Raw genomic sequence first — 50,400 nt, 5'->3', positions numbered from 1 at the left:
TTTCGGCACCGGCCTGTCGTCGCTGGCCTATCTGAAGCGGATCCGCGGTCAGGAGCTGAAGATCGACAAGTCCCTCGTGGAAGGCGTCACCGAGAGCCAGCGTGACGCCCTGATCGTCCGCTCCACCATAGACCTGGCCCACAGCCTGGGCCTGAAGGTCACCGCCGAGGGCGTCGAGACCAACGACTGCTATTCGCTGCTGGCGGCCATGGGCTGCGACCTGGCCCAGGGCTATCTGATCGCCAAGCCCATGCCGCTGAAGGACCTGCTGGCCTTCCTCGCCGACGAGGAGCGCAACCAGGGCTTTGGCTGATTGCGCCCGCTATCAGCTCCCTCGAGGAGCAGCTTGGATCACACGTCGAACTTGACCCCCTGCGCCAGGGGCAGCGTCGCGCCGTAGTTCACGGTGTTGGTGGCTCGGCGCATGTAGGCCTTCCAGGAATCGGAGCCGGCCTCGCGACCGCCGCCGGTCTCCTTCTCGCCGCCGAACGCGCCGCCGATCTCGGCGCCCGAGGGGCCGATGTTGACGTTGGCGATGCCGCAGTCGGAGCCGTTCACCGAGGTGAAGAGCTCGGCTTCGCGCACGTCGTTGGTGAAGATCGAGGACGACAGGCCCTGGGGCACGTCGTTCTGGAGGCGAATGGCGTCGGCGATGTCCGTATACCGCATCACATAGAGGATCGGGGCGAAGGTCTCCCGGCGGACGACCTGCGCCTGGCCCCCTTCAGCAAGCAGGGGCATCTCCACCAGGGCCGGGCGGACGTAGACGGCGTCCGGCCCGCCGGCCTCGACCCGCTCGCCGCCGGCGACCTGGCCGCCGGCGGCCCGCGCGTCGGCTAGCGCCCGCTCGAGGCCCTCGAAGGCGGCGGCGTCGATCAGCGGGCCGACCAGCACGCCCGCCTTGCGCGGATCGCCCACCGGCACGGAGCCGTAGGCGGCCTTCAGGCGCGGGACGAAGGCGTCGTAGAGGCTATCGTGCACGAACAACCGCCGCAGCGTCGTGCAGCGCTGGCCGGCGGTGCCCATGGCCGCGAAGGCCACGCCGCGCAGGGTGAGGTCGAGGTCTGCGGTGGGCGCGACGATGGCGGCGTTGTTGCCGCCGAGCTCCAACAGGGCCCGGGCGAAGCGGCCGGCCAGCCGGGGCGCCACGGCGCGGCCCATGGCCGTCGAGCCGGTGGCGGAAACCAGCGGGACCTTCGGGTGGTCGACCAGGGCCTCGCCGACCTCGCGGCCGCCGACGATCACCGCGGAGAGGCCCGCCGGCGCGTCGCCGAATTTCGCCGCCGCGCGCTCGAACAGCGCCTGGACCGCGAGCGCGGTCAGGGGCGTCTTCTCCGAAGGCTTCCAGACCACGGGATCGCCGCAGACCAGCGCAAGGGCCGCGTTCCACGACCACACCGCGACGGGGAAGTTGAAGGCGCTGATCACGCCGACGACGCCCAGCGGATGCCAAGTCTCCATCATCCGGTGCTGCGGCCGCTCGGTGGCGAGCGTCAGGCCGAAGAGCTGGCGCGACAGGCCCACGGCGTAGTCGCAGATGTCGATCATCTCCTGCACCTCGCCGGCGGCCTCGGAGACGATCTTGCCGGCCTCCAGGGTGACCAGGCGGGCGAGGTCGGGCTTGGCGGCGCGCAACTCCTCGCCCAACAGGCGCACCAGCTCGCCCCGGCGCGGGGCCGGTGTGGCGCGCCAGGCCAGGAAGGCGGCGTGGGCGGCTTCGACCGTCCCGGCGACGGCGTCCGGCGTGGTGTCGTGGACCTCGGCGACGATCTCGCCGGTGACCGGCGAGCGGACGGGGCGGTCGCCGCCGGTCCACAAGGCCTCGGCCACGCCCAGGCGGGCCAAGACGTCGGCGGCCTCGGCGCGGGCCGAGCCGATGGGGGTCTGCAGGGTCATGTCGTCTACTCGGCGGCGCGGAGGGCGGGCTGGAGGTCGGCCTCGTCGCCAGCGTAGAACCGCCCGAAGCGGTTGCCCAGGACATGGGCCAGCGCGATGTCCTCCTGACGGATGAAGCCCGCCTGCGGCAGCTTGCCGGAGGCCAGCAGGTCGAGCACCGCGCAGATCGCGCCGGCGGTGGTGATCTGGATGGCGCTGGTCATCTTGCCGCCGACGGCCTGGGCGTAGACCTTGTTGACGTAGGTCTCCTGCATCAGGCGGCCGTCCTTCAGCCCACTGACGGTGACGAAGACGATGACCACGTCCTGCAGGGTTGCCGGCACGGCGTTTTCCAGGATGTCCTTCAGCAGCGGGCGGCGGTTGCGCAGGCCGAGGTCGTTCAGCAGCGCCTTCATGATCGCCGCATGCCCCGGATAGCGGATGGTGCGGTAGTTGAGGTTGCGCACCCTTCCGTCGAGGGTCTGGCACAGGGTGCCGAGGCCTCCGGAGGTGTTGAAGGCCTCGTAGGTCACGCCGTCGAGGGAGAACTCCTCGCATTCCTCCAGCGCCGGGACCTCGCGCAGCCGGCCGCCGACGATGGCCTCGCAGGGCTCGCAATATTCGTTGATCACCCCGTCGGTCGACCAGGTGAGGTTGTAGTTGAGCGCATTGGACGGATAGCGCGGCAGGGCGCCGACCCGCAGGCGCACGTCGTGCAGCTCGTCGAAGTGCTGCGCCAGGTCCCAGGCCGCGATGGTGATGAACCCCGGCGCGAGGCCGCATTGCGGGATGAACGCGGTCCTGGCCCCCTTGGCCAGGTCGCGGACCACGCGGCTCGCGGCCACGTCCTCGGTGAGGTCGAGGTAGTGCGCGCCCGCCGCCTTGGCGGCTTCGGCGACCACGGTGGTGAGGTGGTAGGGCGCGGCGTTGAGCACGGCGAAGGCGCCGGCGAGCGCCGGCCGCAGGGCCTGGGGATCCTCGATCGCCAAGGTGCGGGTGCGGACGGCGGCCGGATGACCTTCCAGGGCCGCAGGGTTGGCGTCGATCAGGAGGACGTCATAGTCGCCGCAACCGGCCAGCAGGGCGGCGATGGTCGAACCGATCTTGCCGGCTCCGATAACGGCGATCTGGCGCATGTGGGCTCCCTCGGGTGTGTCGCCCATCAGGATGATTCCCACCGGCGCCGGATTCAATTCGCATCTCGGCGATATTTTGAGTAATTCTGGGCAGATAGATCACAGCATTCGGCGAATCGACGATGGACGACCTGGACGAGCACCTTCTGGCCCGCCTGCGCGAAAACGCCCGCGCGCCGGTCGCCGAACTGGCCCGGGCGCTCGGCCTGTCGCGCACAACGGTGCAGAGCCGCCTGGCGCGGCTGGAGCGGAGCGGGGTGATCGCCGGCTATGCGGTGAAGCTGTCGGAGGCGCGAGAGGCGGCGATGATCCACGCCTTCGTGATGCTGACGGTCGAGCCCAAACAGGCCTCCGCCGTAACCGCGGAGCTGAAGCGCATGCCGGGCGTGCGCCGCCTGCAGTCGGTGAGCGGCCCGTCCGACATGATCGCCACCGTCGCGGCCCCCAATGTCGGCGAGATGGATGCCCTGATCGACGAGATCGGCGCCCTGCGCGGCGTGGAGCGGACCAACTCCTCGATCGTGCTCGCGACCAAGTTCGACAGGTAGGGCCCCAGGCGGACGCGCCGCCTCCCCTGGCGACGGACCCTGCCGCGTAAACCTGCCCCTAACATTCGATAGCTACGTTCCGCGACTTGAGCGGAGTCGACATAAGTCAATGAAATCGCTTTCGCGTCGGTTCCTGATCAGCGTCGGCCTGATGTCGCTGATCATGACGGTGCTCGGCACCTTCGGCGCCTTTGTCGTGTTCGAGCGCGAACTCTCGAACCGCCAGATCGGCTACCTCACGGACTATGTCCGGGAGCGCAGCTCCAATGTGGACCGGCAGTTCTCCAACCTGTCGACCCTGCACCAGGCCGCCGGCGAAGAGCTGCAACGGCGGATGGACAAGCTCAGCGACGCCGAGGTGGCCAAGCTGGCCGACGCCTATTTCCCGCTGCAAGCCGACGGCACGCGCCGCAGCCGCGACAAGTATTTCGATGGGGTGCTCGACAACGGCGACTACACCTATGGCCTGGGCGCGCTGCTGACGTCGCCGAAGACCGCCTCGCCGCAAGAGATGCGCGCCCTGGTGGCGGCGTTCCGGCTGGTGTCCGACTTCGGCCAGGCCGCGCGGCGCGACTACGACACCCTCTATTTCTTCACGCCCGATCCAGCGCGGCTGGTGATGTACGCCCCCGACCGGGCCGACCGCCTGATGTACTACCGCCACGAGGCGCCCGCCGACTTCTCCGTCGCCAAGGAGGAGATGGCCCGGCTCACCCTGCCGCAATTCGATCCGAGCCGCGCGACCCGCTGCACCAATCTGCAGCGGCTGGTGCAGGACACGGTCGGCAAGCGCCTTTCCACCGCCTGCCTGACGCCCGCCTATGTGAACGGCCGCTACGTCGGCGCCTTCGGCTCCTCCATGGAGTTGACCCACTTCTTCCTGAGCGCGCTGAAGAACACGCCCTCGGGCGCCTCGCCGATGATCGTGACCTCCAAGGGCGAGTTGATCGCCTACCCCGGGTTCACCGACCAGACGCGCTCGCCGGAGAAGACGCTGGCGGCCTATGAGAAGAAGTTCGCCCTCACCGACATCGTCGCCCGCGCCGCCACGACCGGCCAGGACAACGGCGTGATCGAAAGCCGCGACGGCCGCCAGATCGTGGCCTTCGGCCGGCTGAGCGGGCCCAACTGGTACCTCCTGCTGACCTATCCCAAGGCCAATGTCATGGCCTCGGCCCTGAGTTCGGCCTCCTGGGTGCTGCTGATCGGCGGCATCGCCTCGGCGATCCAGGCCTTGGCGGTGGTGCTGTTGGCCCGCTCGAGCATCGTGCGCCCGGTGGAGCGGCTGGCCGCCTCTTGCGAACCCGGCGCGGACGAGCGCGTAGACGTCAGCGACGTGGAGCGCCGCAAGGACGAGATCGGCGTGCTGGCCATCTCGCTGCGCACCGAACGCGAGAAGACCGAGGCCGTGCTGGCCTCGCTGGAGGACCGCGTCAGCGAGCGCACGGCGCAGCTTGAGCGCGCCAACACCGAGAAGTCCCGCTTCCTGGCCAATATGAGCCATGAGCTGCGCACCCCCCTGAACGGGGTGATCGCCATTTCCGAGACCCTGGCCGGCCAGCAGTCGACGCCCAAGGGCCGCGAACTGGCCGAGCTGATCGTGGCGTCGGGCCGCCTGCTGGAGCGGGTGCTGACCGACATCCTGGACTTCTCCAAGATCGAGGCCGGCGAGATCACCCTGGCGCGCGACGACTTCAGCATGGAGCGGCTGGTCGGGCACATCGCCGAGCTGCACCGCGCCTCGGCCCTGGGCAAGGGCCTGGACTTCCGCTGGGCCGTGACGGCGGACGCCGTCGGCCACTACGCCGGGGACACCGTGCGCCTGACGCAGGTGCTTTCGAACCTGCTGTCCAATGCGGTGAAGTTCACCGAGGCCGGCGAGGTCGTGCTGGAGGTGATCGCCTTCGGCGACGAGGTGCGCTTCCAGGTGAGCGACAGCGGCATCGGCTTCGACGAGGAGACCGGCGCGCGCCTGTTCCGCCGCTTCGAGCAGGCCGACGCCTCGATCCGCCGCCGCTTCGGCGGCACTGGGCTCGGCCTGGCGATCAGCCGCTCGCTGGTCGAGTTGATGGGCGGCCGCATCGTGGTGCAGTCGACCCCGGGGCAGGGGTCGGTCTTCTCGGTCTACGTCCCGCTGGAACGCCTCGCCGACGGCGAGAGCGTCGAGGGCGCGGAGGCGGGGCCGGAGCTGGACATCGTCGGCTGCCGGGTCCTGGTGGCCGAGGACCATCCCACCAACCAGAAGGTCGTGGAGCTGATCCTGGAGTCGGTGGGTGTCATCCCGACGATCGTCGAGAACGGGCGCCTGGCGCTCGAACTGCTGAAGACCGAACGCTTCGACGTGGTGCTGATGGACATGCAGATGCCGGAGCTCGACGGCCTGTCGGCCACCGCCCTGCTGCGCGAATGGGAGCGCGAGACCGGCGCGGCGCGCACGCCGGTGATCATGCTGACCGCCAATGCGCTGGACGACCACATCCGCGCCAGCCACGACGCCGGCGCCGACCTGCACCTGTCCAAGCCGATCCACGCCCAGGCGCTGATCGAGAGCATCCTGAACGCCATCGCCGCCCAGCCGTCAGCCGGGGCGCAAGCCGCCGAGGTCGCCTAGGACGCCCCCTCCTCTCCCCCGGCGAAGCCGAGAGGGAGAGGGCAGGGAGAGGGCGGCTCCTGAGGACGTGATCCGCCTGGGATGGGGCGAGGGCCCGCCTTCCATGGGTCATGACTGGACCTGGAGTGGCTGCTGCGAATTCTGCGCCGCCCTCTCCACCCTTCGGGTCCCCCTCCCCCGCGAGCGGGCGCGGTTTTTGGCGCCCGGAAGCTCCCCCGTGAAAAACGGGGGAGGGGACCACGAAGTGGTGGAGGGGGCGCTGGGACCGCGCCGCGCTCAGGGCGCCTCGTTGGAGAACACGATGGTGCCCGACGCGGCGAACATGCCGCCGACGCCGTGGGCGATGCTGATCCTGGCGCCGGGGACCTGGGCCGGGGCGATCCCGCGCATCTGCCGCACGCTCTCCTGCAGGGCGTACATGCCGTACATGCCCGAGTGCATGTAGGAGAGGCCGCCGCCGTTGGTGTTGAGCGGCAACTTTCCCCCGGGCGCGGTGTTGCGGCCGTTGATGAAGCCCGCCGCCTCGCCCGGCCTGCAGAAGCCCAGGTCCTCCAGGCCGTAGAGCGGCAGGTGGGCGAAGGCGTCGTAGATCATCAGGTGGTCAACGTCGGCGTGGGTGATCCCCGATTCTTCGAACGCCTTCTTGCCCGAGACGCGGAAGGCCTTCGACGAGGTGAAGTCCTCCATCTGGCTGACCATCGGGGTCTCGACGCTCTCGCCGGTTCCCAGGATGTAAACCGGCTTTTGCGGGAAGTCCTTGGCCCGCTCGGCGCTGGTCAGGATCAGCGCGCCGCCGCCATCGGTGACCAGACAGCACATCAGCTTGGTGAAGGGCCAGGCGATCATGTCCGAGCCCAGCACGTCGGCGACGGTGATCGGGTCCTTGAAGCTGGCGCGCGGGTTCTTCGCCGCCCACTCCCGCTGGATCACCGCCACCATGGCCAGGTCTTCGACCGTGTAGCCGCGGGCCTTCAGGTAGCGGAGCACGGGAACGGTGAACATGGTCGGCGGGCCCATGGGGCCGAAGGGCATCTCGAACTGGCCGGCGAGGCTGGAGGCCGCGCGGGCGAAGCCGCCGGCGCCGACCCGCGAACGGCCACTCTCGCCGTGGGTGATCAGGACGGTGTTGCAGAGCCCCTCGTTGATCGCCGCGGCGGCATGGCGCACGTGCAGCATGAAGGAGCAGCCGCCGACGGACGTGCCGTCCGCGTAGGTGGGGGTGATGCCCATGTAGTGGGCGAGGTCCACGGGGCTGATGCCGGCGGTGGCGACGCCGTCGATGTCGCTGGGCTTCAGGCCGCAGTCGGCCAGGGCGTTCAGCGCCGCGTCGGCATGCAGGCCGATCACCGAGACGTCCGGGATCTTGCCCATCTGGGTTGTTTCGGCGGCGCCGACGACTGCAATGGATTTGCGCTTCATGATCTTACGCTCCCGCCGGTTCGAAGAAGGGGAGCGAGATGTCGTCGTTCTGGGCGGCGAAGGTGACCTTCAGCGGCATGTCGAGTTGCAGCGCCTCGGGCGTCTGCGGACAGCCCACGATGTTGGTCATCATCTGCGGGCCCTCGGCCAGCTTCACCACCGCGATGGCGTAGGGCTCGGTCCCCATGTCGGGGCGCGGGCGCATGTTGATGACGTAGGACCAGAGCACGCCCTCGCCGCTGGCCCTGTAGGTCTCGACCCTGCGGCTGCCGCACTTCGGGCAGAAGGGCCGCGGCGGGAAATAGCTTCCGCCGTCGCAGTCGGTGCAGCGTTGCAGGCGAAGCTCGCCGGCCTTGCAGCCCTCCCAGAAATGCCGGGTCTCCGGCGTGGGCTCAGGCAACATCCGTGGTGGCATGTGAAATCCGTCCCTATCGAAAATGGCTTGGCGCTTCGGCCGCCAAAAACGGCGGCGGCGCCAGCAAAGCCGAGCGGACGGCGAATGTCACGCCATGGCTTGGGCTTCGGGCTCCTCCGGCGTCACGCCGAAGATCTCGCGGAAGGCTTCCAGGCCGCGCGGCGTGAAGCGGACCAGACGCGTGCCCGGCTCGCGGACCGCCCAGCCCAGGCCGTAGAAGCGGTCGAGCAAGGCCGCGCCCAGCGCGCCGGCCAGGTGGGTGCGCCGCACGCTCCAGTCGAGGCAGCCCTTGCAAAGCGGTCGGCGCGAGACGGTCAGCGCCGGCAGGTCGAGGCCGAGGGCGGCCATGAAGGTCTCGCCGGCGGCGGTGAGCGTCAGGGCTTCGTCGGCCTCGCCGATCAGGCCGCGGGCCTTCAGGCTCTCCAGCATGCCCACGGCCAGCTCGCCCGCCAAGTGGTCGTAGCAGACCCGCGCGCGGCGCAGCGCCGGCTCCTTGGGCCCGGTGCGCACGCGGGTGTGGCCGGTGCGCGCGGCCAGGCCCATCAACGCCTCCAGCACGCCCGCCACGTCCTCGCCGGAGAGCGCGTAGTAGCGGTGGCGGCCCTGCTTCCTCTGGGTGAGCAGGCCGCCGGCCTCCAGCCGCGACAGGTGCGAACTCGCCGTCTGGGCGGTGACGCCCGCCTCGCGGGCCAGCTCGCCGGCGGTCAGCGCCTGGCCGGCCAAGAGCGCCGTCAGCATATTGGCCCGGGCGGGATCGCCCAGCAGGGCCCCGATGGAGGCGATGTCGGGTCCGACTTTCATGCTTCGAGCTTAGGCGAAGCGTCTACGCCTGGCCAGCCCGGAAGCTTCGTCACAGATCGAAGCATGAGCCGGGCGCGGGGCGCTAGGAGAGGGACCTCAACCGAGGAGGCCCCCCATGAGCATCACCTGCTGCATCCGCTATGTGATCGATCCCTACAAGAAGGACGACTTCGAGGAATACGCCCGAAAGTGGCTGACCATCATCCCGGCCCTGGGCGGCGACCTGCTGGGCTATTTCCTGCCGCACGAGGGGACCAACAATGTTGGGCTGGCGATGATCGGCTTCGACTGCCTGGCCTCCTATGAGACCTACCGCGGGCGGCTGAGATCCGACGCCGCCTCGCTCGCCAATCTGAAGTTCGCCCAGGAGCGGAAATTCATCCTGGAGGAGACGCGGACCTTCCTGCAGCCGGTGCGCCCGCGGTGATCGCGGTCGCCCCGAAAGCTACTCGACCGCTGCGTCGTGCGCCGACATCGGCGGGGCGGCGGGGGGCGGCTTGAGGAACAGCAGCACCGGCGCGAGGAAAAGGGTTCCCACGGCCATGGCGCCGAACAGGGCGTCATAGCTGATCATCGTCCCCTGGCGCGTCACCTCGCCATTGAGCGCCACGAGCCCCGGCGTCGACTGCAGGTCGAAGATCCGCGGCAGCGTCCAGCGCAGCACCGGATCGGTCACCGTCACATGCTCGGCCAGCCGCGAATGGGCCACGGCGGCGTCGCGGATCAGCATGGCCTGCAGCAGCGAGATGCCGGCGCTGGAGCCCAGGCTGCGGGCCATGGTGGCGACGATGGTGCCCTCGGTGCGGTGGATCGGCGCAAGCTTGGCATAGGCCAGGGTGTTGAGCGGGGCGAACAGCAGGCCGGTGCCCAGGCCCTGGATGAAGCCCGCGACCTCGATCGGCCCAGCGGTCATGGAGAGGTCGAACTGGCCCATCTGCCACAGGGCGACGCTGGAGAGCACGATGCCCACCAGCAGCACCTGCCGCGGCCCGAACCGGGCGACCAGGGTCGGCACGGCCAGGAAGGCGATCAGCGAGCCGACGCCGCGGGTCATGGACGCCACCCCGCTCTGCAGGGCCGAATAGCCGAGCAGGTTCTGCATCATCAGGGGCAGGAGCGCGCTGGTGGAGAACAGCAGCACCCCCACGACCATGCCGAACAGGGTGGTGCCGACGAAGTTGCCGTCCTTGGCGAGGTCCCGGTGGAAGAAGGGGTTCTTGGCGGTGATCGTCTGGACCACGAAGACATAGAGGCCCACCGCGCAGATCGCCGATTCGATCCAGATTTCCTTGGCGTCGAACCAGTCCTGGCTGGGCCCGCGGTCGACCACCATCTGGAAGCCCCCGATGAACAGCACCAGGGCGCCGAAGCCCAGGAAGTCGAACGGCCGCTGCCGCCCGCCGTCGTCGCGGTCCATGAAGGTCCAGATACCCAGGAAGGCCAGGATGCCGATGGGCACGTTGATGTAGAACACCCAGCGCCAGGACAGCTCCTCGGTCAGCCAGCCGCCCAGGGTGGGGCCGATGATGGGGCCCAGGATCACCGCGGCGCTCCAGATGCTCATCACCCGCGGGATCAGCCGCTGCGGATAGATGTCCAGCATCACCGTCTGCGAGAGCGGGATCAGCGAGGCGCCGGCGATGCCCTGGATCAGCCGGAAGGCGACGATCTCGGGCAGGGAGGTGGCGACGCCGCACAGCACCGAGGCGGCGGTGAAGCCGGCGATGGAGGCCAGGAACATGGTCTTGCGGCCGATCTTCTGGGACAGCCAACCGGAGAGCGGGGTCATGATCGCGGTGGCGATGATGTAGCTGGTCAGCACCCAGACGATCTGGTCAGCCGAGGCCGAGACGCTGCCCTGGATGTGCGGCAGGGCGACGTTGGCGATGGTCTGGTCCAGCGTGTTCATCAGCGTCGCCAGCATCAGGGCGCCGGTGATCGGGATGCGGTTGGCGATGTCCTTCTGCGAGGCCATGGTCAGGACGGCGAGATCGACAGCTTGCGCCGCTCGGTCGAGGCGATCAGCTCCGCCCAGATGGCCTCCTCGCGGGCCGTGTCGCCGGCCTCCTCAGCGGCGGCGTGCGCCGCGATCAGCAGGCTGCGCAGGCGCGCGTTCTCGGCGCGCAGGGCCGAGAGCCTGAGGCTGGCCTCGCCGGCGGCGTCATCCAGCAGGGCCGCGAGCGCGCGGTTTTCCTGGACGAGGTTCTCGGCCGCCGCGTCCCAGACCTCGGCGGCGACGCCCAGGACGGCGGCCGCCAGCGTCAGGGCGTTGGCCCGCTCGCCCGGCGCGACGTCCGGGGCGGAATTGCGCACCAGGAGCTGGGCCATCTCGGCCAGGACGGAGGGGACCTGCGGCGTCATAGCCGGCCCATCACCTTGGCGATGGCCCGGTCCTGGGCGTTCAGCAGCCACCAGGCGGCGTAGACCATGATCGGATCGGTGTTGCCCCCGTCGATGAACGCCCGCGCCGAGCCTACCCAGATTCCCTGGCCCTTCACGCAGTTGAACAGGATCCACCAGTGCAGCGCCACCGGATCGGCGACCAGGCCGCTCGCCCGCTCCCAGATGGCGATCGCCTCGTCCTGGGACGCGAGGCCGCCGGCCAGGCCGCGGCCGAACTGCCAGACCGGGTTGAACCCCCAGGCCAGGTCCTCGAGGGGGTCCCCCAGGTGGGCCATCTCCCAGTCCAGCACCCCGTGGATCTCGCCGGCCTCGTCGTAAAGGAAGTTGCCGGTGCGATAGTCGCCGTGCACGACGCTGAGCTTCTGGGCCGGCGGCGGCGGGTTGCGCCCGAGCCAGCGGATCGCGGCCCGGGCGATCGGCTGCGGCTCGGCCTCGTCCGAGTCCAGGATCGCCTCCCAGTGGTCGAGCTCCTTCCGCCAGCAGGCGTCGGGAGCGACTGGCGTCATCACCTGCGTCAGGCCCAGCGCCTCCGGGTCGGCGCGGGCGATCTCGCCCAGGATCGTCCATTTCCGCTCCGCCAGACGCGGCAGGACCGCGTCGTAGCCGCCGGCGAACATCAGCTGCGGCGAGGCCTGGAAGCCGGAAATCTCCTCGGCGATGAAGAACGGATGGTCGAGGGGACCGTCGGCCTCCTCCAGCCAGAGCATGGCCGGCACCGGCACCGCCGAGCCGTGGAACGCCTGGTAGGCCGCGAACTCCACCCGCCGCTCGGTGTCGATCAGGCTGGCCGGGGGATCGCGCCGCAGGATCAGCCGGCGCGCCACCACCTCGTCACCCTGCCGCCAGCGCGCGCGGAACCGGTAGGTCTCTCGCGAGGCGCCGCCAGAAATGCGTTCCAGTCCGCTCACCGTCACGTCGGCGGCGTCCGGAAGCCGGCCCGCGATATAGGCCGCCAGCCGCGGCTCTAGGGGATGGCCCGCCAAGCTGTCAGGCCATCCGGAAGCGGACCGGCAGGCGCTTGGGGCCGTTGACGAAGACCGCCTCGCTCATGGCCGGGACGCCGTCCAGCTCCAGCTCGGAGAGCCGCGGCAGGAGTTCCTCCCAGAGGATTCGCATCTCCATCTTGGCCAGGTGCTGGCCCAGGCACAGGTGCGCGCCATAGCCGAACGCCAGGTGCTTGTTGGGCTTGCGGTCGGCGTGGAACTGGCCGGGGTCCTCGAACACCGCCTCGTCGCGGTTGCCGGAGGCGTAGCAGAGCATCAGCCAGTCGCCCTTCTTGATGTCGCGATCGGCGAAGCGGACGTCCTCGGTGGCCGTGCGCATGAAGGTCTTCACCGGAGTGGTCCAGCGGATGCTCTCGTCCACCAGGGCGGGGATCAGAGAGAGATCCTTCTTCACCTTGGCCAGTTCGGCCGGGTTCTCGGCCAGCGCCCACATGGCCCCGGCGGTGGAGGAGGAGGTGGTGTCGTGCCCGGCGGTGGCGACGATGATGTAGTAGCTCATCGCCTCCAGGTCCGAGATCGGCTGGCCGTCGATCCGGGAATTGGCGATCAGGCTGGCGAGGTCGTCGGTGGGCGCCGCCCGCTTGGCCTCCGACAGGGTCCGGAAGTAGTTCGAGAAGTCGATGACCACGCTGAAATCGAAGTCGCGCTCGGCGACCGGCGTGTCGGCGTCGCGGGCCAGTTCGGGATCGGCGGCGCCGAACAGCTCCTGCGTGAGCTTCAGCATCCGGGGTTCGTCCTCCGGCGGCACGCCCATGATGCTCATGATCACGTGCAGCGGAAAATGCAGGGCGACCTCCTGGACGAAGTCGCAGCGGCCGACGCCGTCGGGGCCGACCTTGGCCGCCATCTTCTCGACTGCGGCCCTGGCGATCACCCGGATCTGATCCTCGAGCCGGCGCAGGTTCTGCGGCATGAACCAGCCCTGGGTCAGGGCGCGGTACTTGGGATGGTCCGGCGCGTCCATGTGGATCAGGGTGCGCAACAGGTGCGGGCTGCCGCCCATCATTTCGCGGACCTTCTTGTCGGCGGCCTGACTGACGAGGGTCGGCGCGCGGTCGCCGTTGTGGAACAGGTCGTTCTGGCGGCTGATCTCCAGGATGTCCGCGTGGCGGGTGACCACCCAGAAGGGGTCGACGCCCTCGACCGTGGCCATCCCCAGCGGCTCGTTCTTGCGCAGCCAGCGGTAGGTTTCGTGGATGCGGCCGTCGGCATAGGCGCCGGGCGTGACCAGGAGCGCGGCCTGGTCGTTCGGGATGCGATGGTCGGCGGCGGTCATCACGCTCATCGGACTCTCCCTTATGAGCTAGGATGTATCATAGCTGTCGTGCACGATTGATACGCCTGCCGCGGGGCGCGGCAAGCGTGACCGAACGTCAACGGGTGTAGGGATCGGGCAGGAGGCGCATCATGCTGACCAAGGGCGACGATTTCCCGATCCACCAGACGCCGGAGCCGATCGCCTATGCGGGCTCGGACCGCAATTTCTACGACCGCTACTTCTTCAACGGCTATTCGCCGGACGGCGCGGACTTCGTGGCGGTGGCCTTCGGGGTCTATCCGGCCCTGAACGTCGCCGACGCCCACGTCTCGATCATCCGCGACGGGGTGCAGCGCTGCCTGCACGCCTCGCGGATCCTGGGGATGGAGCGGATGGCGCTCGAGGTCGGGCCGATCCGGATCGAGGTGATCGAGCCGCTGCAGACCCTGAAGGTGACGCTGGAGAGGGCCGAGGGCCTGGCCTGCGAGCTCACCTTCGAAGGCCGCGCCTTCCCGATCGAGGAGCCGCGCTTCACCCGCCGCAGCGGCCCCAGGATGTTCATGGACTACACCCGGCTGACCCAGAACGTGCGGATGAGCGGCTGGACCGAGGTCGACGGCGAGCGGCGGGTCTGCGCCGCCGGCTGGACCGGCACCCGCGACCGCTCCTGGGGGATCCGCCCGGTCGGCGCGGCCGACCCGCAGCCGACGCCGGGCGGCGGCGTCGCCGGCTTCTTCTGGCAGTGGACGCCGCTCAATTTCGCCGACCGCAGCGTCTTCTTCCACGTCAACGCCGACACGGAGGGAAAGCCCTGGAACACCCGCGCGGTGATCCTGCCGGACGGCGCGGGGCCCGAGGGCGGCTGGCATAGCGACAGCCCGCGGATGGAGGACGTGACCCTGAAGGCCGGCACGCGCCATGCCCTTGGCGGAACGCTGAAGATCCCGCTGGCGCAGGGCGAGGCCTCGGTTCGGCTGGAGCCCAAGGGCGTCTTCCTGATGCGCGGCATCGGCTACGGCGGGGAGTGGCGCCACGGCGGGCTGAAGGGCGAGCTGGCGGTGGGCCGCGAGGATATCGACCTTGGCGCCGTCGACATGGGCGCGCCGGAGAACTGGCACATCCAGGCCATCGCCACGGCCACCTTCGAGGCGCCCGGCGAGACCGCCCAGCAGGGACTGGGCGTCTTCGAACAACTGATCGCGGGACCCTACCGGCCGTACGGGGTGTGACCTTCCTTTCCCGCGAAGCGGGACGGGAAGATTTTAGTGGTGGCTGAAGACGTGCACCAGGCGCGCGGCGGCCGGCAGCATCAGGGCGCCCAGCAGGCATGGGAAGATGAAGAGGATCAAGGGCACGGTCAGCTTGGCCGACAGCGCGAGCGCCTTTTCCTCGGCCCGCAGCATGCGCTTGGAGCGCATGTCCTGCGAGAAGACGGTCAGGGTCTCGCCGAGGCTGGTGCCCATCTCCTCGGCCTGACGCAGCATGGTGGCGAGCTGGCGCGCGTCGTCGATGCCCAGTCGGTCGGCGAAGGCCGCCCAGGCGTCCTTGCGTGACTTGCCGGCGCGCAGCTCCAGCACCAGGAAACGCAGGTGGACCGTCAGGTTCGGATAGCGCCGCGCCAGTTCCTCGGTCACCCGCGTGACGGCCGCGTCCAGGCTGAGGCCCGCCTCGACGGAGGCGACCAGCAGGTCGAGCAGGTCGGGGAAGCCGTCCGAATATTCCCGCTCGCGCTTGCTGCGGCGCATGTTGAGAACCCGGTCGGGCCCCATCATCGCGGCGCCGGCGAGCACGCCGGCGACAACAACGCCGAGCAGGGCGGCCTTGCCGCCGGCGATCAGCGGCAGGATCAGGATCACGCCCAGGGTGGCGACGGCCAGCGACGCCGCCCGGACGCCCAGGTAGATCACCGGCGCCTCGCGATTGTAGAAACCCGCCTGCATCAGCCGCGAGCGCAGCACCGACAGCTTGGCCGGGTCGCGCACCGCGCTCTGCTGGCCGAGCCGGCGGATCTGGCCCATGAACTGCCCGCCGATGCCGCCGTTCGGATCGCGGGCGCGGCGCGAGTCGGCCTGCGGTCCGCCGGCGGGAGCCAGGCGGCCGCGGCGGATGGCGCGCAGGCGCAGCTCGCCCGCCGCCAGCCAGGCGACCCCGCCCAGGCCCCCCATGACGAAGATCGCGCCCACGATGGTGATGAGGTTCTGAAGCTGCATGGCGTCGGTCCGGATCTAGAGCCGAAGGTCGATCATGCGGCGCATGACCATGTTGCCGATGAACATCCAGACGCCCAGCCCCGACAGGCCCCACTTGACCATCGGCTCGTTGATCACGTCGCCGTAGAAGTGCGGCGAGGAGATCATGATGAAGCCCATGGCGACGAACGGCGCGGAGGTCAGGATCATCGCCGAGGCGCGGCCCTCGGACGAGGCGGCGTGGATCTTCAGGCGCATCTTGTGGCGCTCACGCACGGTCGAGGCGTTGAGCTTCAGGAGGCCGGTCAGGTTGCCGCCGGTGCGCTCCTGCAGGCGCACGGTGGCGGCGAAGAGGTCGACGTCCGGGTGCTGGCAGCGCTCGGCCATCCGCGCGACCGCCTGCTCCATGGTGGCGCCATAGGCGATCTCGTCGGAGGCCATGCCGAACTCCGAGCCGATCGGGTCGGACATCTCGCGGCCCACCAGGTTGATGGCGGTCGGCACCGGGTGGCCGGCCTCGAGCGAGCGGACGATGATCTCCAGCGCTTGCGGAAGCTGGAAGCCCAACGCCTTGGCCCGCTTGGCCACCACCTGCTTCAGATAGAAGAGCGGCCCGCCGACCCCCAGGACCAGGAAGCCGACGGGGAACAGCATCGGGTTCTTCAGGCCGATGGCCGCGGCCATGCCGCCCACCAGGCCGGCCAGGATCGCGTAGATGCCCCACTTCTTGGGGGTGTAGGGCAGGCCGGAGGCGACGATCAGGTTGGAGAGCCAGCGCAGGCGCTTGCCGCGCTCGCCGTCGGCGTTCAGGCCGCGCTGCTTGCGCAGCTCCATGACCAGGGCCGAGACCCCTTCGATCTTCTCGGCGACCTTCAGGCGCTTGTTGACCTTGCGCTTCTGGGTGGCGACCGAGACCAGGCCGATCACCGCCTGGCCGGCGGTGAACACCGCGGCGAAGACCAGGATCAGGAAAACGAGGTGGCTGTCGAATTTCATGGGCGTCGCCTCAGCACACCCCGAGCGCGCGGGTGGGGTCGAAGTTGGAGAGGTCGTAGGGGATGCCCCGGCGGTTCATCTCGTCGATGCAGCGGGGCCGCAGCCCGGTGGCGCGGAACTCGCCGTGCACCGTGCCGTCCGGGTCGGTGTGGGTGCGATTGAAGGTGAAGATGTCCTGCATCTGCACCACTTGCCCCTCCATGCCGGTGATCTCTGTGACGTGGGTGATCTTCCGCTTGCCGTCCGACAGCCGCATCACCTGGATGATCAGGCCGATGGCCGAGGCGATCTGCTGGCGCATGGCGTCGGGGCTGATGGCGAGACCGCCCATGGCGATCATCTGCTCAAGGCGGCCGATCGCCTCGCGCGGGTTGTTGGCGTGGATGGTGGCCATGGAGCCTTCGTGGCCGGTGTTCATGGCCTGCAGCATGTCGAAGGCCTCGTCGGCCCGGACCTCGCCCAGGATCACCCGGTCGGGACGCATCCGCAGGGCGTTCTTGACCAGCTCCCGCTGACGGATCTCGCCCTTGCCCTCGATGTTCGGCGGGCGGGTTTCCAGGCGCACGACGTGCGGCTGCTGCAGTTGCAGTTCGGCGGCGTCCTCGATGGTGATCAGGCGCTCGCCGTGGCTGATCGCCGCCGACAGGGCGTTGAGCAGCGTCGTCTTGCCCGAGCCCGTGCCGCCGGAGATCACGGTCGAGACACGGCTCTTCACCGCCCCGTGGATGAAGTCGGCGACCGCCATGGGCATGGCGTTGAACTCCACCAGCCGCTCAAGCGTCAGCGGCTTCTTGGAGAACTTCCGGATCGAGACCGCCGCGCCGTCGATGGCGATGGGCGCGATGGCGGCATTGACGCGGCTGCCGTCCTGCAGGCGCGCGTCGACCATCGGCTGGCTCTCGTCGATCCGGCGGCCGACGCCGGCGACGATGCGGTTGACGATGCGCAGCAGGTGGTCGTTGTCGCGGAAGCGGACCGCCGTCAGCTCCAGCTCGCCGCGCCGCTCGACATAGACCTGGAACGGGCCGTTGATCAGGATGTCGTTGATGCTCTCGTCCTTGAGCAGGGGCTCAAGGGGGCCGAGGCCCACCATCTCGTCGTAGATCGAGGCGCCGAGCTCCTGCAGATCGGCGGTGTTCAGCGCCATGCGCTCGTCGCGGGCGAAGTCGGCGACCAGGCTCAAGACCTCGCGCCGCATGTCCTTCTCGTCGAGCTTGTCGAGCTTGGCGAGGTCGAGCTCCTCGATCAGGCGCGCGTGCAGGCGCAGGCGGATGTCGAGCTGCGACGGCGGCGAGCCCTTGGCCGCCGGCACGTGCTTGGGCGGCATCGGCGGCGGAGGCGGCGAGGCGAGCGTCGGCAAGGCGCTGACCGGCGGGGCCGGGGCCGGGGCGGGCGCGGCGGCGGCTGGGGCGGGCGGCGGCGTCGCCGGGCGCGCGCCGGGCAGGCTGAAGCGGCCCATCAGGCGGCCTTCACGCCGCCGCGCGCGGCGTGGGCGGCGAGGCGTTCGACCATGGTCTGGATATCCTTGACGATCTTCGACTTGGGCCGGTGGGTGGCGATGGGGCCGCCCAGATTGACGGAGGCCGCGGCGGCCTCCCAGTCGGAGCTGATCCCGGCCTCGGCCTTGCGCTGCAGAGCCTTCTCGGCCTCGGTCATGGAGGGCGCGGGGCCGAACATGCGGCTGGCCAGGCGGTTCAGGACGATCTTCGGCTTCTGGCCCGAGCCCAGGTCGCGCTCGATCTCGTCGGAGAGGGAGCGGGCGGCCAGCAGGGCGGGCACGGTGAGCTCGGACACCACCAGCATCTCGTCGCAGCCGCCCAGGGCCTCGAGCGTCCAGGACCGGCGATGGCGCGGCATGTCGAGGATCACCCAGTCGTAGCTCTCGCAGGCGATCTCCAGCATCCGCAGGATCGCCTCGCGCGGGGCGGCGTCGAAGGCGTCGGGGTCGCGCGGGGCGGCCAGCAGGTCGAGCTGGCTGGTCACCGGGGTGACGAACGCCTGCAGCATGGCCGCGTCGAGCTTCTCGGCCGCCATGCCCAGGTCGGCGAGGCGCAGCGTCGGGTGGGCGCCCAGATAGGCCGCGGCCGAGCCGTCGGCCAGGTTCAGGTCGATCAGGCAGACGCTCTTGTCCTTGACCTGGCGCGCGCAGAGCTGGGTGGCGATCTCGATGGCGATGGTGGTGGCGCCGGAGCCGCCGACCGCGCCGACCACCGCCCAGCAGCGGGCGACCTCGACGGCGTGCGGCGGCGCGGCGGGTTGGGCGGCCGGGGCCGGCGCCTCCAGCAGGGTGGCGATCACCGCGCCCAGCACCTCGGGCGCATAGGGCGCGTCGAGCACGTCGGAGCGGTCCAGCCGCAGCAGCCCGCGCACCACGGCGGTCGGCAGGTGGGAGCCCACCAGCAGGACCGGCGGCGGGGCGGCGCAAAGCGACAGGGCCTGCACGGCGGCCGCAAGCGCCGGCGGGCTCCAGGCGTCGGCGTCGATCAGGACCAGGTCCGCGTCGACGGCGCTGACCCCGATCAGCCGCTCAAGGCCCGCGGCCTCGATCCGCGCGCCCGCCAACGGCCCCGCGGCCAGTCCGGCGAGGTCCGGGCCGAGGGTGAGGACGCGCTTGCCGCTGAGGGACTGTGAACTCATCTTGGATACGCTTACTTTCCGGAGGCGGGAACCGTGGCGGCGGCGGCCGGCGCGGCCGTCGGGATGGCGGGGGCGATCGGGCCGCGAAGGGCCTGGTCGGCCGCGGGTGCGGCGGCGGCGGCAGGAGGGGCCGGAGCCGGAGCCTCGATCGGGCCACGCAGGTCGTGAGCCATCGGCTTGTCGAGCGCGGCGCCGTTCAGCAGGAAGGCCGGCATCTTCGGCTCGGCGCCCGGCAGGTTGCGGTCCTTGGCGCTGTTGACGTCGTCCTGGGTGACGACCCGCGGCGTGACGATGATCAGCAGCTCGGTCTCGTTGCGCTGGTAGCGCGTCGAGCGGAACAGGGCCGACAGGATCGGGATCTCCCCCAGGCCCGGGATCTGCTTGATGTCGGTCTGGGCGGTGTGCTGGAAGAGGCCGCCGATCGCCAGGGACTCGCCGTCGCGAAGCTCGACGGTGGTGTTGGCCCGCCGAACGGTCAGCGCCGGCACGGTGACGTTGTCGACCCTCACGGTGTTGGTGGGATCGAGGGCGCTCACCTCCGGCGCGACCAGCAGCCTGATCTTGCCGTCGTCCTGGATGGTGGGGGTGAATTCGAGCCTCACGCCGTATTGGCGGAATTCGATGCTGATCTGGCCGACGCCGGCCGGCACCGGGAACGGGAATTCGCCGCCTGCCAGGAAGCTCGCCTTTTCGCCGGACAGCGCCACCAGGTTCGGGCGGGCCAGGGTGCGGATCATGCCCTTGGACTCGAGCGCCTGCAGGGTGGCGTCGATGGTGGTGTGGCCCGAGTGGCCCGAGAAGCTCAGCACGCCGGCGGGCGGTGAGTTGGAGATCAGGCCGGTGCCGAAGCTGAAGTTGACGGAGTTGTTGCTGATCGTGGCGCCCAGGCCGATGTCCTGCGACGCCAGGCGGGTAGCCTCCAGGATGCGGACCTCAAGCACCACCTGGGAGCCGGCCGAGCGCAGCATGGACGTCACGCCGTCGGGCGCGAGCTTGTCGGCGATGGCCTTGGCGCGGAGCGCGACGCCGGGGCTGGAGACGTCGCCGGTGAGCAGCACGCCCTCGCCCAGGGTCTGGACCTTGATGTGCTCGTTCGGCAGGGCCTGAGCCAGGTCGCGTTCCAGCGACAGGGCGTCGACACCGACGCGCACGTCGATGACCTGCATCAGCCGCCCGCCCGGGCCGTAGACCAGCAGGTTCGTGGAGCCCACGTCGAGGCCGCGGACGTAGAAGCTGCGGTCGGTGGTGGCGACCACCTCGGCGATGTCCGGCTGGGCCACGACGATCTTGGTCGCCGGCTCGTCCAGGCGGAAGGACAGCGACTTGTCCTTCGGCACGGTGATGACGCGGCTCGGCGCCTGCTCGCTCATCATGGCGTCGGCGTGGGCCGGCTGGGCGACGGCCCCGACGCTCAACAGGGTGAGGGCGGCGGCCGCTGCGGCGGCCAGTTGGCGCGGCATGGTCTGGAACTCCGGAAAGCGCGAAGCGGGAAGGGTCACGAGATGTGCCCGGCCGAGGCGACGGAAACCGCCGCCTTGGAGTTGTCGGGTCCCAGCGAAGTGGGCGCGGGCGGGGCGGCGGGCGGCGCCTTGGGCGCGCGGTCCTTGTGCGACGACTTGTGCTCGCTCTGGCCGTCGCCCTCGACGATCATGATCAGCGGAGAGCCCATCGGGGCCGGCCCCGAGGAGGGGCGCCGGCGAACCGAGGCGCGGATCGGGCGCGCCTCGCCGCCGCCCACGAAGCTCGCGCCGCGCATCGGCGAAGTCTGGGCGACCTCGGTCGAGCCGGTGCGGCGCAGCGCCAGCGACAGCTTGCCCAGGTCGCCGGCCACCGCCAGCTTCTGGGCGTCGGGCACGCTGACCTCGAGGGTCGCGGTGTTGGGGGTGGCCGGCTTGTTGGAGGCCAGGTCGGCGTTCAGGTCGACGCCCAGGACGCGCACATCCTGGATCACCACCTCGGAGACGTATGCGTGCTTGGAGGAATCGGCGGAGGTATCGCGCATCAGCACCACGTCCACCCGGTCGCCGGGCAGGGCATGGCCGCCCACGCCGGTCACGTCGGTGACCTTGATGGTGTAGGCGCGGAAGCCGTCGCGGATCTCCGCGGCGATCGAGGCCCGCGCGCCGGGGCCGGAGAGCTTGGCCGGCAGCAGGGGCTCGCGCGCCGCGATCGGCGTCAACGCCACCGGCGGCCCGCCGCCGTCCTGGGCCAGCACCTGGGCGGTGGTGGTGAACGCGCCCTCGGGCACGGCGTTGGAGGGAATGTTGAGGACCTCGATCTTGGTGGCGTCCAGCTTGTCGCCGAACTTCAGGGGGCCCTTGGCCACCACCACCGGCACGCCCGCGACCGGGGCTGCGATGATCTTCGCGGTCGCAGGATTGGGGATCATGGTCTTCGCCACGACGAGGGCGGCGAGGCCGAAAAGGGCGCAGCCTCCGAGGCTGACGATGGTGACGACGCGCATGGGGAAATCCGTCCGCCAAAAAACCGTTTGAGTTCGTGACCTTAGTGAGCCGAGGCTTGCGATATCCCGAACAAACCTAGTGAATAGGGCGTCAAGCATGATGAAGCGTGAAGAAGCTTGACCATGGCGGGGAGCCTTCCGATCGCCCTTGCCTAGGGGAACGATGCCGCTAGGGTCCCTGCGCGCCGCGCGGAAGAGCCGCAGGCGGACGCCTCAAACCTTGCGGAATCCTGCGGAGAACAACGATGAAGCTGCGCCGATTGGGAACCTCGGGCCTGAAGGTCAGCGAGGTCGGATTGGGCTGCAACAATTTCGGGATGCGCATCGACGAGAAGGCCACCCAGGGCGTGGTCGACGCGGCCCTGGACGCCGGGATCACCTTCTTCGACACCGCCGACATCTACGGAGGGACCAAGTCCGAGGAATTCCTGGGCAAGGCGCTCGGCAAGCGGCGCGGCGACATCGTGCTGGCGACCAAGTTCGGCATGCGGATCGGCGACGACGAGTCCCGGAAGGGCGGCTCGCGGCGCTGGATCATGCGCGCGGTGGAAGACAGCCTGACGCGCCTGCGCACCGACTGGATCGACCTCTACCAGTTCCACCAGCCCGACCCCGACACCCCGATCGAGGAGACCCTGCGCGCGCTGGACGACCTCGTGACGCAGGGCAAGGTCCGCTACATCGGCAATTCCAACTTCACCGGCTGGCAGATCGCCGACGCCGACTGGACCGCCGCCGGGGCCACCCGCTTCGTCTCGGCCCAGAACCTCTATTCTCTGCTGGAGCGGAAGGTGGAGTTCGAGGTCTTGCCGGCCTGCGAGCATTTCGGCCTGGGCTTCCTGCCGTTCTTCCCGCTGGCGTCCGGCCTGCTCAGCGGCAAGTACCGGCGCGGCGAGGCGGCGCCGGAAGGCTCGCGCCTAGCCGCCTGGGGCGCCCGCGGCCAGGCTGCCATGAGCGACAGGAACTTCGACAAGGTCGAGAAGCTGGAGGCCTGGGCGGCCGAGCGCGGCCACACCCTGCTGGAACTGGCCTTCGCCTGGCTGCTCGGCCACGAGGTGGTGTCCTCGGTGATCGCCGGGGCGACGACGCCGGAGCAGGTGAAGACCAATGCGGCGACCGCGGCCTGGGCGCTGACGCCGGAAGAGGTGAAGGAGGTCGGGGAGCTGATTTCCTGACCTTCCCTCCCTTAATCGGGAGGGATAGACCGCGAAGCGGTCAGGGTGGGGAAGTCAGGATCATGCCCCGACGATTCAGTGTGGCCCACACTTCCCCACCTTGCTCGCCTAGGGGCGAGCTGTCCCTCCCCATTAAGGGAGGGAAGGAGAACGGATGTACGACCTCCTGAAAGGCCTGCGCGTGGTGGAGGGGTCGGCCTTCGTGGCCGCGCCGACCTGCGGGCTCTACCTGGCGCAGATGGGGGCCGAGGTGATCCGCTTCGACGCCATCGGCGGCGGGCCGGATTTCCGGCGCTGGCCGCTCGCGCAGAACGGGTCGAGCCTCTACTGGGAGGGGCTGAACAAGGGCAAGAAGTCGGTGGCCCTGGACCTGACCCGGCCCGCCGGCCGCGAGATCGCCCAGCGGCTGGCGACTGCGCCGGGCCAGGACGCCGGCCTCTTCGTCACCAATTTCCCGGCGGACGGGTTCCTGTCCTACGAAACCCTGAAGGCGATGCGCGAGGATCTGGTCTGCGTGCGCGTCATGGGCTGGGCCGACGGCTCCCAGGGGATGGACTATACGATCAACGCCGCGCTCGGCCTGCCGCAGATGACCGGGCCGGCGGACGATCCGCGGCCGGTGAACCACGTGCTGGCCGCCTGGGACCTTTTGACCGGGGCCTACTGCGCCTTTTCCCTGGTCTCGGCCCTGCTGGCGCGGATGCGCAGCGGCGTGGGCCGCGAGATCCGCTGCCCGCTCTCCGACATCGGCGCGGCGACCATGGCCAACCTGGGCTTCACCGCCGAGACGGCGCTCGCCGGCCATCAGCGGCCGCGGATGGGCAACGACATCTTCGGCGCCTTCGGCCGCGACTTCCGAACCCGCGACGGCCAGACCCTGATGCTGCTGGCGATCACGCCCAAGCAGTGGTCGAAGGCCCTGGAAGCCCTGGGCCTGAGCGCCGCGGTCGCGGTCCTGGAATTTGAGCTGGGCGTCTCGTTCGCGGCCGACGAGGGCCTGCGCTTCACGCACCGGGCGCGGCTCTATCCCCTGTTCGAGCAGGCGTTCGCCCAGCGCACGGCGGCGGACCTGGCGCCGGCCTTCGACGCCGGCGGCGTCACCTGGGGAGCCTACCAGCCGCTGGAGGCGGCGCTGGACGACCCGCGGCTCTACAAGGACAATCCGGTGTTCCAGGCGATCCGCCACCCCAGCGGCCTGACCTATCCCGCGCCCGGCGCCATGGCGACGATCCCGCAGGACCCGCGCGGCCCGGTCGCCCCGGCGCCCCGCCTGGGGCAGCATACGGACGAGGTGCTGGCTGAGGTGCTGAGGATGTCGTCGGGCGAGATCGCCAGGCTTCATGACGAAGGCGTGGTGGCTTCCTAAGCGGCGCCGTCGCGCCCATCTTTAGGGCGAAATCGGGAGCGCAACATGGCCAGAGCGGCGACGAAACCCCAAAGCGGCGGCAAACCCGGCGTCTGGCTGGCGGCGGGCGTGCGGACGCCTTTCGCCAAGGCCGGCGGCCCGCTGGCGAAGAAGGACGCGCTCGATCTTTCGGTCCCGGTGGTCAAGGCCATGCTGGCGAAAGGCGGCCGGCCCGACCTGATGAACTGGGGGGCGGTGATCCCGAACCTCACCATGAGCAACCTGGGCCGCGAGGCGCTGATCTCGGCGGGCGGCGATCCGTCGATCCCGGCCTCGTCGACGGTGATGGCCTGCTCCACCAGCATGATGGGCGCCTTCCAGGCCGCCGGCATGCTGGACGACGGCGCGGGCCGCAGCCTGGCCCTGGTGGGCGGGGCGGAGGCCATGAGCCGCATCCAGATCGGCCTGTCGCCGCCGCTCTCCGACGACCTGCGCCGGTTCATGGAGGCGCGCGACCTGGCCGGGCGCTGGGCCGCGCTGCGCGGGACCCGGCTCAGCGACGTCCGCCTGTTCATCCCGCAGATCAAGAACCGGGCGACCGGCAAGTCGATGGGCGAGCATACCGAGGAGATGGCCAAGGGCTGGAACATCAGCCGCGCCGAGCAGGACGAGCTGGCGCTGGCCAGCCACAAGCGCGCCGCCGCCGGCTGGGCCAGCGGCTTCTTCGACGACCTGGTGCTGCGCCTGGAGGAGGTCGGCCGCGACACCCTGATCCGGCCGGACACCAGCCTGGAGGCGCTCGGCAAGCTCAAGCCCGCCTTCGACCGCACCAGCGGGACGGGCACGCTCACCGCCGGCAATTCCAGCCCGCTCACCGACGGGGCGGCGGCCATGTGGGTCGCCACGGCCAAGGGGCTGGAACGCCTGCCGCCGGACGTTCCGCGGGTGCGGCTGGTGGACTATGAGGTCAACGCCATCAACCTGTTCGACGAGTACCTCTTGATGGCGCCGGCCTATTCGATCCCGCGGCTTCTGGCCCGCAACGGCCTGACCCTGGGCGACGTGGCGCTCTGGGAACTGCACGAGGCCTTCACCGCCCAGGTGGCGACCCATATCAAGGCGATCCAGGATCCGGCGTTCCTGAAGGACAAGGCCAAGGTCACCGCCAAGCTCGGCAAGTTCCCCATGGATCGCCTGAACCCGCACGGCGGTTCGACCGCGATCGGCCACCCGTTCGGCGCCACCGGCGCGAGGATCCTGAGCCAGGGGATCAAGGAGCTCTACGCCATGCCGACGGGGTCGTGGGGCGTCGTCAGCATCTGCGCCGACGGCGGCCAGGGTACGGTGGCGCTGCTGCGGCGGGAATAAGAGGCCCACGCAACGGGCGGTCCATTTTCAAACCCTGGGCAACGTCGGACTCCTTGGCGATCTTGGTGTTCTTGGTGGTTGAATCGACTAGACCCTGTCCCGGCTGACTTGGATCAAGTCAGCCGGGAAAGAACAGGGTCGTCGCCTATATCTGGAGCCCTTCTGGTCCACTCAGGTTGATTCAACCTGAGTGGGAAGGGCTCTGAGCCTCCGCTGCCGCGGAGCCTCGGGGAAGCGCGCGTTCGTGTGGTTCGTGGACAACTAAGCGGGCGACAGCTTCGCCAGCACCGCGCCCTCGCTGACCTGCGCGCCGAGTTGGACCGAGACCTCCTCCACCGTCCCGTCGAAGGGGGCGGTCAGGGCGTGTTCCATCTTCATGGCTTCGAGGGTGAGCAGGCCCTGGCCCTTGGTCACCGTGTCGCCGGCCTTGACGGAGAGGCCGGTGACCTTGCCGGGCATGGGCGAGCGGATCTGGCCGTCGGCGGCCGCGCCGGCCTCGTCGGCCGTGGGTGGGTGGCCGGCGAAGACGAAGGCCTCGCCCGCCTCGAAGACCACGATCTCGTCCTCGTCGGTGAGCAGCACCGAGCGGCCGGCGCCGATCTCCGAAGCCTCGGCCATCACCGGCTTGCCGTGCAGGAAGAGGCGCACGCGGGTCTGCGGCGGCGCGTTCAGCCGGAAGCCCACGAGGTCGCGCCAGGGCGAGGCATCGGGCGCCTGGGTCTCGTCGACCACCATGGCGGCCTCGGCGGCGGCGGCCAGGGCGGCGGGCGAGGGCTCGGGCGCGGCCGTCAGCTCGGCGAGGTTGCGCTCGATGAAGCCGGTGTCGACGTCGCCGGCGATGAAGTCCGGCTGTTCAAGGCAGCGCGCGAGGAAGCCGGCGTTGGTCTTCACCGGCCAGACCTCGACGGCGTCGCAGGCCCCGGCCAGTTCGCTGAGCGCCTGCTCGCGGGTCCCGGCGTGGGCGATCAGCTTGGCGATCATCGGGTCGTAGAAGGGGGTGACCTCGCCGCCCTCCTCGACGCCGGCGTCGGCGCGCACGTCGGGCGGAAGCTGGAAGTGCTCCAGCACTCCCGTCGAGGGCAGGAAGCCGGTGGCCGGGCTTTCGGCGTAGAGGCGGGCTTCAACCGCATGGCCGGCCAGGCCGATCTCCGCCTGCTTCAGCGGCAGGGGCTCGCCGGCCGCGACGCGGAACTGCCACTCGACCAGGTCGAGGCCGGTGACCATCTCGGTGACCGGGTGCTCCACCTGCAGGCGGGTGTTCATCTCCATGAACCAGATGCGGTCGGGGCGCAGGCCGGCCGAAGCGTCGGCGATGAACTCCACGGTGCCCGCGCCCACATAGCTGACGGCCTTGGCGGCCTTCACCGCGGCCGAGGTGACCGCCTCGCGGGTCGCGGCGTCCATGCCCGGAGCGGGCGCTTCCTCGATCACCTTCTGGTGGCGGCGCTGCAGGGAGCAGTCGCGCTCGTAGAGGTGGACGACGTCGCCCTGGGCGTCGCCGAACACCTGAACCTCGATGTGGCGCGGGCGGGTGACGTAGGTCTCCAGGAGGACGCGGTCGTCGCCGAAGGCGGCCTTGGCCTCGCGGCGGGCGGCGCCCAGCGCGGCCTCGAACTCCGTCGCCGCGTCCACCCGGCGCATGCCCTTGCCGCCGCCGCCGGCCACCGCCTTGATCAGCACGGGGTAGCCGATGCGCGCGGCCTCCTTGGCCAGCGCGGCCTCGGCCTGGTCCTCGCCCAGGTAGCCCGGGGTCACCGGCACCCCGGCCTTGGCCATCAGCGCCTTGGCGGCGTCCTTCAGGCCCATGGCGCGGATCGCCGAGCTCGGCGGGCCGATCCAGATCAGGCCGGCGGCCGTCACCGCGTCGGCGAAGTCGGCGTTTTCCGAGAGGAAGCCGTAGCCGGGATGGATGGCCTCGGCGCCCGTGGCCCTGGCCGCGGCGATGATCTTCTCCGGAACCAGGTAGCTTTCGCGCGCCGCCGCCGGGCCGATCGGCACGGCGCGGTCGGCGTCGGCCACATGGGCGGCGCCCGCATCGGCTTCGGAATAGACGGCGATGGTCTCCAGGCCCATGCGTCGGGCGGTGGCGAAGACGCGGCGGGCGATCTCGCCGCGGTTGGCGACCAGGACGGATTTGAACATGGCTTTTCCGCCCTCAGTGCGCGGTGGCGAGGCCGACAACCACCAGCCCGCCGATCAGCAGGCCAAAGGCGATGGAGGAGCCGAAGAACAACAGGCCCATGCGAATCAGGGTCCCGAACGTGCTGATCCCGTAGGTTCCGCGCATATGCACGAACAGGTGGACCGGCGAGGCCATCAGCACCCAGCCGCCCCAGTCCTGGCCGAACGCGCCCAGCAGGAACACCGCGCTCAGCAGAAGGCCCTGGAAAGACAGGGAATGCATGGTGAAAATCAGGTGGTCGAAGACGTAGACCCCCTTCTTGAAGACGAACAGCACCGTGAGGATCAGGGCCGCGATCGGCAGCATCAGGAAGGCGAACCGCTGCGACCACTCCGCCATCGAGCGGAAGAAGGCGTCCTGGTGGTTCAGCGAGAACAGCAGCCGTTCCTTCAGCCAGGCCGAGGCCTTGGCGTCGCCGACCTGCACGTTCATTCGCTTCTGGATCTCCGGCGACATGATGTTCGCCGCCTCCGGGCTGTTCGGTGGCACGAGCCGGAAGTTCCGATGGCCGCGCGAAACATCGATGGAGGCGGCGAAGAAGACCAGCAGCAGGACGATCAGGAAGATGCGGAACGGCGGCACCTGCACGGCGCGGTGGCCGTCCAGATAGTCCCGGGTCAAGCGTCCGGGCCGGATGATCAGGCGCGGGAAGGTCTGCCAGATGCGGCCGTCCAGTTCGACCAGGGCCTCGAAGGCCTCGCCGGCCAGGCGCCAGATGGAGCGGTTGAACTTCTCCGCCCGCTGGCCGCAGGCGTAGCACCAGGGTCCGGCGATGGCGGTGCGGCAGTTGGGGCAGGGCGTGCCGATCGCCAGGCTGTGCTTTGCGGCGCGCGCGCCCTCGTGGGCGATGGTGTCGGCGGTGACCGCTTCGAGGAGATTGTCGCCGGTGGCCATGGCTACATCCTGAACACGCCGAAGCGCGTCTCCGGAATGGGGGCGTTGAGCGAGGCGGAGATGGAGAGGCCCAGCACGTCGCGGGTCTGGGCCGGGTCGATGATCCCGTCGTCCCACAGGCGCGCGGTGGCGAAGTAGGGGTTGCCCTCGTCCTCGTAGGTCTGGCGGATCGGGGCCTTGAAGGCTTCCTCCTCTTCCGGCGTCCACTTGGCCGCGTCGCGGTGGACGGTGGCCAAGACGCTTGCGGCCTGCTCGCCGCCCATGACGCTGATGCGGCTGTTGGGCCAGGTCCACAGGAAGCGGGGCGAGAAGGCGCGGCCGCACATGCCGTAGTTGCCCGCCCCGAACGAGCCGCCGATCAGGACGGTGAACTTCGGGACTTCTGCGCTGGCGACGGCGGTCACCAGCTTGGCGCCGTCCTTGGCGATGCCGCCGGCCTCGTACTTGCCGCCGACCATGAAGCCCGAGATGTTCTGCAGGAAGACGAGCGGGATCTTGCGCTTGCAGGCGAGCTCGATGAAGTGGGCGCCCTTCAGCGCGCTCTCGGAGAACAGCACCCCGTTGTTGGCCAGGATCGCCACCGGGTAGCCCCAGATGCGCGCGAAGCCGCAGACCAGGGTCGTGCCGTAGAGCGCCTTGAACTCGTCGAAGGCCGAGTCGTCGACGATGCGGGCGATGACTTCGTGGACGTCATAGGGCGCGCGCACGTCCGAGGGCACGATGCCGTAGAGCTCCTCCGGGTCGAAGGCCGGGGGCCGCGGCTCGGCCACGTCCATGTCCACGCGCTTGGTGATGTTCAGATGGGCCACGATGGTGCGCACCATGGCGATGGCGTCCTCGTCGTCGGCGGCCACATAGTCGACCACGCCGGAGCGGCGGCCGTGGGTGTCGGCGCCGCCCAGTTCTTCCGCCGAGATCACCTCGCCGGTGGCGGCCTTCACCAACGGCGGGCCGCCCAGGAAGATCGTCCCCTGGCCGCGCACGATGATGGTCTCGTCGCTCATGGCGGGAACGTAGGCCCCGCCCGCGGTGCAGGAGCCCATCACGCAGGCGATCTGCGGGATGTTCTCGGCGCTCATCCGCGCCTGGTTGAAGAAGATGCGCCCGAAGTGCTCGCGGTCGGGGAAGACCTCAGCCTGGTGCGGCAGGTTCGCCCCGCCCGAGTCGACCAGGTAGACGCAAGGCAGGCGGTTCTGCAGGGCGATCTCCTGGGCGCGGAGATGCTTCTTCACGGTGATCGGATAGTAGGCGCCGCCCTTCACCGTGGCGTCGTTGGCGACGATCATGCACTCGCGCCCGGAGACCCGGCCGATGCCGGTGATCAGGCCCGCGCCCGGGGCCTCGTCGCCGTAGAGGCCGTTGGCGGCGAGCTGGCCCACCTCCAGGAAGGGCGCGCCGGCGTCGAGCAGGCGCATCACCCGGTCGCGGGGCAGGAGCTTGCCGCGGCCCTCATGGCGCTTGCGGCTCTCGGCGGGCCCGCCCAGGGCGGCATGGGCGGCGCGCTTGTGCAGCTCGGCGGCGAGCGCCCGGTTGAGCTTGGCGTTGGCGGCGAAGGCCTTGGAGCCGGTGTCGACGGCGCTCGTCAATTTTCTCATGCGGTCTTTTCCAGCACGAGGCCCAGTTCCGCAATCATCGCCTCGCGCATGGCGAACTTTTGCACCTTGCCGGTGACCGTCGTGGGAAAGCCTTCCACGAATTTGACGTGCCGTGGAATCTTGTAGTGGGCGATCTGGCCCTGGCAGAAGTCGCGGACAGCCTCGGAGGTCAGGGTCTCGCCCGGCTTCAGCACGATCCAGGCGCAGAGTTCCTCGCCGTACTTTTTGTCGGGCACGCCGATCACCTGCACATCGGCGATCGCCGGGTGGCGGTAGAGATATTCCTCGATCTCGCGCGGATAGACGTTCTCCCCGCCGCGGATGACCATGTCCTTGATCCGCCCGACGATGTTGCCGCAGCCCTCGGCGTCGAGGGTCGCCAGGTCGCCGGTGTGCATCCAGCCGGCCGCGTCGAGGGCCTCGGCCGTGCGCTCCGGATCGTCCCAGTAGCCCAGCATCACCGAATAGCCGCGGGTGCAGAGTTCGCCGGTCTCGCCGCGCGGGACGATGCGGCCCTGGGCGTCGACGATCTTGACCTCCACGTGCGGGTGGATGCGCCCGACGGTGGAGACGCGGACTTCCAGGCTGTCCTCGGCGCCCGACTGGAAGCTGACCGGCGAGGTCTCGGTCATGCCGTAGGCGATGGTCACCTGCGGCATGTGCATCCGCTCGATCACCTGCTTCATCACCTCGATGGGGCAGGGCGAGCCGGCCATGATCCCGGTGCGCAGGGACGAGAGGTCGAAGCGGCCGAAGGCCTCGTGGCCTAGCATGGCGATGAACATGGTCGGCACGCCGTAGAGCCCGGCGCAGGCCTCCGCCTCCACCGCCTCCAGCGTCGCCAGCGGATCGAACCCCTCGGCGGGATAGACCATGGTCGCGGCGTGGGTGACGCAGCCCAGGTTGCCCATCACCATGCCGAAGCAGTGGTAAAGCGGCACGGGGATGCACAGCCGCTCGCCCACCTGAAGACGGATCGCCTCGCCGACGAAGTAGCCGTTGTTGAGGATGTTGTGGTGGCTGAGCGTCGCGCCTTTCGGAAAGCCCGTGGTGCCCGAGGTGAACTGGATGTTGATCGGCTGGTCGAACTGCAGCCCCGCTCCGATCTCCTTCAGCCGCGCCGCGTCGGCGGGCGTGCCGGCGTCGCAGGCCTGGTGGAAGGCGAGGCAGCCCGCGTGCTCCTGTTCGCCGAGCGTGATGACCCAGCGCAGGGTCGGCAGGCGGGCGGCCTGCAGGGCGCCGGGCCGGCTGGAGGAGAGCTCCGGCGCCAGCTCGCGGAGCATGTGCAGGTATTCGCTGGTCTTGTGGGCGACGGCGGTGACCAGCGCCTTGCAGCCCACCTTGTTCAGCGCGTACTCGGCCTCGCTCAGGCGGTAGGCCGGGTTGATGGTGACCAGGATCAGGCCGGCCTTGGCGGTGGCGAACTGGGTCAGGGCCCATTCCGCGCAATTGGGCGCCCAGACGCCGACCCGGTCGCCGGGCTCGAGGCCGAGCGCCAGCAGGCCCGCGGCCAGCGCGTCGACCCGCTCGCCCATTTCGGCGTAGGTCCAGCGGATCTTCTGATGCCGCGAGATCAGGGCGGGGACATCGGGGTGCGCCGTGCAGGTCGCGTCGAAGGCCTGGCTGATCGTCAGGCCGAGCAGGGGCCGCGCGTCCGCGCCATGCACATAGCTGAGGTCTGTCACCGCGCGTCCTCCCTTCCCGTGGGGCGGACCCTACCGCCTTCCCTTCCGCTGTCATCCCGGTTTCGCGGAACGCGAAGACCGGGACCCATAGACTCCGCGTCGGCCGGTTGCGCGCGGCGTCGACGCTGCGCTCTTTCCGGTATCTCGGAGCCTATGGGTCCCGGACAGCGCTGCGCGCTTTCCGGGATGACACTTTGGGGGGCAGGCGCCAGAGATGCCCTGTGCTCAACGACACCACCCAGATCTTCCCCGAAATCCGCGAGGCGGTGCGCAGGCTTTGCGCGCGGTTTCCGGGCGCCTACTGGCGGGCGCTGGACCGGGAGCGGCAGTACCCGACGGAGTTCGTCACCGCCCTGACCGAGGCGGGTTTCCTGTCGGTGCTGATCCCGGAAGAATACGGCGGCTCGGGCCTGGGCCTCGCGGCCGGGGCGGCTGTGCTGGAAGAGATCCACCGGGCCGGCTGCAACGGCGGCGCCTGCCACGCCCAGATGTACACCATGGGCACCCTGCTGGCGCACGGCAGCCCGGCCCAGAAACAGATGTACCTGCCCAAGGTCGCCTCGGGGGAACTGCGACTGCAGGCCTTCGGCGTCACCGAGCCGGACGCCGGCACCGACACCACCCGCATCGCCACCTTCGCCCGGCGCGAGGGCGACCACTACGTCGTCAGCGGCAAGAAGCTGTGGATCTCCAGGGCCGAGCACTCCGACCTGATGGTGCTGCTCTGCCGCACCACCGCGCGCGCCGACGCCGCCAAGCCCTCGGACGGGATGAGCGTGCTGCTGGTCGACATGCGCGAGGCGGTGGGGAACGGCCTGACCATCCGCCCGGTGCGGACGATGATCAACCACGCCACGACGGAGCTGTTCTTCGAGGACCTGCGCGTGCCGGTGGCCAATCTGATCGGCGAGGAGGGCCAGGGCTTCCGCTACATCCTCTCCGGCATGAACGCCGAGCGGATCCTGATCGCGTCCGAGTGCATCGGCGACGCCAAGTTCTTTATCGATCGGGCCAGCGCCTACGCCAAGGAACGCCAAGTGTTCGGCCGGCCGATCGGCGAGAACCAGGGCGTGCAGTTCCCGATCGCGCGGGCCTACGTGCAGATGACCGCCGCGTCGCACATGGTCGACCGCGCCGCGGCCCTGTTCGAGGCCGGCCAGCCCTGCGGGACCGAGGCCAACATGGCCAAGCTGGCCGCGTCGGAGGCCTCCTGGTACGCCGCCGACATGTGCGTCCAGACCCACGGCGGCTTCGGCTTCGCCGAGGAGTACGACATCGAACGCAAGTTCCGCGAAACCCGCCTCTACCAGGTGGCGCCGATCTCCACGAACCTCATCCTCTCCCACGTGGCCACCCACGTGCTCGACCTGCCTAAGTCCTTCTGATGGAAGGCGCCCGCCACTCCTCGCCCCCCGCGAAGCGGAGAGGGAGAGGCCGGGAGAGGGCGGCTCGGCCGTTCCCGCACCCCGACGGCCGGTCGAGGGCCCTGGGTTTGCCCCCTGTGGCCAGGCGTTCGGCCGCGCCGCCCCCTCCCGGCCTCTCCCTCTGTCGCTCCGCTTCGGGGAGAAGAGAAGGAATTTCATATGCCTGAAACGATCCTCGTCACCGAACCTGCGCCCGGCGTGGCCGTCGTCGCCTTCAACCGGCCCGAGGTCGCCAATGCGCTCTCGACCCTGATGGGCGAGGAACTGACCGAGGCCTGGACGGTGCTGGCAGGGCGCACGGACCTGCGCTGCGTAATCCTCACCGGCCAGGGCCGCCACTTCCAGGCCGGCGCCGACCTGAAGGAACGCAACGGCATGACCGACGAGGCCTGGGCCGCCCAGCACCGGGTGTTCGAGGCCATGGTCCGCGCCCAGCTTTCCGTGCCGGTCCCGGTGATCGCCGCGGTCAATGGCGCGGCCATGGGCGGCGGCTGCGAGATGACGCTGGCCTGCGACTTCGCCTACGCCTCGGAGACGGCGCGTTTCGGCCTGCCGGAGGTGGGCCTGGGCATCATGCCGGGCCTCGGCGGCACCCAACTCCTGCGCCGCTGCGCAGGCGAGCGGCGGGCGATCGAGCTCCTGACCTCCGGGCGGCCGTTCACCGCGGCCCAGGCGCTGGACTACGGCGTCGTCAACGGCGTCACCGCGCCCGAGGCCCTGATGGAAACGGTGCTCGGCGTCGCCGCCGAGATCGCCGCCAAGGCCCCGCTGTCGGTCCGCGCCCTGAAGCATGTGGTCCGCGAGGGCGCCTCGCTGGACCTGGCGGCGGCCATGGAGATGGAGCTTTCGGCCTACAACCGCCTGTTCAAGACCGCCGACCGGCGCGAAGGCGTGGCCAGCTTCAACGAGAAGCGCACGCCGGCCTTCAAGGGCGAGTAGGGCTCAGGCCCGGCCCTGTCCCGGCCCAGGTGTTTCCGCCAGGAGCGGGAAGGGTCTAGGCTCGGCGGCGGAAGGAGCCTCGGCATGATCCGACGCGGTCGGCCCTACCTCGAGCCTCGCACCGAGCCGGCGAGCGAGGAAACCCTCCAGCTCGAACGCGAGGGTTATACGATCCTCCGCAACCTGCTGGACGACGACCAGGTCGCCGCGCTGCGCCGGGAGATCGGCGAGGTCTTCGAGCGCGACCCGCCGGACGAGCGCGGCCAGCGCCCGCCGGAAGACGCGGCCATGTTCCGCTACGCCATGCTGAACCGCAGCGCCGCCGCCCAGGCCGCCGTCGCCCATCCCCGGCTGCTGTCGACGATCGAGCCTCTGCTGGGCGAGGACTGCCACGTCATCGCCAACACCGCCTGGCGCAATCCCGCCGGCCAGCCCGGGTCGCACGGCGGCCAGAACTGGCACATCGACGCCGGGCCGCACGTGCCCCTGCCCGAGGGCGTGCGCTGGCCCGCCGAGATCCCGCACCCGGTGTTTGCGCTCGGCGTGCACATCTATCTGCGGGACTGCGCCCTCGAGGACGGCCCCACCGCCGTGATCCCGGGCAGCCACCTCTCCGGCCGCCCACCGCCGCCCGGCCGTCACCTGGACGACGACCTGGAGTTCGAGGGCCGGGGCGTGAGGCCCTTCATCGTCCGCGCCGGCGACGCCGGGCTGTTCGTCTCCGACATCTGGCATCGCCGCATGCCCACGCAGCCCGGCGACCACGGCCGCTTCTTCCTGCAGGTCCACTATGGGCGCCGGGATATCGCCCAGCGGATTCTGACCACGGCCCAGAGCAACCAGCTCTCGCCGGAGGCCATCGCCCGCGCCGGGACGGAGCGCGAGCGGCGGGTGATCGGGCTGCACCCGCCGTTCTTCTACGACGGGTGAGGCGAGGGCGGCTGGGCCGGCCTTGGGCGCGGAATGGGCTCTAGGAGGGATGGGCTGTCCGGCCGCCCTGGGTCCCGGCTCGGCCTTTGCAGGCCGTCCGGGATGACGGGAATTTTCAAGATGCTGATATTTATCAATAAAAATTGAGCCACCAACTTCCGGCGGCGTCCCCGACGAAGAGGCGGGCGGCGTTCGATTAACGAAAATACACGTGTATTTCCATCGGAAGTACATTTGTATCATGGGGTAAGGCCTCAAACCCCGTGAGCTGAACATGATCCGCATCCGCCCCCTCGCCTTCGCCGCCGGCGCCCTTTGCCTCGCCGAGCTCGTCGCGCCCGCCGCGGCGCAGTCCTTTGTGCTGCACGAGGGCTTTTCCTCCGATCCCAGCCAGCGCGTGACCTTCACCCGCGTGCCCTATTCCGACCTGGACCTCGCCTCGCCGGCCGGGGCGCGCAGGCTTCTCCAGCGCATCGAGGCCGCGGCCGACGCGGTCTGCGGCGGGGCGGCCCGGGCGGTCTCGGCCCATGACCGGGACGCCTACGAGACCTGCCGCGAGGGCGCGATATCGGGCGCCGTAGCCCGGGCGAACAGCCCGGCGCTGGCCGCCCTCACCTCGCGCCGGGCGACGGCGTCGACCGCGAAGCGGTGATCCCGCGGCCGCCGTTCCGGATGGCGGAATGCCTTGACTCGACGGTTGATCGTGCGCTCTCGCCGCCATGGACTTGAGGCTTGGCCTGTCCAGGGCGGAGGTCGCGTGGCGTTTCAGATCGACAGACGGAGGACGATCCTTGCCGGCCTGGGCGCGGCGGCGCTCCCGGCCACGACCGCCCAGGCCGCCGCGCCCGATCCCCTGGCCGGCGCCGCCCTCTACGCCGACGTGAAGGCCTATTCGGATCTCGGCGAGCACCGCACCGGCACGGCCGGCGACGCGGCGACGACCGTCTGGCTGGAGCGCGCCCTGAAGGCCGCGGGCTATGCGGTCGAGCGCCAGGCCTTCGACTATCCGGTGTTCGAGCTGGCCCGGGCGGACCTGACCCTGGGCGGCCGCGGCCTCGAGAGCTTCCCCTACTGGACCCCCGTCGCCACGCCGGCCGGCGGGATCACCGCGCCCCTGTCCCTGACCGGCGGCCCGGGCAAGATCGCGCTGGTCGACCTGGCGCCGGGCGCCGGCGGGGGCCTGGAGTCGCCGCCGCCGGCCCAGATCGTGGCGGCGGTCGATAGCGGCGCCGCGGCCGTGGTGGCGATCACAGAGACCGCGCTCGGCGAGATGGCCGCGCTCAACCGCAACCCCAAGGCGCCGCCCTGGCGGATCCCAGTGCTGCTGGCCGCGGGCCGCGACGCCCCGACGCTGAAGGCCGCCGCCGCGGCGGGCCGCAACGCCACCGTCCGGCTCGAGGGCCGCACGGCCATGGGTGTGGCCCACAACGTGATCGGCCGCCGCGTCCGGCCGGGAAAGCCGATCGTCGTCTCGACGCCCAAGAGCGGCTGGTTCCACTGCGCGGGGGAACGCGGCTCGGGGATCGCCATCTGGCTCGGCCTGGCGCGCTGGCTGGCGGCGTCCACCGACCACAACCTCGTCATGGTCTCCGCCTCGGGCCACGAGTTCGACGGCTATGGCGCGCACCACTTCACCCAGACGCTGGCGCCCAAGCCCGCCGACACCCGGCTGTGGGTGGCGATCGGCGCCAATGTCGCGGCCTACGATTATGCCCTGGAGGACGGCCAGATCGCCCGCCAGCCCGGGCCGCAGGCCACCCGCACCCTGGGCTGCAGCGGGCCGCTCACGCTGCTCGCCGCCAAGGCCTTCGCGGGCCAGGTCGGCTACCAGAAGCCGCTCGACCTCGACACCCACACCGCGCCCGGCGAGCTGGCGGCCTTCCGCCGGCAGGGCTACCGCCCGCTGGTCGGCCTGGTCGCCGGCCACCCGCTGCACCACACCCGCCGCGACCTGCCCGAAGTGACCGACGGCGCGGTGCTGGAGCCGGTGGCGCGCGGCCTGCAGGCGATCCTGCGCGAGGCCTGACACGAAGCCTAGACGCTGGACCCGGCGCGCGAAGTTTGGTTCGTGGCGGCCCATGAAGATGCCCGCGCCCGACGCCGCGCTGATCGCCCGCAAGGACGAGATCGTGCGCGCGCTGAAACGCCTGGTCCCCGGCGAGGGCGTGATCGGCGACCCGGCGGGCCTGGTCCCGTTCCAGTCGGACGGCCTGTCGGCCTATCGCCAGACGCCCCTGGCCGTGGTGCTGCCGGAGACCGTGGCGCAGGTCTCCGCGGTCCTGGCCTGGTGCCAGGCCAATGGGGTCAAGGTGGTGCCGCGCGGCGCGGGCACCTCGCTGTCCGGCGGCGCCCTGCCGCTCACCGACGGCGTGGTCCTGGGCATGTCCAAGTTCAACCGGGTGATCGAGGTCGACCTCGCCAACCGCTGCGCGGTGGTGCAGCCGGGGGTGACCAACCTGGCCATCAGCGCCGCGGTGGAGGCGGACGGCTTCTACTATGCGCCCGACCCGTCCAGCCAGATCGCCTGCACCATCGGCGGCAACGTCGCGGAGAACTCCGGCGGGGTGCACTGCCTGAAGTACGGGCTGACCACCCACAACGTCCTGGGCTGCGAGATCGTGCTGATGAGCGGCGAGGTGGTGCGCTTGGGGAGCAAGGGCTTCGACGCGGCGGGCTACGACCTGCTGGGCGTGGTCACGGGCTCGGAGGGTCTGCTGGGCGTGGTCACCGAGGTGACGGTGCGGCTGCTGCGGACGCCGCAGACGGCGCGGGCGATGCTGCTGGGGTTCGCCTCGGTGGAGGCGGCCGGCGCCTGTGTCGGCGACGTGATCGCCGCGGGCGTGATCCCGGCCGGCATGGAGATGATGGACCGCCCGGCCATCGCCGCCGCCGAGGCCTTCGTCCACGCGGGCTATCCGCTGGACGCCGAGGCCCTGCTGATCGTCGAGCTGGACGGGCCGGAGGCGGAGTGCGCGGAGCTGTCGGCCCATGTGGTGGAGCTGGCCAGGGCCAGGGGCGCCACGACCGTGCGCGTCTCGGCCAGCGAGGCCGAGCGGCTGGCCTTCTGGGCCGGGCGCAAGGCGGCCTTCCCGGCGGTGGGGCGGATCTCGCCGGACTACTACTGCATGGACGGCACCATCCCGCGCGGCCAGCTTCCCTATGTGCTGGGCGCCATCAGCGAGATGGCGCTGGAATACGGCCTGCGAGTCGCCAACGTCTTCCACGCCGGCGACGGCAACCTGCACCCGCTGATCCTCTACGACGCCGACCAGCCGGGCCAGCTCGAGGCCGCCGAGGCGCTCGGCGCCGACATCCTGAAGCTCTGCGTGAAGGTGGGCGGCGTGCTGACCGGCGAGCACGGCGTCGGCGTCGAGAAGCGCGACCTGATGGGCGAGATGTTCAACGAGACCGACCTGGCCTGCCAACAGCGGGTGAAGTGCGCCTTCGACCCGGACCTGCTGCTCAACCCCGGCAAGGTGTTCCCCCGGCTGCATCGCTGCGCCGAGCTCGGCCGGGTGCACGTGCATCGCGGGGCCGTGGCCTTCCCCGAGCTGCCGCGGTTCTAGATGCCCGACCTGGCCGCCCCCACCGAGACGCCCAAGACCGCCGAGGCGGTCTGCGAGCTGGTCGCCGAGGCCGGCGCGACCGGACGCACGCTGGAGATCGTGGGCGGCGGGACCAAGCGCTCGATCGGTGCGGCGCCCGCCGCGGACCTGGTGCTGAGCCTCGCGGGCCTCAACAAGGTCGTCGACTATGCGCCGGAGGAACTGGTGCTGACCGCCCAGCCGGGCGTGACCCTGGCGGCGCTGGAGAAGCTGGTCGCAGACCACGGCCAGATGCTGCCGTTCGAGCCGCCGCACCTGGGCCGGCTGCTGGGCGCTAAAGGCCGCGCGACGCTGGGCGGGACGCTGGCGGCGAACCTCTCCGGGCCCCGCCGGATCCGGGCGGGCGCGGCGCGCGACCATTTCCTGGGCCTGCAGGCGGTGACCGGCCGCGGCGAGCTGGTCAAGGCCGGCGGCCGGGTGGTGAAGAACGTCACCGGCTACGACCTGCCCAAGCTGATCGCCGGATCGTGGGGTACGCTGGCGGTGATGACCGAGGTGACCATCAAGGTGCTGCCGGCGGCGCGGACGGAGCTGACCCTCATGCTGTTCGGCCTGGACGACCGGCGGGCGGGCGAGGCCATGACCCTGGCGCTGAACGCGCCGGTGGAGCTTTCCGGCGCGGCGCACCTGCCGCAGGCCGCCGCCGGGCGGGCGCCGCTGAAGGGCGAGATGGCGGTGACGGCGCTGCGCCTGGAGGGCTTCGCGGCCTCGGTGGCGGCCCGGGCCGAGCACCTGGTCGGGGCGCTGAAGGGGTTCGGCCGCCTGGAGCAGTTGGACGGCGGGCACAGCGGCGACTTCTGGCGCCAGGTCCGCGAGGTCGAGGCCTTCCAGAAGGACCCGCGCCCGCTCTGGCGCATCTCCGTGCCGCCGGCGTCCGGCTGGCGGGTCGCCGAAGCGGCGCCCGGCGAGGCGCTCTACGACTGGGGCGGCGGCCTGGTCTGGCTGTTGTCGCAGGCCGATCCGCGCCCCGCCGTCCGCGCCCTGGGCGGCCACGCCACCCTCTGCCGCGGCGAAGGGCCGGCGTTCGAGCCGCTGGACGGCGCGCTCGCGGCGCTCACCGCGCGGGTGAAGGCGGCCTTCGATCCGAAAAACGTCCTGAACCCCGGCCGGATGGGTGGCTGATGCAGACGGTCTTCACCCCGGCCCAGCTCGCCGATCCGGACACCGCCGCCAGCCATGCGGAGATCCGCAAGTGCGTGCACTGCGGCTTCTGCACGGCGACCTGCCCGACCTACGTCCTGCTGGGCGACGAGCGCGACGGGCCGCGGGGCCGTATCGAGCTGATCAAGGCCATGCTGGAGGCCGGCGGCGCGCCGTCGCCGGAAACGGTGAGGCATGTCGACCGCTGCCTCTCGTGCCTGGCCTGCAAGACCACCTGCCCCTCAGGCGTCGACTACGCCCAGCTCATCGACCACGGCCGCGCCCACATCGAGGCCCACTACCGCCGGCCGTTGCTGGAGCGGCTGCTGCGCGCGGCGATTCCGGCGGTGCTGACTCGGCCGGGACGCCTGCGCGCGGCCCTGGCGCTCGGTCGGCTGGCGCGGCCGCTGGGGCCGGTGCTCCAGGCGCTCAGGCTCGCCCCGCTCGCCGCCCTCCTGCGCCTCGTGCCGGCGCCGGCCAAGACCCGGCCCGCCCAGCACAGCTATCCGCCCGAAGGCGAGCGGCGCGGCCGCGTCCTCCTGCTGCAGGGCTGCGTCGAGCCGGCCATGGCGCCGCAGATCCGCGCGGCGGCGATCCGGCTGATCGCCCGCGCCGGGTTCGAGGTGGTGCTGGCGGACGGCGAGGGCTGCTGCGGGGCGCTCTCGGAGCATCTCGGGCGGGCGGAGGAGGCGGCGGGGTTCGCGGCGGCCAATGTGGCGGCCTGGACCAGGGCCGGGCCCTTCGACGCCATCGTCACCACGGCCGCGGGTTGCGGCACGACGCTGAAGGCCTATGGCCATCGCCTGGCCGGCGACCCCCAGGCAAAAGAGGCCGCGGCGCGCGCCCGCGACATCCTGGAGTTCGTCGCCGAGGTCGGCCTGCCGCCGGTGACCCGGCCGGGCCGGCTCAGCGTCGCCTATCATGCCCCCTGCTCGCTGCAGCACGGCCAGGGAATCAAGGCGGGGCCTGCCGATCTGCTCGCCCAGGCCGGCTACGAGGTGCGGCCGATCGCCGAGGGCCACCTCTGCTGTGGCTCGGCCGGGGTCTACAACATCCTGCAGCCGGAGCTGGCGGGGCGGCTTCGCGCCCGCAAGGCGGCGAACATCGCGCGCACCGGTGCGGCCGTGGTGGCGGCGGGAAACATCGGCTGCATCGCCCAGATCGCGCCGGCGGTCAGCCAGAGCGTCGTCCATCCCGTCGAGCTGCTGGACTGGGCGACGGGCGGGCCCAGGCCAGACGGCCTTGCGCCTCAGAACGGCGCGTAGGCGTCGGGGATCGGTCTTTCGCGCGGGATCGGCGCTTCAGCTCCGCCGGCGCCGCGCGGTGGGCGGCGCGACGTGACGAAGCTTTCCCAGTCGTCTGGGCCGTCACGACGTGGATAGGTCGGGCGGCGCAGCTTGGTGCGGAGACGGGCGAGGAGGTGCTCGAGCGTCTCGCCAGATCCCGTCAGGTCGGGTTTGAACTGTCGATCAGCCATGGGGCGCGTCTATACCCCAAATCGCGTTGAAACGCCACGCCCGCCGGTAAAAAAAGGGTTAACAGCGGCGGCGTTGACCCTCCCGGCGGCGCCGCCTAACGGTCATGTGCAGCAACAGAGGAACCGCCATGAAGCTCCACACCTCGATCGGCCCGAACCCCCGCGTCGTGAAGATGTTCCTGGCCGAGAAAGGGCTGGAGATGCCCTTCGTGAAGGTCGACCTGATGGCCGGCGAGAACCGCCGTGCGCCCTACAACGCCGAGGTTAACCGGGCCGGGCAGACGCCGGCGCTGGAACTGGACGACGGCGGGACCGTGACCGAGATCACCGCCATCTGCGAGTACCTGGAGGAGCGCCAGCCGAGCCCGCCGCTGATCGGCGCGACGGCGGAAGAGCGGGCCGCCGCCCGCATGTGGACGCGCCGGGTGGACCTGAAGGTCTGCGAGCCGATGGCCAACGGCTTCCGCTTCGCAGAGGGCCTGCCGCTGTTCGAGAACCGGATGCGCTGCCTGCCGGACGCCGCGCCGGGGCTGAAGGCGATCGCCCAGGACGGGCTGCAATGGCTGGAAGGCGAGTTCAAGGGGCCCTGGATCGCGGGCGAGCGGTTCACCCTGGCCGACATCCTGCTGTTCGCCTTCGTCGATTTCGGCGGCCAGGTCGGCCAGCCGCTGGATCCCAAGTACGCCCGGCTCACCGACTGGTTCGCGCGCGTGCAGGCGCGGCCGAGCGCCGCCGCGAGCGCCTGAGGCCGCCGCCAAACGCGCGCCTGAGGGTTCACACCTGCGATGCTGACGCCCCGCGTTGCCGTTGTCCTCCCTGGGGACGAAGACACCGACGCCCACGCCGCTGTGGGGACGCCTGACGGCCTGCCGATCCCGCGCCGCTACTGGTCGGTGGCGGCGATCTGGCTGGCCATGACCATGTCGGTGCTGGACGGCGCCATCGCCAACGTGGCCCTGCCGACCATCGCCGGCGAACTGCACGCCAGCGCCGCCTCGTCGATCTGGATCGTCAACGCCTACCAACTGGCGATCACCGTGACTCTGCTGCCCCTGGCGGCGCTGGGCGACCGGCTGGGCTATCGGCGGGTCTACATGGTGGGCCTGGCGGTCTTCACCCTGGGGTCGCTGGGCTGCGCGCTCAGCCACACCCTGCCCAGCCTCACCGCCGCGCGGGTCCTGCAGGGCCTGGGCGCGGGCGGGATCATGAGCATCAACTCGGCCCTGGTGCGCTTCACCTATCCGAAGCGGCTGCTCGGCCGGGGCATCGGGCTGAACGCCCTGGTGATCTCGATGGCCGCCGCCCTCGGCCCGACCGTGGCCGCCGCGATCCTGGCCAAGGCCTCCTGGGAGTGGCTGTTCGCCATCAATGTGCCGATCGGGGTGGCGGCCATCGCCATCGGCCTGAAGGCCCTGCCGGTGACCGTGGGGTCGCCACGGCGGTTCGACTGGATCTCGGCGGGGCTCAACGGGCTCACCTTCTTCTTCCTGATCACCGGGGCGGAGAACGTCGCCAGCGAAGGCCTGGCCTCCGGCCTGCCGAAGCTCGCGGTCGGTGCGGCCGCCGGGGCGCTGCTGAGCTGGCGCGAGCTGCGCCGCGAGGCGCCCCTGGTGCCCTTCGACCTCCTGCGGATCCCGATCTTCGGCCTGTCGATCGCGACGTCGATCGTCTCCTTCGCCGCCCAGATGATGGCCTATGTGGGCCTGCCCTTCTATTTCCAGACGGTGATGGGCCGCAGCGCGGTGGAGACCGGCCTGCTGATGACCCCTTGGCCGCTGGCGGTGGGGATCTCCGCGCCCCTGGCCGGGCGGCTGGCCGACCGCCACCGGGCCGGGGCCCTGGGCGGCGCGGGCCTGGGCGTCTTCGCCATCGGCCTGTTCGCGCTCTCGATCATGCCGGCCCACGCCTCGGACCTCGACATCTCCTGGCGCATGGCGCTCTGCGGCCTGGGGTTCGGCTTCTTCCAGTCGCCCAACAACCGGGCCATGGTCACCGCGGCCCCCATGCACCGCTCCGGCGCGGCGGGCGGGGCGCTGGCCACCGCGCGCCTGCTGGGCCAGACCGCCGGCGCGGTGACCACCGCGGTCTTCTTCCACCTGGCCGGGACGCATGCCGCCAAGACGGCGCTGGCCACCGCCGCGGGCCTCGCCGCGCTCGCCGCCGTCGTCAGCCTGTCGCGCCTCAAGCTCGCCCCGCGCCAGCGGCCCGATCCGCCCGACCAGATCGGCGGCGTCCCCTCGGCCCCCTGAGGCCCCTGCCCCCGCGCGGCGGGAGGCAGAGCATGCCTGTTCGCCTAGCGTAGCGGATAGATGATCGGGGTTACGTAGTTCTACGTATACTTGCATCCGTATAGATACGGAGGTATTGGATACCTGAAAATCCACCAAACATTAAGCTTGAAGACCTATTTATTCATTCAGAACGCCCAAGAAGCGCTGAATGGTCTGAAGGGGGTCCAATGTATACCTTAGCCGACATCGCGCCGGATATGCCGTTGATCGCCCTCGGCGTGGTCATCTGGGTCGTCGCGGTGAGCGTCGCCTTCGGCTTCTACATCCCCGTCCTGCGCGCCGCCCCGCGGCGTCGCGGCGCGGGCCGCAAGGCCGCCGCGCCGGCGCCCCATGCGGGCGACGTCGAGACGGTCGAGGAGGGGCCTTCCGCCGACCTCGATCGCGCGCCGCCCGCGGCAAAGCCGACCCTCACCGTCGTCGAGCCGCCGGTCCCTGCCGCCGTCGCGCCTGCGGCCGCGCCGCGCACCGCCGCGCCCGCGACCCCGCCGGACGCCTTCAGCGTGCTGATCGTCGACGACAACGCCATCAACCGCCAGGTCCTCGAGATCATCCTCGACAGCGTCGGCGTGGCGCACGTTTCGGTGGAGAACGGGCTGGAGGCGGTCGAGGCCATGGAGGCCTGCCCGCACCATGCTGTGCTGATGGACCTGCAGATGCCGGTGATGGACGGCTTCGAGGCCACCCGCCGCATCCGCGCCCTGCAGGCCAGCCGCGGCGACGCGCCCTCGGCGATCATCGTCGTCTCGGCCAACTGCCTCGAGGAGCATATCGCCGCCAGTCGCGACGCCGGCGCCGACAGCCACATGGCCAAGCCCATCTCCGCCGCCGCCCTGATCTGCGAACTCGCGACCCGCGGCAGCGCGCAAATGGCGGCCTAGGGACCCGCCCACTGAGGTTGAATCAACCTGGGTGGACAAGAAGGGGTCCAGACACAGGCGACGACCCGGTTCAATCGATCCAAGTCGGCCGGGACGAGGTCTAGCAGGCGGAACGGATAGCGGAGTCTATTAACCGGCTCCGGCTAGAGGAGGGTGTTCCCCTACCGAAGGGCCTGCAAGTGTTCGCCGTCCTGACCTGCGTCTTCGTGCAGCACGATCTGCGCCTGGTGGCGGTGGCGGCGCTCATCTGCGTGCTCGCGTCCGGAACCGCCTTCGCCTTTCACGCCCGCGGGATGGCGGCCTCCGGCGCCCTGCGCTGGTCCTGGCTGTCCCTGAGCGGCCTGGCCGCCGGTTCCGGCGTCTGGGCGACCCACTTCGTGGCGATGCTGGCCTACCAGCCCAGCCTGAGGATCGGTTACGACCCGACCGAGACCGTCGCCTCCTTTTTCGTGGCCGTCCTCGGCATGTGCGCGGCCTTCGCCCTGCCCGCCTGGCGACGCGGCGCGGGCATCGGGCCGGTCGCCGGAGCCCTCGCCGGGGCCAGCATCGCGGTGATGCACTACACCGGAATCGACGCCATCCGGACCCAGGCCCACATGTCCTGGAGCCTGGCCTATGTGGCCGCCTCCCTGCTGATCGGCGCGGCCGGCGGCATGGCGGCCTTCTCGCTGCGCGGCGCCGTCAAGGGCCGCTGGGCCTGGGCGCCGCCGGCCGGCGTCTTCGTCCTGGCGATCGTCGGCCTGCATTTCACCGCCATGACGGCGGTGACCCTGACGCCCGATTCCGTCATGGTCCCCCCGGTCGAGGTGATGGGCCGCACCGGGCTGGCGCTGGCCACCGGCGGGTTGGCGTTCCTGGTCCTCGCGGCGGGAATGAGCCTGATGCTCATGGAGCGCCTGGGCCAGCGCAATACCTTCGACAATGTCCGCCACGCGCTCAACGCCGTGCCGTCCGGCCTGGCGTTCTTCGACGCGTCGGATCGGGTGCAGGTGTGGAACGGCGCCTACGCGGCGCTGATGGCCGGCTGCGGGCTGGAGGTCGAGCTCGGCTCGCCGCGGCGCAGCCACATCGAGGCGGCCAGCGCGGCGGGCTGGTTCTCAGAAGCCACGCCGGGCTCGGCCGGCTGGGTCGAGACCCTGGCCCAGCGCAAGCAAGGCGGAGGGTCTGAGTTCCACCTGCCGGACGGGCGCTGGCTGCGCCACGACTCCTTCCGCACCGCCGACGGCGGCGGCGTCGTGGTGCTGAGCGAGATCACCGAGCAGAAACAGAGCGCCGCCGCCATGGCCGCGGCCCGCGACGCCGCCGAGGCCGCCAACCGCGCCAAGAGCGAATTCCTCGCCAACATGAGCCACGAGATCCGCACGCCCATGAACGGCGTCCTGGGCATCGCCGACGTGCTCAGCCGCACGAAGCTGTCGGCTGAGCAGCGCGGGCTGGTCGGCGTGATCCGCCAGTCGGGCGGGCTGCTGAACGGCCTGCTCACCGACCTGCTGGACCTGGCCCGCGTGGAAGCCGGCGCGGCGGACCTGCGGCCGGAGCCGGTCGAGCTGGACGCGCTCGTCACCTCGGTGAAGGACCTGTTCGCCGCCTCCGCCACGGAGAAGGGGCTCGCCGTCCGCACGGTGATCGACGTGGGCGAGGGGCGCATCGACTGCGACCCGCAGCGGCTGCGCCAGGTGCTGGGCAATCTGCTCAACAACGCGATCAAGTTCACCGAGGCCGGCGAGGTGGTGCTGAGCGCCGAGCGGGACGGAAACCGCGTCCGCTTCGCGGTCCGCGACACCGGCCCCGGCTTCGACGCCGCCCAGCGCGAGACCCTGTTCCAGCGCTTCCGCCAGGCCGACAATTCGCAGACCCGCAAGCATGGCGGCGCGGGCCTGGGCCTGGCCATCTGCGACCAGTATGTGCGGCTGATGGGCGGAACGCTCGCCTGCGACAGCTCGCCGGGGCAGGGCGCGGTGTTCGATTTCACCCTCGACCTGCCGCCCCGCGCCGCGGCCGCCGCGCCCGAAGCCGAGGCGCCGGGCGCGCCGGAGGCCCTCGCGCCGGACGCGGGCTATCGGGTGCTGGTGGTCGACGACAATGCGGTCAACCGGCAGGTCATCGAACTGATCCTGGCCAGCGTCGGGGTCGAGCATGCGACCGCCCAGGACGGCGCCGAGGGCCTGGCGGCGATGATGACCGGCGGCTTCGACGCGGTGCTGATGGATATCCAGATGCCGGTGATGGACGGCTTCGAGGCCACCCGGCGCATCCGCGCATGGGAGCGGGCGACGGAACGGCCCCGGGCGCCGATCCTGATGGTCTCCGCCAACTGCCTGAAGGAACACGTCGACGCCGGCCAGGCCGCCGGGGCCGACGGCCACCTGAGCAAGCCGATCTCCGCGGCCGAGCTGGTGACGGCGCTGGAAACCCAGATGGCCGCGGCGCGCGTCGCCGCCTAGACCCCGTCCCGGCTGCCGTGAATCAGGGCTTTTCCGGCGCAAAGGCCATCAGCACCATGCCGGGCGCGCCCGAGCGGCCCTGGTAGCCCGAGGTCACATAGACCATGCCGCCCGCGACGGTCGGGCCGGCGCCGTCGATCACGCCACCCCTGGCTTCCTTGCCCGAGACCGTGATGACCGGCGCGGCGGTGTCGACGTCCCAGACGATCTTGCCGGTCCGGCTGTCATGGGCGCGGAAGTGGCCGTTCATGGCGCCGGCGAAGACGATCCCCGGCATGGCGGTGACCGCCTGGGAGACGGCCGCGGTGCAGTAAGGGTTCTTCCAGGCGCAGCTCACGTTCGGTCCCGGCGCCGACCAGAGGAGCTCGCCGTCGGCGATGCGGAAGGCGTAAAGGCCGGGCTTGGGGTCCTTCACGAAGATGTCGGAGACGCCGACGTAGAAGGCCTCGCCGTCCGCCGCCGGGCCGAACTCCACGCCGCCCAGCGGCCCGCCGACGCTCAGGCGATGGCGCCAGACGACCTTGCCTCGGGCGTCGGGATCGAGGGCGTAGACCTCGCTCGATTTCTGGCCGACCAGGATGAGCTGCCTGCCGCCCGCCAGGGTGTGCAGCACCGGCGAGGCCCCGAAGTCGTAGTCCGGGCCGACCGGCGCCGGGCAGTTGGCGCGCGGGTTCGGCGGGTAGCAGCCGATGATGTAGTTGTCGCCCTTGGTGAGCTGGTTGGCCCAGCGCACCGCGCCGGTCTTCAGGTCCAGGGCCACCACCGCCTCGGCGTTGGCGATGTCGATGTCGGTGTAGCTGTCGCCGGTGGCCACGTAGATCAGGCCGCGCTTCGCATCGACGGTAGGCGCGCCCCAGATCGCGGCGCCTGCCGGCCCGTACATCTGCACGCCCTTGGCGTTCTTTTTGAACGGCCGGGGCTCGGGCGCCATGAAGGTCTCCCACAGCACCTTGCCGGTGGCCGCGTCGACGCAGACCACCGCGCCGCGGAACCGGCAGCACTGGTACTTGTCGTCGACGGCGATGGCTTCCTCGGCGGAGGACACCGGGATGTAGAGGCGCCCGGCGTGCAGCACCGGCGAGCCGGTCATCTGCACCTCGCTCTGGCCGTCGACCTGGCGCTTCCAGATCAGCTTGCCGGTCTCGGCGTCCAGGGCATAGGCGGTGCGCTCGGTCCAGCCGGTGAGGAAAGCCGCATATCCGCCGCCCGGCCGCTTGCCGATCGTGATGCTGCTGCGCGAGCCGCCGGGCACGTCGAAGCGCCAGTAGGCGCAGCCGGTCCGCGCGTTCAGCGCATAGACCGCGCCGGAACTGGAGGTGACGAACACCCGGCCGCCCGCCACCGTCGCCTGGCCGTTGCGCGTCCCGGCGTAGGCGAAGGCCCATTTCAGCTTCAGCCGCGGCGCGTCGGCAGCCGTCAGGCCGGGGTCGGGCTGGAAGCGGCCCTGGGTCTCCGCATTGCCCCAGCCGTTCCACGCCGGGCCGTCCAGGGTGAAGCGTGGCGGCCTGTCGGTGCAAGCCGGCGCCTCCAGGGCCGCTGCGCCCAGTCCGCCGTCCTTGCGGGCCGACAGGTAGGCCGCGATCGAGGCGACGTCATGAGGCGCAAGGCCCGCCGCCATCGGGCGCATGACGCCTTCCACCAGGGCCGAGACGATGAAGGTGGGCGTGTTCTGGGCGATGGCCGCCTTGGAGGGCGTCCGGCCGGAGGGGCTGTCATGGCAGCCGGCGCATTTTTGCTTGTAGAGGCCTTCGCCCAGGGCCGGGTCGCCGCCGGCCCCGGTGAACAGGCCCATGGTCCCGTTGCCGCCCTCGGCCTTGGCCGCGCCTTCGGCGGGGCCGGGAGTCTGGCCCCGGGCCGCCGGCGCCAGGGCCGCGCCCAGCAGGAAGAGACCGAAGACCGCCGTGGCGGTCGCGCTGCCCATGATCCTCATCGCCGCCTCCCTCGAACCCGGCGACGATAGGCACGGAAACGGGCGGCGGCTACTGGGCCGGCGGCGGCAGGCGGGAACGGCAGGCGCCCGGCGCGGCGCCGTCCAGCCGCGCTTCGGCGGCGGCTTCCATGGCCTGGCGGCAGCGCCAGTCTGTGGGCTCCGCGCCCCCCAGGGAAAGGCCCAGGGCCAGGGTCTGGCTCGTGCTCGGCCCGCCGCGGTAGCCCGCGCCGTTCCAGCCGCGGGCGTTGAAGCGGGTCTCGCCCACCGCGATGGTCGCCGTTCCGGTCTGGCCCACAGGAATCTCGCTGGCCACGAAGGCGCTGCGGTAGCCGTTGGAGCCGACCGCCACGTCGACCACCCCGTGCACCTGGCGCGGCGCGTCGCCGGAGACCACGCCGCTCGCAGCGTCCTTCGGCAGGGCCAGCGCCGGCGAGGTCTTCAGGTAGTTGTCGATCTGGTCGGCGACGCTGGACGGGGCGCCCGTCCCTGTGGGCGCGGCGGTGGCGACGGCTTCCGGCTCGGCCGCCCGGGCGGCCCCGGCCAGCGTCAGGGCGGCGATGGCGGCGAGGGCGAGGAGCGGGGCGCGCGGACTGGTCATGCCGTCACCATGGACCCGCGGCCGTGCTGGAATAAGGCAAGGACGAAATGCGACAGCAACACAGGCGCGCGATTTTGGGAACTGTAAGCGTGCGAGGCCTTTTCGCGCGCCCAGGCGCGCGGCCTCAGTCCCCGCCTTTCAAATCCTTGTCAGGGGATGCACGTATGATCCGACAGACGGCGGCCGCAGTGGTCGCGCTGGGCCTTTCCGCCACCGTCGCGTTTGCGCAGCCGCCGGCCGCGCAGACCAATCCGAGCGCCTCCGCCCGCGCCGCCCGCGTCTCGCCGGACGAGCCGCCGAACAACGCGGGCCCGGTGGTCGAGCGCCGCACGGAACGCGGAGCCCAGGCCAGCGAACGCAAGATCGGCGACAGCGACATCGCCACCGCCCCGATCAACGAGGTCGCCAAGGTCTCGCACCACACGGTGACCATCGACGGCAAGACCATCCCCTACACCGCCACGGCGGGCACGCTGACCCTGCGCTCCGACGACGGCAAGCCGATCGCCTCGATGTTCTATGTGGCCTACACCGCCGACGGTCCGAAGGATCCGAACCGGCCGGTGACCTTCAGCTACAACGGCGGCCCGGGCTCGGCGTCGCTGTTCGTGCACATGGGCCTGGCCGGCCCGATGCACGTGATGACCGACTCGCCGAACGCGACGCACAACGCGCCCTTCACGATCACCGAGAACCACCAGTCCCTGCTCGACAAGTCGGACATGGTGTTCCTCGACGCCATCG

43 protein-coding genes are annotated in these 50,400 nt (G+C 70.7%); 21 read left to right on the top strand and 22 right to left on the bottom strand.

Annotated features, from left to right (window positions below; all coding sequences use genetic code 11):
* Positions 1-313: EAL domain-containing protein (locus tag VNW53_RS19485; protein WP_325557715.1), on the top strand; the 313-nt coding region annotated here is incomplete at its 5' end.
* 38 nt (positions 314-351) lie between these two features.
* On the opposite strand, the gene VNW53_RS19480 is transcribed toward VNW53_RS19485, so the two are convergent.
* Both VNW53_RS19480 and VNW53_RS19475 read right to left on the bottom strand, forming a co-directional pair.
* Positions 352-1,896: an aldehyde dehydrogenase family protein gene (locus VNW53_RS19480; RefSeq protein WP_325557714.1), complete on the bottom strand. Its 1,545-nt coding sequence runs from the start codon at positions 1,894-1,896 to the stop codon at positions 352-354.
* Between the two features lie 5 nt (positions 1,897-1,901).
* Entirely contained in the window at positions 1,902-3,038 is a 1,137-nt protein-coding gene (locus tag VNW53_RS19475) for a saccharopine dehydrogenase family protein (RefSeq protein ID WP_325557712.1), read from the bottom strand.
* Positions 3,039-3,133: 95 nt separating this feature from the next.
* On the opposite strand from VNW53_RS19475, the gene VNW53_RS19470 reads away from it, so the two are divergent.
* Both VNW53_RS19470 and VNW53_RS19465 read left to right on the top strand, forming a co-directional pair.
* The gene (locus VNW53_RS19470) at positions 3,134-3,559 is read left to right on the top strand and encodes an Lrp/AsnC family transcriptional regulator (RefSeq protein ID WP_325557711.1); all 426 of its coding nucleotides are present in this window, start codon (positions 3,134-3,136) and stop codon (positions 3,557-3,559) included.
* A gap of 109 nt (positions 3,560-3,668) precedes the next feature.
* On the top strand, positions 3,669-6,170 hold the full coding sequence (locus VNW53_RS19465; RefSeq protein ID WP_325557709.1) for an ATP-binding protein: 2,502 nt from the start codon (positions 3,669-3,671) through the stop codon (positions 6,168-6,170).
* Between the two features lie 276 nt (positions 6,171-6,446).
* On the opposite strand, the gene VNW53_RS19460 is transcribed toward VNW53_RS19465, so the two are convergent.
* The 3 genes from VNW53_RS19460 to VNW53_RS19450 form a co-directional block, all read right to left on the bottom strand.
* The gene (locus tag VNW53_RS19460) at positions 6,447-7,589 is read right to left on the bottom strand and encodes a thiolase C-terminal domain-containing protein (RefSeq protein WP_325557707.1); all 1,143 of its coding nucleotides are present in this window, start codon (positions 7,587-7,589) and stop codon (positions 6,447-6,449) included.
* A gap of 4 nt (positions 7,590-7,593) precedes the next feature.
* Positions 7,594-7,992, bottom strand: a complete 399-nt coding sequence (locus VNW53_RS19455; protein WP_325557706.1) for a Zn-ribbon domain-containing OB-fold protein — start codon at positions 7,990-7,992, stop codon at positions 7,594-7,596.
* Between the two features lie 99 nt (positions 7,993-8,091).
* The gene (locus VNW53_RS19450; protein WP_325557705.1) at positions 8,092-8,805 is read right to left on the bottom strand and encodes a winged helix-turn-helix domain-containing protein; all 714 of its coding nucleotides are present in this window, start codon (positions 8,803-8,805) and stop codon (positions 8,092-8,094) included.
* Between the two features lie 115 nt (positions 8,806-8,920).
* Here VNW53_RS19450 and VNW53_RS19445 point away from each other — a divergent pair, with 115 nt between their 5' ends.
* On the top strand, positions 8,921-9,232 hold the full coding sequence (locus VNW53_RS19445; protein WP_325557704.1) for an NIPSNAP family protein: 312 nt from the start codon (positions 8,921-8,923) through the stop codon (positions 9,230-9,232).
* Positions 9,233-9,250: 18 nt separating this feature from the next.
* Here VNW53_RS19445 and VNW53_RS19440 read toward each other — a convergent pair whose 3' ends face one another.
* The 4 genes from VNW53_RS19440 to VNW53_RS19425 are packed head-to-tail and all read right to left on the bottom strand — an operon-like array spanning position 9,251 to position 13,497.
* Positions 9,251-10,780 (bottom strand): DHA2 family efflux MFS transporter permease subunit, encoded by a 1,530-nt coding sequence (locus VNW53_RS19440; protein WP_325557702.1) that lies wholly within the window; start codon positions 10,778-10,780, stop codon positions 9,251-9,253.
* Between the two features lie 2 nt (positions 10,781-10,782).
* On the bottom strand, positions 10,783-11,166 hold the full coding sequence (locus VNW53_RS19435) for a hypothetical protein (RefSeq protein ID WP_325557700.1): 384 nt from the start codon (positions 11,164-11,166) through the stop codon (positions 10,783-10,785).
* Entirely contained in the window at positions 11,163-12,191 is a 1,029-nt protein-coding gene (locus VNW53_RS19430; RefSeq protein ID WP_325557699.1) for a phosphotransferase family protein, read from the bottom strand. The genes VNW53_RS19435 and VNW53_RS19430 overlap by 4 nt, the downstream gene beginning before the upstream one ends.
* Positions 12,192-12,195: 4 nt before the next feature.
* Positions 12,196-13,497, bottom strand: coding sequence for a cytochrome P450 (locus tag VNW53_RS19425; RefSeq protein WP_325557697.1), 1,302 nt, complete (start codon positions 13,495-13,497; stop codon positions 12,196-12,198).
* A gap of 122 nt (positions 13,498-13,619) precedes the next feature.
* Here VNW53_RS19425 and VNW53_RS19420 point away from each other — a divergent pair, with 122 nt between their 5' ends.
* Positions 13,620-14,699, top strand: coding sequence for a hypothetical protein (locus VNW53_RS19420; protein ID WP_325557696.1), 1,080 nt, complete (start codon positions 13,620-13,622; stop codon positions 14,697-14,699).
* 33 nt (positions 14,700-14,732) lie between these two features.
* On the opposite strand, the gene VNW53_RS19415 is transcribed toward VNW53_RS19420, so the two are convergent.
* Genes VNW53_RS19415 through cpaB form a run of 6 tightly spaced genes read right to left on the bottom strand, consistent with a single transcriptional unit; the run spans position 14,733 to position 21,756 of the window.
* A complete protein-coding gene (locus tag VNW53_RS19415) occupies positions 14,733-15,680 on the bottom strand; it encodes a type II secretion system F family protein (protein ID WP_325557694.1) in 948 nt (315 codons plus the stop codon).
* Positions 15,681-15,695: 15 nt separating this feature from the next.
* Entirely contained in the window at positions 15,696-16,655 is a 960-nt protein-coding gene (locus tag VNW53_RS19410; RefSeq protein WP_325557692.1) for a type II secretion system F family protein, read from the bottom strand.
* Between the two features lie 10 nt (positions 16,656-16,665).
* On the bottom strand, positions 16,666-18,114 hold the full coding sequence (locus tag VNW53_RS19405) for a CpaF family protein (RefSeq protein WP_325557690.1): 1,449 nt from the start codon (positions 18,112-18,114) through the stop codon (positions 16,666-16,668).
* On the bottom strand, positions 18,114-19,292 hold the full coding sequence (locus VNW53_RS19400; RefSeq protein ID WP_325557689.1) for an AAA family ATPase: 1,179 nt from the start codon (positions 19,290-19,292) through the stop codon (positions 18,114-18,116). Before VNW53_RS19400 ends, VNW53_RS19405 begins: the two co-directional genes overlap by 1 nt.
* An 11-nt stretch (positions 19,293-19,303) precedes the next feature.
* A complete protein-coding gene (locus VNW53_RS19395; protein ID WP_325557687.1) occupies positions 19,304-20,752 on the bottom strand; it encodes a type II and III secretion system protein family protein in 1,449 nt (482 codons plus the stop codon).
* A 35-nt stretch (positions 20,753-20,787) separates the two neighbouring features.
* Complete coding sequence (gene cpaB / locus VNW53_RS19390) at positions 20,788-21,756, bottom strand: Flp pilus assembly protein CpaB (protein WP_325557685.1); 969 nt, start codon at positions 21,754-21,756, stop codon at positions 20,788-20,790.
* Between the two features lie 245 nt (positions 21,757-22,001).
* On the opposite strand from cpaB, the gene VNW53_RS19385 reads away from it, so the two are divergent.
* From VNW53_RS19385 to VNW53_RS19375, 3 genes are all read left to right on the top strand, one after another.
* Positions 22,002-22,931, top strand: coding sequence for an aldo/keto reductase (locus VNW53_RS19385; RefSeq protein WP_325557683.1), 930 nt, complete (start codon positions 22,002-22,004; stop codon positions 22,929-22,931).
* A 154-nt stretch (positions 22,932-23,085) separates the two neighbouring features.
* Entirely contained in the window at positions 23,086-24,297 is a 1,212-nt protein-coding gene (locus tag VNW53_RS19380; RefSeq protein WP_325557681.1) for a CoA transferase, read from the top strand.
* Positions 24,298-24,342: 45 nt separating this feature from the next.
* Positions 24,343-25,644 (top strand): acetyl-CoA C-acyltransferase, encoded by a 1,302-nt coding sequence (locus tag VNW53_RS19375; RefSeq protein WP_325557679.1) that lies wholly within the window; start codon positions 24,343-24,345, stop codon positions 25,642-25,644.
* Between the two features lie 261 nt (positions 25,645-25,905).
* Here VNW53_RS19375 and VNW53_RS19370 read toward each other — a convergent pair whose 3' ends face one another.
* The 4 genes from VNW53_RS19370 to VNW53_RS19355 are packed head-to-tail and all read right to left on the bottom strand — an operon-like array spanning position 25,906 to position 32,000.
* Positions 25,906-27,786, bottom strand: a complete 1,881-nt coding sequence (locus VNW53_RS19370) for an acetyl/propionyl/methylcrotonyl-CoA carboxylase subunit alpha (RefSeq protein WP_325557678.1) — start codon at positions 27,784-27,786, stop codon at positions 25,906-25,908.
* A gap of 13 nt (positions 27,787-27,799) precedes the next feature.
* Positions 27,800-28,720: a DUF3667 domain-containing protein gene (locus VNW53_RS19365; RefSeq protein ID WP_325557676.1), complete on the bottom strand. Its 921-nt coding sequence runs from the start codon at positions 28,718-28,720 to the stop codon at positions 27,800-27,802.
* Between the two features lie 2 nt (positions 28,721-28,722).
* Positions 28,723-30,315 carry a carboxyl transferase domain-containing protein gene (locus tag VNW53_RS19360; RefSeq protein ID WP_325557675.1) on the bottom strand — a complete coding sequence of 531 codons (1,593 nt, stop codon included), beginning with the start codon at positions 30,313-30,315 and terminating at the stop codon, positions 28,723-28,725.
* Entirely contained in the window at positions 30,312-32,000 is a 1,689-nt protein-coding gene (locus VNW53_RS19355; RefSeq protein ID WP_325557673.1) for an AMP-binding protein, read from the bottom strand. The genes VNW53_RS19360 and VNW53_RS19355 overlap by 4 nt, the downstream gene beginning before the upstream one ends.
* A 221-nt stretch (positions 32,001-32,221) precedes the next feature.
* On the opposite strand from VNW53_RS19355, the gene VNW53_RS19350 reads away from it, so the two are divergent.
* The 8 genes from VNW53_RS19350 (at position 32,222) to glcF (ending at position 41,303) form a co-directional block, all read left to right on the top strand.
* Positions 32,222-33,385: an acyl-CoA dehydrogenase family protein gene (locus tag VNW53_RS19350; protein ID WP_325557671.1), complete on the top strand. Its 1,164-nt coding sequence runs from the start codon at positions 32,222-32,224 to the stop codon at positions 33,383-33,385.
* 198 nt (positions 33,386-33,583) lie between these two features.
* Positions 33,584-34,363 (top strand): enoyl-CoA hydratase/isomerase family protein, encoded by a 780-nt coding sequence (locus VNW53_RS19345; RefSeq protein ID WP_325557669.1) that lies wholly within the window; start codon positions 33,584-33,586, stop codon positions 34,361-34,363.
* An 84-nt stretch (positions 34,364-34,447) separates the two neighbouring features.
* Complete coding sequence (locus VNW53_RS19340) at positions 34,448-35,293, top strand: phytanoyl-CoA dioxygenase family protein (protein WP_325557668.1); 846 nt, start codon at positions 34,448-34,450, stop codon at positions 35,291-35,293.
* Positions 35,294-35,567: 274 nt separating this feature from the next.
* A complete protein-coding gene (locus tag VNW53_RS19335) occupies positions 35,568-35,945 on the top strand; it encodes a UrcA family protein (protein WP_325557666.1) in 378 nt (125 codons plus the stop codon).
* Positions 35,946-36,050: 105 nt separating this feature from the next.
* Positions 36,051-37,319, top strand: coding sequence for a hypothetical protein (locus VNW53_RS19330; RefSeq protein WP_325557665.1), 1,269 nt, complete (start codon positions 36,051-36,053; stop codon positions 37,317-37,319).
* Positions 37,320-37,371: 52 nt separating this feature from the next.
* Positions 37,372-38,859: an FAD-linked oxidase C-terminal domain-containing protein gene (locus tag VNW53_RS19325; RefSeq protein WP_325557664.1), complete on the top strand. Its 1,488-nt coding sequence runs from the start codon at positions 37,372-37,374 to the stop codon at positions 38,857-38,859.
* Complete coding sequence (gene glcE, locus VNW53_RS19320; RefSeq protein ID WP_325557663.1) at positions 38,860-40,020, top strand: glycolate oxidase subunit GlcE; 1,161 nt, start codon at positions 38,860-38,862, stop codon at positions 40,018-40,020.
* On the top strand, positions 40,020-41,303 hold the full coding sequence (glcF, locus tag VNW53_RS19315; protein WP_325557661.1) for a glycolate oxidase subunit GlcF: 1,284 nt from the start codon (positions 40,020-40,022) through the stop codon (positions 41,301-41,303). The genes glcE and glcF overlap by 1 nt, the downstream gene beginning before the upstream one ends.
* On the opposite strand, the gene VNW53_RS19310 is transcribed toward glcF, so the two are convergent.
* Positions 41,288-41,515: a hypothetical protein gene (locus tag VNW53_RS19310; protein WP_325557660.1), complete on the bottom strand. Its 228-nt coding sequence runs from the start codon at positions 41,513-41,515 to the stop codon at positions 41,288-41,290. The genes glcF and VNW53_RS19310 overlap by 16 nt on opposite strands.
* A gap of 128 nt (positions 41,516-41,643) precedes the next feature.
* On the opposite strand from VNW53_RS19310, the gene VNW53_RS19305 reads away from it, so the two are divergent.
* The 4 genes from VNW53_RS19305 to VNW53_RS19290 all read left to right on the top strand — a co-directional run bounded on the left by VNW53_RS19305 (position 41,644) and on the right by VNW53_RS19290 (position 47,128).
* Entirely contained in the window at positions 41,644-42,261 is a 618-nt protein-coding gene (locus VNW53_RS19305; RefSeq protein ID WP_325557659.1) for a glutathione S-transferase family protein, read from the top strand.
* 39 nt (positions 42,262-42,300) lie between these two features.
* Positions 42,301-43,764 carry an MFS transporter gene (locus tag VNW53_RS19300; RefSeq protein WP_325557658.1) on the top strand — a complete coding sequence of 488 codons (1,464 nt, stop codon included), beginning with the start codon at positions 42,301-42,303 and terminating at the stop codon, positions 43,762-43,764.
* 209 nt (positions 43,765-43,973) lie between these two features.
* A complete protein-coding gene (locus tag VNW53_RS19295; RefSeq protein ID WP_325557656.1) occupies positions 43,974-44,684 on the top strand; it encodes a response regulator in 711 nt (236 codons plus the stop codon).
* A gap of 179 nt (positions 44,685-44,863) precedes the next feature.
* Entirely contained in the window at positions 44,864-47,128 is a 2,265-nt protein-coding gene (locus VNW53_RS19290; protein WP_325557655.1) for an ATP-binding protein, read from the top strand.
* A 22-nt stretch (positions 47,129-47,150) separates the two neighbouring features.
* On the opposite strand, the gene VNW53_RS19285 is transcribed toward VNW53_RS19290, so the two are convergent.
* Complete coding sequence (locus VNW53_RS19285; protein ID WP_325557654.1) at positions 47,151-49,049, bottom strand: PQQ-binding-like beta-propeller repeat protein; 1,899 nt, start codon at positions 49,047-49,049, stop codon at positions 47,151-47,153.
* Positions 49,050-49,107: 58 nt separating this feature from the next.
* Positions 49,108-49,656, bottom strand: a complete 549-nt coding sequence (locus tag VNW53_RS19280) for a hypothetical protein (RefSeq protein WP_325557653.1) — start codon at positions 49,654-49,656, stop codon at positions 49,108-49,110.
* A 164-nt stretch (positions 49,657-49,820) separates the two neighbouring features.
* On the opposite strand from VNW53_RS19280, the gene VNW53_RS19275 reads away from it, so the two are divergent.
* Positions 49,821-50,400 (top strand): S10 family serine carboxypeptidase-like protein (locus tag VNW53_RS19275; RefSeq protein WP_414693304.1); only part of this gene is annotated, 580 nt, incomplete at its 3' end.

The organism is Phenylobacterium sp., assembly GCF_035569475.1.
Taxonomy (GTDB): Bacteria; Pseudomonadota; Alphaproteobacteria; order Caulobacterales; family Caulobacteraceae; genus Phenylobacterium.
Note: the sequence above shows the minus strand (reverse complement) of the source record. Positions and strands in the feature narration are given on the sequence as shown.

Excerpts from the sequence above, each read along its gene's own strand:
- VNW53_RS19480 (WP_325557714.1), bottom strand. The coding sequence starts at position 1,896 with ATGACCCTGCAGACCCCCATCGGCTCGGCCCGCGCCGAGGCCGCCGAC.
- VNW53_RS19475 (WP_325557712.1), bottom strand. The coding sequence starts at position 3,038 with ATGGGCGACACACCCGAGGGAGCCCACATGCGCCAGATCGCCGTTATC.
- VNW53_RS19470 (WP_325557711.1), top strand. The coding sequence starts at position 3,134 with ATGGACGACCTGGACGAGCACCTTCTGGCCCGCCTGCGCGAAAACGCC.
- VNW53_RS19465 (WP_325557709.1), top strand. The coding sequence starts at position 3,669 with ATGAAATCGCTTTCGCGTCGGTTCCTGATCAGCGTCGGCCTGATGTCG.
- VNW53_RS19460 (WP_325557707.1), bottom strand. The coding sequence starts at position 7,589 with ATGAAGCGCAAATCCATTGCAGTCGTCGGCGCCGCCGAAACAACCCAG.
- VNW53_RS19455 (WP_325557706.1), bottom strand. The coding sequence starts at position 7,992 with ATGTTGCCTGAGCCCACGCCGGAGACCCGGCATTTCTGGGAGGGCTGC.
- VNW53_RS19450 (WP_325557705.1), bottom strand. The coding sequence starts at position 8,805 with ATGAAAGTCGGACCCGACATCGCCTCCATCGGGGCCCTGCTGGGCGAT.
- VNW53_RS19445 (WP_325557704.1), top strand. The coding sequence starts at position 8,921 with ATGAGCATCACCTGCTGCATCCGCTATGTGATCGATCCCTACAAGAAG.
- VNW53_RS19440 (WP_325557702.1), bottom strand. The coding sequence starts at position 10,780 with ATGGCCTCGCAGAAGGACATCGCCAACCGCATCCCGATCACCGGCGCC.
- VNW53_RS19435 (WP_325557700.1), bottom strand. The coding sequence starts at position 11,166 with ATGACGCCGCAGGTCCCCTCCGTCCTGGCCGAGATGGCCCAGCTCCTG.
- VNW53_RS19425 (WP_325557697.1), bottom strand. The coding sequence starts at position 13,497 with ATGAGCGTGATGACCGCCGCCGACCATCGCATCCCGAACGACCAGGCC.
- VNW53_RS19420 (WP_325557696.1), top strand. The coding sequence starts at position 13,620 with ATGCTGACCAAGGGCGACGATTTCCCGATCCACCAGACGCCGGAGCCG.
- VNW53_RS19415 (WP_325557694.1), bottom strand. The coding sequence starts at position 15,680 with ATGCAGCTTCAGAACCTCATCACCATCGTGGGCGCGATCTTCGTCATG.
- VNW53_RS19410 (WP_325557692.1), bottom strand. The coding sequence starts at position 16,655 with ATGAAATTCGACAGCCACCTCGTTTTCCTGATCCTGGTCTTCGCCGCG.
- VNW53_RS19405 (WP_325557690.1), bottom strand. The coding sequence starts at position 18,114 with ATGGGCCGCTTCAGCCTGCCCGGCGCGCGCCCGGCGACGCCGCCGCCC.
- VNW53_RS19400 (WP_325557689.1), bottom strand. The coding sequence starts at position 19,292 with ATGAGTTCACAGTCCCTCAGCGGCAAGCGCGTCCTCACCCTCGGCCCG.
- VNW53_RS19395 (WP_325557687.1), bottom strand. The coding sequence starts at position 20,752 with ATGCCGCGCCAACTGGCCGCCGCAGCGGCCGCCGCCCTCACCCTGTTG.
- cpaB (WP_325557685.1), bottom strand. The coding sequence starts at position 21,756 with ATGCGCGTCGTCACCATCGTCAGCCTCGGAGGCTGCGCCCTTTTCGGC.
- VNW53_RS19385 (WP_325557683.1), top strand. The coding sequence starts at position 22,002 with ATGAAGCTGCGCCGATTGGGAACCTCGGGCCTGAAGGTCAGCGAGGTC.
- VNW53_RS19380 (WP_325557681.1), top strand. The coding sequence starts at position 23,086 with ATGTACGACCTCCTGAAAGGCCTGCGCGTGGTGGAGGGGTCGGCCTTC.
- VNW53_RS19375 (WP_325557679.1), top strand. The coding sequence starts at position 24,343 with ATGGCCAGAGCGGCGACGAAACCCCAAAGCGGCGGCAAACCCGGCGTC.
- VNW53_RS19370 (WP_325557678.1), bottom strand. The coding sequence starts at position 27,786 with ATGTTCAAATCCGTCCTGGTCGCCAACCGCGGCGAGATCGCCCGCCGC.
- VNW53_RS19365 (WP_325557676.1), bottom strand. The coding sequence starts at position 28,720 with ATGGCCACCGGCGACAATCTCCTCGAAGCGGTCACCGCCGACACCATC.
- VNW53_RS19360 (WP_325557675.1), bottom strand. The coding sequence starts at position 30,315 with ATGAGAAAATTGACGAGCGCCGTCGACACCGGCTCCAAGGCCTTCGCC.
- VNW53_RS19345 (WP_325557669.1), top strand. The coding sequence starts at position 33,584 with ATGCCTGAAACGATCCTCGTCACCGAACCTGCGCCCGGCGTGGCCGTC.
- VNW53_RS19340 (WP_325557668.1), top strand. The coding sequence starts at position 34,448 with ATGATCCGACGCGGTCGGCCCTACCTCGAGCCTCGCACCGAGCCGGCG.
- VNW53_RS19335 (WP_325557666.1), top strand. The coding sequence starts at position 35,568 with ATGATCCGCATCCGCCCCCTCGCCTTCGCCGCCGGCGCCCTTTGCCTC.
- VNW53_RS19325 (WP_325557664.1), top strand. The coding sequence starts at position 37,372 with ATGAAGATGCCCGCGCCCGACGCCGCGCTGATCGCCCGCAAGGACGAG.
- glcE (WP_325557663.1), top strand. The coding sequence starts at position 38,860 with ATGCCCGACCTGGCCGCCCCCACCGAGACGCCCAAGACCGCCGAGGCG.
- glcF (WP_325557661.1), top strand. The coding sequence starts at position 40,020 with ATGCAGACGGTCTTCACCCCGGCCCAGCTCGCCGATCCGGACACCGCC.
- VNW53_RS19310 (WP_325557660.1), bottom strand. The coding sequence starts at position 41,515 with ATGGCTGATCGACAGTTCAAACCCGACCTGACGGGATCTGGCGAGACG.
- VNW53_RS19305 (WP_325557659.1), top strand. The coding sequence starts at position 41,644 with ATGAAGCTCCACACCTCGATCGGCCCGAACCCCCGCGTCGTGAAGATG.
- VNW53_RS19300 (WP_325557658.1), top strand. The coding sequence starts at position 42,301 with ATGCTGACGCCCCGCGTTGCCGTTGTCCTCCCTGGGGACGAAGACACC.
- VNW53_RS19295 (WP_325557656.1), top strand. The coding sequence starts at position 43,974 with ATGTATACCTTAGCCGACATCGCGCCGGATATGCCGTTGATCGCCCTC.
- VNW53_RS19285 (WP_325557654.1), bottom strand. The coding sequence starts at position 49,049 with ATGGGCAGCGCGACCGCCACGGCGGTCTTCGGTCTCTTCCTGCTGGGC.
- VNW53_RS19280 (WP_325557653.1), bottom strand. The coding sequence starts at position 49,656 with ATGACCAGTCCGCGCGCCCCGCTCCTCGCCCTCGCCGCCATCGCCGCC.